Origin of the sequence: Croceimicrobium hydrocarbonivorans (assembly GCF_014524565.1) — a bacterium.
GTDB classification, from domain to species: Bacteria; Bacteroidota; Bacteroidia; order Flavobacteriales; family Schleiferiaceae; genus Croceimicrobium; species Croceimicrobium hydrocarbonivorans.
The window spans coordinates 3,754,736-3,812,406 of sequence record NZ_CP060139.1 but is presented as its reverse complement, the minus strand read 5'-3'; the positions used below and the strand labels follow the sequence as shown (position 1 = coordinate 3,812,406).

General features: G+C 42.5%; 46 protein-coding genes and 1 tRNA gene (2 of these 47 running past the window's edge). 21 read left to right on the top strand and 26 right to left on the bottom strand.

What is annotated here, in order from left to right:
- Positions 1 to 1,089: the 3' portion of a hypothetical protein gene (locus H4K34_RS17065; RefSeq protein ID WP_210758593.1), read on the top strand. Its footprint begins 1,029 nt before the window's first position; only the last 1,089 of its 2,118 coding nucleotides appear in the window; the start codon falls outside the window, past its left edge; it ends in the stop codon at positions 1,087 to 1,089.
- 119 nt (positions 1,090 to 1,208) lie between these two features.
- Positions 1,209 to 1,727, top strand: coding sequence for a dihydrofolate reductase family protein (locus H4K34_RS17060; RefSeq protein WP_210758592.1), 519 nt, complete (start codon positions 1,209 to 1,211; stop codon positions 1,725 to 1,727).
- Here the strand turns inward: H4K34_RS17060 and H4K34_RS17055 are convergent.
- Positions 1,724 to 2,776: a PAS domain-containing sensor histidine kinase gene (locus tag H4K34_RS17055; protein WP_210758591.1), complete on the bottom strand. Its 1,053-nt coding sequence runs from the start codon at positions 2,774 to 2,776 to the stop codon at positions 1,724 to 1,726. The genes H4K34_RS17060 and H4K34_RS17055 overlap by 4 nt on opposite strands.
- Positions 2,777 to 2,963: 187 nt before the next feature.
- Between H4K34_RS17055 and H4K34_RS17050 the strand changes: the two genes are divergently transcribed.
- Both H4K34_RS17050 and H4K34_RS17045 read left to right on the top strand, forming a co-directional pair.
- Complete coding sequence (locus tag H4K34_RS17050) at positions 2,964 to 3,578, top strand: hypothetical protein (protein WP_210758590.1); 615 nt, start codon at positions 2,964 to 2,966, stop codon at positions 3,576 to 3,578.
- 20 nt (positions 3,579 to 3,598) lie between these two features.
- A complete protein-coding gene (locus tag H4K34_RS17045) occupies positions 3,599 to 3,949 on the top strand; it encodes a Bor/Iss family lipoprotein (protein WP_210758589.1) in 351 nt (116 codons plus the stop codon).
- On the opposite strand, the gene H4K34_RS17040 is transcribed toward H4K34_RS17045, so the two are convergent.
- Both H4K34_RS17040 and sucC read right to left on the bottom strand, forming a co-directional pair.
- Positions 3,946 to 4,326: a hypothetical protein gene (locus H4K34_RS17040; protein WP_210758588.1), complete on the bottom strand. Its 381-nt coding sequence runs from the start codon at positions 4,324 to 4,326 to the stop codon at positions 3,946 to 3,948. The two genes, H4K34_RS17045 and H4K34_RS17040, sit on opposite strands and share 4 nt — an antisense overlap.
- A 68-nt stretch (positions 4,327 to 4,394) precedes the next feature.
- Positions 4,395 to 5,585 carry an ADP-forming succinate--CoA ligase subunit beta gene (gene sucC / locus H4K34_RS17035; protein WP_210758587.1) on the bottom strand — a complete coding sequence of 397 codons (1,191 nt, stop codon included), beginning with the start codon at positions 5,583 to 5,585 and terminating at the stop codon, positions 4,395 to 4,397.
- Positions 5,586 to 5,700: 115 nt separating this feature from the next.
- On the opposite strand from sucC, the gene H4K34_RS17030 reads away from it, so the two are divergent.
- Genes H4K34_RS17030 through H4K34_RS17010 form a run of 5 tightly spaced genes read left to right on the top strand, consistent with a single transcriptional unit; the run spans position 5,701 to position 10,810 of the window.
- Positions 5,701 to 8,112 (top strand): DUF5916 domain-containing protein, encoded by a 2,412-nt coding sequence (locus H4K34_RS17030; protein ID WP_210758586.1) that lies wholly within the window; start codon positions 5,701 to 5,703, stop codon positions 8,110 to 8,112.
- Positions 8,112 to 8,765: an ABC transporter ATP-binding protein gene (locus tag H4K34_RS17025; protein ID WP_210760609.1), complete on the top strand. Its 654-nt coding sequence runs from the start codon at positions 8,112 to 8,114 to the stop codon at positions 8,763 to 8,765. The genes H4K34_RS17030 and H4K34_RS17025 overlap by 1 nt, the downstream gene beginning before the upstream one ends.
- Before the next feature lie 7 nt (positions 8,766 to 8,772).
- Complete coding sequence (locus H4K34_RS17020; protein ID WP_210758585.1) at positions 8,773 to 9,375, top strand: KpsF/GutQ family sugar-phosphate isomerase; 603 nt, start codon at positions 8,773 to 8,775, stop codon at positions 9,373 to 9,375.
- Positions 9,372 to 10,148 (top strand): 3-deoxy-8-phosphooctulonate synthase, encoded by a 777-nt coding sequence (gene kdsA, locus H4K34_RS17015; RefSeq protein ID WP_210758584.1) that lies wholly within the window; start codon positions 9,372 to 9,374, stop codon positions 10,146 to 10,148. The genes H4K34_RS17020 and kdsA overlap by 4 nt, the downstream gene beginning before the upstream one ends.
- Positions 10,145 to 10,810 (top strand): KdsC family phosphatase, encoded by a 666-nt coding sequence (locus H4K34_RS17010; protein WP_210758583.1) that lies wholly within the window; start codon positions 10,145 to 10,147, stop codon positions 10,808 to 10,810. The genes kdsA and H4K34_RS17010 overlap by 4 nt, the downstream gene beginning before the upstream one ends.
- Here the strand turns inward: H4K34_RS17010 and H4K34_RS17005 are convergent.
- Positions 10,807 to 11,655: a DMT family transporter gene (locus tag H4K34_RS17005; RefSeq protein WP_210758582.1), complete on the bottom strand. Its 849-nt coding sequence runs from the start codon at positions 11,653 to 11,655 to the stop codon at positions 10,807 to 10,809. The two genes, H4K34_RS17010 and H4K34_RS17005, sit on opposite strands and share 4 nt — an antisense overlap.
- Before the next feature lie 3 nt (positions 11,656 to 11,658).
- Entirely contained in the window at positions 11,659 to 12,165 is a 507-nt protein-coding gene (locus H4K34_RS17000) for a DUF4442 domain-containing protein (RefSeq protein ID WP_210758581.1), read from the bottom strand.
- Between the two features lie 61 nt (positions 12,166 to 12,226).
- On the opposite strand from H4K34_RS17000, the gene H4K34_RS16995 reads away from it, so the two are divergent.
- Genes H4K34_RS16995 through H4K34_RS16985 form a run of 3 tightly spaced genes read left to right on the top strand, consistent with a single transcriptional unit; the run spans position 12,227 to position 15,614 of the window.
- The gene (locus H4K34_RS16995) at positions 12,227 to 13,072 is read left to right on the top strand and encodes a zinc-dependent peptidase (RefSeq protein WP_210758580.1); all 846 of its coding nucleotides are present in this window, start codon (positions 12,227 to 12,229) and stop codon (positions 13,070 to 13,072) included.
- Positions 13,073 to 13,081: 9 nt separating this feature from the next.
- Positions 13,082 to 14,371, top strand: a complete 1,290-nt coding sequence (locus tag H4K34_RS16990; RefSeq protein ID WP_210758579.1) for an ATP-binding protein — start codon at positions 13,082 to 13,084, stop codon at positions 14,369 to 14,371.
- A 1-nt stretch (position 14,372) separates the two neighbouring features.
- Entirely contained in the window at positions 14,373 to 15,614 is a 1,242-nt protein-coding gene (locus H4K34_RS16985) for a tetratricopeptide repeat protein (protein WP_210758578.1), read from the top strand.
- On the opposite strand, the gene H4K34_RS16980 is transcribed toward H4K34_RS16985, so the two are convergent.
- The gene (locus H4K34_RS16980; protein ID WP_210758577.1) at positions 15,611 to 16,891 is read right to left on the bottom strand and encodes an ammonium transporter; all 1,281 of its coding nucleotides are present in this window, start codon (positions 16,889 to 16,891) and stop codon (positions 15,611 to 15,613) included. The genes H4K34_RS16985 and H4K34_RS16980 overlap by 4 nt on opposite strands.
- 202 nt (positions 16,892 to 17,093) lie before the next feature.
- Here H4K34_RS16980 and H4K34_RS16975 point away from each other — a divergent pair, with 202 nt between their 5' ends.
- Entirely contained in the window at positions 17,094 to 19,847 is a 2,754-nt protein-coding gene (locus tag H4K34_RS16975; protein ID WP_210758576.1) for a hypothetical protein, read from the top strand.
- A gap of 53 nt (positions 19,848 to 19,900) precedes the next feature.
- Here H4K34_RS16975 and H4K34_RS16970 read toward each other — a convergent pair whose 3' ends face one another.
- A complete protein-coding gene (locus H4K34_RS16970; protein WP_210758575.1) occupies positions 19,901 to 20,497 on the bottom strand; it encodes a hypothetical protein in 597 nt (198 codons plus the stop codon).
- A gap of 147 nt (positions 20,498 to 20,644) precedes the next feature.
- Here H4K34_RS16970 and H4K34_RS16965 point away from each other — a divergent pair, with 147 nt between their 5' ends.
- Positions 20,645 to 24,715 (top strand): endonuclease, encoded by a 4,071-nt coding sequence (locus H4K34_RS16965; protein ID WP_210758574.1) that lies wholly within the window; start codon positions 20,645 to 20,647, stop codon positions 24,713 to 24,715.
- A gap of 67 nt (positions 24,716 to 24,782) precedes the next feature.
- On the opposite strand, the gene H4K34_RS16960 is transcribed toward H4K34_RS16965, so the two are convergent.
- From H4K34_RS16960 to pdxH, 5 genes are all read right to left on the bottom strand, one after another.
- Positions 24,783 to 26,297, bottom strand: a complete 1,515-nt coding sequence (locus tag H4K34_RS16960) for a T9SS type A sorting domain-containing protein (protein ID WP_210758573.1) — start codon at positions 26,295 to 26,297, stop codon at positions 24,783 to 24,785.
- Between the two features lie 49 nt (positions 26,298 to 26,346).
- Complete coding sequence (locus H4K34_RS16955; protein ID WP_210758572.1) at positions 26,347 to 27,864, bottom strand: T9SS type A sorting domain-containing protein; 1,518 nt, start codon at positions 27,862 to 27,864, stop codon at positions 26,347 to 26,349.
- A 189-nt stretch (positions 27,865 to 28,053) separates the two neighbouring features.
- A complete protein-coding gene (locus H4K34_RS16950) occupies positions 28,054 to 28,233 on the bottom strand; it encodes a hypothetical protein (RefSeq protein WP_210758571.1) in 180 nt (59 codons plus the stop codon).
- A gap of 17 nt (positions 28,234 to 28,250) precedes the next feature.
- Positions 28,251 to 34,004 carry a lamin tail domain-containing protein gene (locus H4K34_RS16945; protein WP_210758570.1) on the bottom strand — a complete coding sequence of 1,918 codons (5,754 nt, stop codon included), beginning with the start codon at positions 34,002 to 34,004 and terminating at the stop codon, positions 28,251 to 28,253.
- A gap of 360 nt (positions 34,005 to 34,364) precedes the next feature.
- On the bottom strand, positions 34,365 to 35,006 hold the full coding sequence (gene pdxH / locus H4K34_RS16940) for a pyridoxamine 5'-phosphate oxidase (RefSeq protein WP_210758569.1): 642 nt from the start codon (positions 35,004 to 35,006) through the stop codon (positions 34,365 to 34,367).
- Between the two features lie 116 nt (positions 35,007 to 35,122).
- Between pdxH and H4K34_RS16935 the strand changes: the two genes are divergently transcribed.
- Positions 35,123 to 35,647 (top strand): YqgE/AlgH family protein, encoded by a 525-nt coding sequence (locus tag H4K34_RS16935; RefSeq protein ID WP_246452150.1) that lies wholly within the window; start codon positions 35,123 to 35,125, stop codon positions 35,645 to 35,647.
- Here H4K34_RS16935 and H4K34_RS16930 read toward each other — a convergent pair.
- From H4K34_RS16930 to H4K34_RS16920, 3 genes are all read right to left on the bottom strand, one after another.
- Positions 35,634 to 36,485, bottom strand: a complete 852-nt coding sequence (locus H4K34_RS16930; RefSeq protein ID WP_210758567.1) for an aminotransferase class IV — start codon at positions 36,483 to 36,485, stop codon at positions 35,634 to 35,636. The genes H4K34_RS16935 and H4K34_RS16930 overlap by 14 nt on opposite strands.
- A gap of 85 nt (positions 36,486 to 36,570) precedes the next feature.
- The gene (locus H4K34_RS16925) at positions 36,571 to 38,211 is read right to left on the bottom strand and encodes a T9SS type A sorting domain-containing protein (protein ID WP_210758566.1); all 1,641 of its coding nucleotides are present in this window, start codon (positions 38,209 to 38,211) and stop codon (positions 36,571 to 36,573) included.
- A 49-nt stretch (positions 38,212 to 38,260) separates the two neighbouring features.
- Entirely contained in the window at positions 38,261 to 41,140 is a 2,880-nt protein-coding gene (locus H4K34_RS16920; RefSeq protein ID WP_246452148.1) for a TonB-dependent receptor domain-containing protein, read from the bottom strand.
- A gap of 93 nt (positions 41,141 to 41,233) precedes the next feature.
- Here H4K34_RS16920 and H4K34_RS16915 point away from each other — a divergent pair, with 93 nt between their 5' ends.
- Positions 41,234 to 41,974, top strand: coding sequence for a glycosyltransferase family 2 protein (locus tag H4K34_RS16915; RefSeq protein ID WP_210758565.1), 741 nt, complete (start codon positions 41,234 to 41,236; stop codon positions 41,972 to 41,974).
- On the opposite strand, the gene H4K34_RS16910 is transcribed toward H4K34_RS16915, so the two are convergent.
- From H4K34_RS16910 to H4K34_RS16900, 3 genes are read right to left on the bottom strand one after another with little or no spacing between them, the layout of a single operon-like run.
- Positions 41,962 to 43,626, bottom strand: a complete 1,665-nt coding sequence (locus H4K34_RS16910) for an ArnT family glycosyltransferase (RefSeq protein WP_210758564.1) — start codon at positions 43,624 to 43,626, stop codon at positions 41,962 to 41,964. The two genes, H4K34_RS16915 and H4K34_RS16910, sit on opposite strands and share 13 nt — an antisense overlap.
- Positions 43,623 to 44,267, bottom strand: a complete 645-nt coding sequence (locus H4K34_RS16905; protein ID WP_210758563.1) for a phosphatase PAP2 family protein — start codon at positions 44,265 to 44,267, stop codon at positions 43,623 to 43,625. The genes H4K34_RS16910 and H4K34_RS16905 overlap by 4 nt, the downstream gene beginning before the upstream one ends.
- Positions 44,268 to 44,270: 3 nt before the next feature.
- The gene (locus tag H4K34_RS16900) at positions 44,271 to 44,660 is read right to left on the bottom strand and encodes an START-like domain-containing protein (RefSeq protein WP_210758562.1); all 390 of its coding nucleotides are present in this window, start codon (positions 44,658 to 44,660) and stop codon (positions 44,271 to 44,273) included.
- A gap of 112 nt (positions 44,661 to 44,772) precedes the next feature.
- Here H4K34_RS16900 and H4K34_RS16895 point away from each other — a divergent pair.
- Positions 44,773 to 44,846, top strand: a tRNA-Met gene (locus tag H4K34_RS16895).
- Between the two features lie 279 nt (positions 44,847 to 45,125).
- Here the strand turns inward: H4K34_RS16895 and H4K34_RS16890 are convergent.
- The gene (locus H4K34_RS16890) at positions 45,126 to 45,662 is read right to left on the bottom strand and encodes a hypothetical protein (protein ID WP_210758561.1); all 537 of its coding nucleotides are present in this window, start codon (positions 45,660 to 45,662) and stop codon (positions 45,126 to 45,128) included.
- Positions 45,663 to 45,730: 68 nt separating this feature from the next.
- Here H4K34_RS16890 and ribD point away from each other — a divergent pair, with 68 nt between their 5' ends.
- Genes ribD through H4K34_RS16870 form a run of 4 tightly spaced genes read left to right on the top strand, consistent with a single transcriptional unit; the run spans position 45,731 to position 49,989 of the window.
- Positions 45,731 to 46,756 carry a bifunctional diaminohydroxyphosphoribosylaminopyrimidine deaminase/5-amino-6-(5-phosphoribosylamino)uracil reductase RibD gene (gene ribD / locus H4K34_RS16885; protein ID WP_210758560.1) on the top strand — a complete coding sequence of 342 codons (1,026 nt, stop codon included), beginning with the start codon at positions 45,731 to 45,733 and terminating at the stop codon, positions 46,754 to 46,756.
- Complete coding sequence (locus H4K34_RS16880) at positions 46,753 to 47,619, top strand: EamA family transporter (RefSeq protein ID WP_210758559.1); 867 nt, start codon at positions 46,753 to 46,755, stop codon at positions 47,617 to 47,619. Before ribD ends, H4K34_RS16880 begins: the two co-directional genes overlap by 4 nt.
- The gene (locus tag H4K34_RS16875; RefSeq protein ID WP_210758558.1) at positions 47,616 to 48,245 is read left to right on the top strand and encodes an IMPACT family protein; all 630 of its coding nucleotides are present in this window, start codon (positions 47,616 to 47,618) and stop codon (positions 48,243 to 48,245) included. The genes H4K34_RS16880 and H4K34_RS16875 overlap by 4 nt, the downstream gene beginning before the upstream one ends.
- The gene (locus H4K34_RS16870; RefSeq protein WP_210758557.1) at positions 48,238 to 49,989 is read left to right on the top strand and encodes a hypothetical protein; all 1,752 of its coding nucleotides are present in this window, start codon (positions 48,238 to 48,240) and stop codon (positions 49,987 to 49,989) included. The genes H4K34_RS16875 and H4K34_RS16870 overlap by 8 nt, the downstream gene beginning before the upstream one ends.
- A gap of 34 nt (positions 49,990 to 50,023) precedes the next feature.
- Here H4K34_RS16870 and H4K34_RS16865 read toward each other — a convergent pair whose 3' ends face one another.
- The 7 genes from H4K34_RS16865 to H4K34_RS16835 form a co-directional block, all read right to left on the bottom strand.
- Positions 50,024 to 50,494 carry a DUF6438 domain-containing protein gene (locus H4K34_RS16865; RefSeq protein ID WP_210758556.1) on the bottom strand — a complete coding sequence of 157 codons (471 nt, stop codon included), beginning with the start codon at positions 50,492 to 50,494 and terminating at the stop codon, positions 50,024 to 50,026.
- Positions 50,495 to 50,497: 3 nt separating this feature from the next.
- Positions 50,498 to 52,357, bottom strand: a complete 1,860-nt coding sequence (yidC, locus tag H4K34_RS16860; protein ID WP_210758555.1) for a membrane protein insertase YidC — start codon at positions 52,355 to 52,357, stop codon at positions 50,498 to 50,500.
- Position 52,358: 1 nt separating this feature from the next.
- Entirely contained in the window at positions 52,359 to 53,978 is a 1,620-nt protein-coding gene (locus tag H4K34_RS16855) for a CTP synthase (RefSeq protein ID WP_210758554.1), read from the bottom strand.
- A 68-nt stretch (positions 53,979 to 54,046) separates the two neighbouring features.
- On the bottom strand, positions 54,047 to 55,012 hold the full coding sequence (locus tag H4K34_RS16850; protein WP_210758553.1) for an AAA family ATPase: 966 nt from the start codon (positions 55,010 to 55,012) through the stop codon (positions 54,047 to 54,049).
- Positions 54,999 to 56,360, bottom strand: coding sequence for a peptidylprolyl isomerase (locus tag H4K34_RS16845; protein ID WP_210758552.1), 1,362 nt, complete (start codon positions 56,358 to 56,360; stop codon positions 54,999 to 55,001). Before H4K34_RS16845 ends, H4K34_RS16850 begins: the two co-directional genes overlap by 14 nt.
- Complete coding sequence (locus H4K34_RS16840; protein WP_210758551.1) at positions 56,344 to 57,213, bottom strand: hypothetical protein; 870 nt, start codon at positions 57,211 to 57,213, stop codon at positions 56,344 to 56,346. The genes H4K34_RS16845 and H4K34_RS16840 overlap by 17 nt, the downstream gene beginning before the upstream one ends.
- On the bottom strand, positions 57,206 to 57,671 hold the final stretch of the coding sequence (locus H4K34_RS16835; RefSeq protein ID WP_210758550.1) for a peptidylprolyl isomerase. The gene runs 1,514 nt beyond the window's last position; 466 of the gene's 1,980 nt are visible here — the last part of the coding sequence; its start codon lies beyond the right edge, outside the window; it ends in the stop codon at positions 57,206 to 57,208. The genes H4K34_RS16840 and H4K34_RS16835 overlap by 8 nt, the downstream gene beginning before the upstream one ends.

Genomic DNA, 57,671 nt, shown 5'->3' with positions numbered 1-57,671 from the left:
CGCATCATACTTCCTAAGCCTGAAGTGTCTGAAGTTTTAGACAGCACTCAAAAAGAAGATTTACCCGTTTATGCCGAGGAAGAAGCCTTGGATACCGCTGCCGCAGAAGAAAATACGGCTTTAGCCAATTTGGGAAATCGCGTTCACAATTTCTTCACCAAAGGCACTACCCCAGTAAATCGCTGGGAAGTTGGACTATGGGGCGGCGGTGGTATGTATGGCGCCGGCGATATCAAACCCAAATTTGAGTTGGTAGAGGATTTGGCTTACACCCCTTCTACTATTGATTGGAGCTTTGGCGCCTATGCCCAATACAACTTTAATACGCGTTTTGCTGCAAAAGCCTCCTTCTACCATACCACCATTTCCATGCATGATTTAAGCTCGGTTGGCTTTTTCTCAGGCACCGCTCCATTAATGGGCTATAATGATGAGTATCAAGAAGTACAAATGTCGAAAAACGCCTTCCCGATCAGTTTCATAACCCAAATACGAAGCTTGGAATTCGAGGGTATTTGGCATTTACGGCAATATCAATTAAAACCCAATCAAGGATCCAAGTTGATCCCGAGTTTGGGACTATCCATAGGCGCCTTTCACTTTACTCCTTATCGAACTATTTACAGCGAACGAAAGCCTGATGAGAATTACCTCTCCTATCTGGCAAGAATCCGGGATAATCGATACAATCTAAGAAATCTGGGGTCTGAAGGTCAAAACTTCTTACCTGGTGCTAAACCCTACTCGCAAATTGCGGTATCCACCGGATTGAGTTTTAGTACCACCTGGCTTTTCCGAAACTTTAGCTTAAAAGGTGAAGTAAAAGCAGTTTACACTTCGACTGACTATTTGGATGACTTTGGCCCTGGTTTATGGTATGGTGGCGATATTGAAGCTATGCGCGCCAATCAGCAAGTTGGTGAACTCAGTAATCGCGAACTATATGGAATCACCAAAGAAGTGAAACTACCTCGGGAAAACACCTTCCGGTCCACCGACGGGCTAAATGACTGGTATTTCCAGGCTCATTTAGGCCTATCCTATTTCCTCGATAAACCCAGGGAAAAACCAAAGGTTCCGAGTTTATAATTCTCCTTGATTCAATTTGAATCACCCATCAAGCCCATCCCCTAAGGATGGGCTTTTTTTCTATAGGGACATTGAAATTGAGGCTTCAAGATTAAAATAAGAGTGCTAGCTTTAGGAATATGAAAATAAGCCTCTACATCGCCAGCTCAGCCGACGGCTATATCGCCGGTCCTAATGATGATCTTTCCTTTTTAAACCCCATGCAAGTGGAAGGTCAGGATTATGGCTATTCGAAATTCATCAATTCAGTGGATACGGTTATTACCGGACGTAAAACCTACGAGTGGGTAAGAGCTCAGGGCATTGAGGTCCCTCATCCAGAAAAACGACATGTGGTACTCAGTTCTAAGCAAATGGTACTGCCTGGCAACATTGAAGTATGGAACCAATCCATTAGTGCCTTATTGCAAGAATTGGAAAATGAGGGAGCTCAACATGCCTTTCTGGAAGGTGGAGCTCAGATCATCCAGGGCTTTTTGGAGCTAAATGCTATTGATGAATTAATCTGGTTTAAGGTTCCCATAATTCTGGGTGAGGGTCAGCCTCTATTTCTCAAACAAGAAAAACAGCATATGCTTAAGCTAATCAATGCCCATTCCTATTCGAATGGCATGCAGAAACTACACTATCGATTTTAAGACTTAGGTATGCAAATGGTAAATCGAGATCCTTTGCCGTCTTCGCTTTCTACCCGGATTTTCCCTTGATGTAAATCTACCACCCCTTTCACAATACTCAAACCAATACCAATTGAGCTTTCACCAGCGGTTCCTACTCTGCGGATATCTTTATTCATCCCTTGAAAAAGGCGTTTGCGGATAGACTCAGGCATACCTATACCTTGATCTTCTACCGCAATACAAAAACAATCCTTTTCATCGCGACCAATCAAATGAATAGCCTTTCCTTCTTTGGAGAACTTAATCGCATTAGAGATAAGATTTTCAACCGCTCTAAAAAGCTTGTTCTCATTAGCCAACACCACTAAATCTTCTGGGGCATCAATATGTAGATCTAAGCCTTTCTCTTCTAAACGAATCTTGAAGGCTTCTCCCACTTTTTGCAATAAGGGAGCTAAAAGGAATTTTTCTTTATCAATGCTTTTACCGGCAACCTTGTTTCGAGTAGCCTCATTGAGTTCAGCCAATATGGTGTAAGCATGGTTAATGGCGTCAAATCCCATATCCACTAAGCCCAGATTTTCTTCCTTCTGTAGCTCTGCTCTCAATAATCTTAAGATACCATCAACCTGAGAAATAGGATTGCGTAGGTCGTGGGCAATCATGGCAATCGCCTGATCTTTCATTTCGAGCAGATCTTGCATCTCATCAATGCGACTTTGCACATTCACATAAGGACTGATGTCCATTACCATACCGCGCATGCTTACCACTTTTCCTATGGCATTGCTGCTAAAGCTACTTTCATTATAAACGTGTATGGTTTTACCAAAGCTGGTTTGCAAGCGATACTTCAGTTCAATTTCGGAGGCTTTCTCCATACCAACCTCCAAGACCTTTCGAACCTGTTCTCGATCATCCGGATGCACTAGGCTCCAGTAATCATTAAACATAAATGAATGGGAATGAGATATATTCATCATTTCGTAGAAGGAATCCGAAAACCAAACGGAGTTCTCTTCCAGGTCCACCTCAAACCTAAAAAGCTTCTTCTTAGTTGTACTCAAGTTCAAAACCCCCACTTCCTAATTTTCCACAAATATTAAAAAATGTTATTAAAAAAACACAAAATCCTATAAAACATATCATTACAATAAAATTATTTATCCGTTAATTTGCTTTACAAATACGACAGGAATGCTATTTCTCAACACTCTGACCTGGAATCGGAATTTTAAATCAGATTCTGATGCCATGAAAAAAGCGCAACACCACCGGACTTTAATCCTGGAGTGGGCCAATCAGATAAGCTTGGATGAAGTATTGGAGCGTGGCAGAGATTTGCTCTTCAATTATTATATGACTGAAGAGGAGGCCGTTTTTAGTGCGAGTAGCATGAGTCGTGTTTTCGATTACCGCGAATCCATCAAAAGGCAGTACCCTGAATTTATTAGCACCGGCCTGGGTTTGCAGTTTATGGAGCTTTTAGAGGCTATAGATTTGCTTTGGCAAGAGACGCAGGCACCGGTAGCCGAATTGGTTAAAGCCGGGAAGTTTCAGCTTAATAAAGTAAATGGCGCGGCGACTTATGCTAATTTCTGTGAGAATGCCCGCGAAATGCCCGACCTCTTTGAGGCCACCAAGTTTTTGGTAGATGAGTATTTGAATGTAGAAATCTTGATGGTATTAATGGATGGATACCTTATCCAGGCAGGGCATTACCCACATGATTATGCCGAAAAAGCCATCCAGCAATTAAGAGCATTTGCCGCCAGAGGAAAGGCCATTGGATTTTGGAGAGGGCATTCGGAAGGAAAATCTGACATCTTAAAGAACCTCAATATTGCATCGGACGCAATCCCCGGTTAATTTAGCGCCAAATTAGTCCCATGAAATTGAAAAGCCTGGCCGCCCTCGTCATTGGCAGTTTACTCTTAAGTTCTTGCTTCAGTCATCACTACAGCATCGGAAAAGGCGTACGCGTTGAGAAAACTCGTGAGGTAACGGAGAAGAATCATTTTATGGGATTTGGTGTAATTCCCGTTAAGCGCTGCCATATTGACCAAATGGTTGGCGATACCTTGAATTATGAAATCTACACACGATCTACTCCGCAAGACATGATCGTATCCACCTTAACCATCGGGATTTACACCCCAACCACTACTACGGTTACCATTCCCGATGAAATTTACAAGCGTAATACCAATCGCAAGGTGAAACGCAAAGAGTCGAATTAAGGCTTAGGCTTCTTCTTAAACTCGGTATAGATTATCTCCTCGCCCCACTGCACCTGAGAAGCATGCTTTTGGCTTGAATCCCTATTAATTGGCGACCAATATTCGGGATACTTAAAAGTGAGCTCTTTATTTAAATAGAGACCCCGAAGGCTATCCGCTCGCAAATACTGCTCTACTCCTTCTCTAATGACAAAGGTTTCGCCGTTTTCCAATTGAAAGGCTAGATCTACATTTCCAATTTCATAAATACGCTCTACCCGCCCGGTTTCAATTCGAGCTTCTGCTTCATCAATGGGCGGTGCCGGCCTGAAGATTATGATCAAGATTAATACGGCCAGACTAAAAATGAGGTATTTAAGAGCAGGTCTTTTTTTCATTAGGCATCTATTGAATCAAAAAAGCCGGCTTCAAAGGAAACCGGCTTTTATATGATTTTCGAATAATCTTATCCTACTAATTCTTGAACCTTGCCAGCCGCTTCAGCCAAAGCAATGGCAGAGTGTACTTGCAATCCAGAATTATCAATCATTTCCTTCGCCAACTCAGCATTGGTTCCTTGTAAGCGAACGATGATAGGAATGTTAATGTCTTCGATGTTTTTATAGGCATCGATAATACCTTGAGCAACGCGATCGCAACGAACGATACCACCGAAGATATTTACCAAAATTGCCTTTACATTCTCGTCTTGTAAAATGATACGGAAGGCTTTTTCTACCCTTGCAGCATCAGCAGTACCTCCTACATCCAGGAAGTTTGCAGGGTTTCCACCGGCCATTTTAATGATGTCCATGGTAGCCATCGCTAAACCAGCTCCGTTAACCATACAACCTACGTTACCATCTAGGTTTACGAAGTTTAAGCCCGCTTCACCAGCCTCAACATCAATAGGATCTTCCTCACGCTTATCACGTAATTCAGCGTAATCTTTATGACGGAATAAACCGTTGTCATCTAAAGTTACTTTCGCGTCAACCGCTAAAATCTTATCGTCAGAGGTCTTTAATACCGGGTTGATTTCGAAAAGGCTGGCATCAATACCGTCGTAAGCCTTGTATAAGCTGCTCACGAATTTCACCATTTCTTTAAAAGCGGCACCGCTTAAGCCTAAGTTAAAGGCAATCTTGCGAGCCTGGAAACCTTGTAATCCTACTTTTGGGTCGATTTCTTCGGTGAAGATGCGCTCCGGAGTTTTGTCGGCTACTTCTTCAATGTCCATTCCACCTTCGGTAGAATACATAATCATATTGCGACCGGTATTACGGTTCAACAATACAGACATATAGATTTCAGAAGTTTCGCTTTCACCAGGATAGTATACATCCTCTGCAATAAGCACCTGATTTACAAGCTTACCCTCAGCTGAAGTTTGAGGAGTAACCAGCATCATACCCAAGATCTGCTCAGAGATGGTTTTTACATCCTCTAAAGACTTGGCCAATTTAACGCCACCGCCTTTACCACGGCCACCGGCATGGATTTGGGCTTTAACTACCCACCAAGAGGTTCCGGTTTCTTCACTCAGTTTCTGAGCTGCTGCCACAGCTTCATCAGGGCTGCTTGCTACAATACCACGTTGAACGCGTACTCCGTAGCTTGCCAAAATATCTTTTCCTTGATACTCGTGTAAATTCATCGATTTGCTTTTTTGCTGATGGCCGCAAAAATACCATCCAAAGTCTTAGCAGGAAAATTTTGATTGCCTTTTATCTACCTTTGCGGCCATTTACTAATTCACCCGAATTTCTAAGATGTTGCAGCGTTCTGCCCTTCTCTTTTTCCTTCTGCTTTCCTGGGCTCTGTCCGCGCAAAAGAAAAGCCTGGAGCCCTTAAAAACGAAGGCTGAAGTTGAAATAGACGGTTCTCTTCAAGATTCTATCTGGCACTATGCCCCGGAAGCCACTGATTTTGTGATGCTTTCGCCCGGAAGTGGTGAGGCTATTCCCGCCGGATTTAAGACCACCGTAAAGGTATTTTATACCGATGAAGCCATCTATTTCGGAGTAACCATGCTCGATCCACGGCCTGATTCTATCTTAAAGCAGGTGACGGTTCGGGACGATATTAACCAAAATCACGATTGGTTAGCTATTGCCATTAATCCTTTTAATGATGGCCAAAACGATTTTACCTTCTTCCTAACTTCGGCCGGAACCCAGGGCGACAGCCGTACCACCGCCAATGGCGAGGACTATTCCTTTAATTCCATTTGGTATTCGGCTGTACAGATTACCGAAGAAGGCTGGGTATGTGAATTGAAGATTCCTTATATCTCCTTGCGTTTCCCAAATGAATTAAAAAAGGATTGGGGTTTTAATGTAATCCGTTCCATCCGTAGATCACGAGAGGAATACTCTTGGAATTATATTGATCGCGGTTCGGGCTATAGCTGGGAATATCAGGCTGGTATCCTGAGTAATATTCGCGACATTAATCCACCTATTCGCTTATCCTTAATGCCCTATGCCTCTACCTATGTAGATCATTTTGAGGATAAAACCACCCTGGACTTCAATGCGGGAATGGACCTTAAATATGGGATCAATGAAAGCTTTACGCTGGATGCGACTTTAATTCCGGATTTTGGCCAGGTAGCCTTCGATAATCAGGTCTTAAACTTAAGTCCATTTGAAATTCAATTTCAAGAAAATCGCCAATTCTTTAATGAAGGTACTGAGCTCTTTAGCCTGGGTGATTTATTCTATTCACGACGGATTGGTGGCGCACCCAAAAACATTACTAATCAGGATTTAAGTGGTAATGATACAGCGGAAATTACCGTACGTACAGAATTTACCCGCCTTTTAAATGCGACCAAAATTTCTGGTCGTACCAATGGTAACTTGGGTATAGGCTTTTTAAATGCCGTAACCGACAATAATTATAGTACCATCGATTCGGCCGGGCAAACTAGTCAACGCTTGTTGGAGCCTCTTACCAATTACAATATTCTGGTTCTCGACCAGCGCTTTAATCGCAATTCAAGTGTAAGCTTTATTAATACCAATGTGCTGCGTAATGGCGAATATGCCGATGCAAACGTGGCTGCCTTATTGGCCAGTGTTTATACCAAAAGCGGTCAATACCGAGTGGATGCTCAAATTAAGCGCAGTGATCGCTTTCAAGGCTCTAATGCTACCAGAAGTGGTGAACAGTATTATTTGCGTTTTGGTGATATAGATGGCAATTGGAGATGGGCCATTCGTCAGGATGTGATTAGTGATGATTTCGATCCTAATGATTTAGGCTTTTTGGCTCGGAACAACCAGATTCGGAATTACAATGAACTGGAATATGCCACCTTTAAACCCAAGGGGCCATTTAACCGTACCAGCTATACCCTCTTTTCTGTTTACTCACAGCTTTACGACAGTCAACGTTTTGAAGAATTCTATTTGGGTTTAAACACCTTTTTCCTTTTGAGGGATTTCACCGGTACCGGTCTTCGTCTGCGTTTAAAGCCTATTGAGTCCTATGACTATTTCGAACCAAGAGTAGCGGGTTCCTACTTCTACAAGCCCTATAATTACTCTACAGTTTTCTTTATCTCTACCGATTACCGCAAACCCTTTGCCCTCGATTTGGATTTTGGTTACGACCGTACTCCAGATTGGGATCGCGATTACTATAATATTAATATCGAACCTCGTATTCGTTTGGGCGATCACTTCTTTATCATTCCCCAAGTTACCTTCGATTTATTCTACAATGATCGCGGCTTTGCATCCTTAGGTTCAGGAGTACCCGTTTTCGGCTCTCGCGATGTAAAGAATTTGATCGCCCTAATTGACGGTCGTTATGCCTTCAATCCAAAAGCTTCATTGGGTTTAAGATTACGTCAGTTTTGGAGTCGGGTAGATTATCAAGACTATTACAATCTCAATGCGAATGGAACCTTAAGCCTTCGTGAAGGTAACGATGATTACAACCTATATTTCAACACCTTAAACTTGGATCTTCGTTTCAGCTGGTGGTTTGCACCGGCTTCAGAAATGGTGATTTTATATCGGGTGGCCCTCTCCAATCTTGGGGATGACATCAACAACAACTATCTTCAAAATTTAAATAATGCCTTCGATTCGCCAGTACAGAATAACCTGTCGATTCGCTTGGCTTATTTCCTCGACTACCACCAAACCCGCAATCAATTGCAAGGGAAATGATCATACGCGCACAGAATATTCATAAGTCCTACGGACAACTGGAAGTCTTAAAAGGAGTAGATCTGGAAATCCAATCCGGTGAGGTGGTATCTATAATGGGAGCCAGTGGCGCAGGTAAAACCACCCTTTTACAAATATTAGGCACTCTGGAAGCCGCCGATTCTGGTGAAATCTATTTTGGAGATCAGGAGATTAGTCGGCTTGGAGCTGCAAAAATGAGTCAATTTCGAAATCAACATTTAGGCTTCATTTTTCAGTTTCATCATTTATTGCCGGAATTCACAGCATTGGAAAATGTGGCTATCCCTGGCTTAATCAGCCGTAAGGCTAAACAAAAATGCCTGCAACAAGCCGCTGAATTGCTGGATTTTATGGGACTCAAAGATCGGATGTCGCACAAGCCTTCTGCCCTTTCAGGTGGTGAGCAGCAAAGAGTAGCAGTGGCCCGAGCCTTAATGAATCGCCCGGATTTGGTATTGGCGGATGAGCCCACTGGCAACCTCGACAGCCATAATGCCGAGGAAATTCACAAATTATTTGACCGTATTCGCCAGGAGTTTGGCAGTAGCTTCGTGGTGATTACGCATAACCGAGCCTTGGCAGAAACGGCTGATCGCCTGATTGAAATGCGCGACGGAAAACTTTTGGTATAATTGCTATATGACGCTTACAAATAAAATCCAATCCCTTATAAATAAGGAAATTGAAGCCATTCAAAACATTCCCATCGACGGAGTAATTGAAGGCGCTATAGATCTCATTTACGAACAAGTACATCAGAAAAAAGGCAAGGTAGTAGTATCAGGCATGGGTAAAGCCGGTCAAATAGGTTTGAACATCGCCACTACCTTAAGTTCTACCGGAACCCCAGCTATTTTCTTGCATCCTAGCGAATCGCAACATGGTGATTTAGGGATGGTACAAGAGAATGATGTAATGATCTTAATTTCAAATTCGGGGAAAACCCGCGAGATTATCGAATTGGAATATCTGGTAAAAAACCTCCATCCTGAGATGAAAATCATCGGGCTTACCGGTCACCCAGACGGGGCCTTAGCCGAATTTTCGGATGTGGTTTTATTAACCGGAAACCCAGCGGAGATTTGCCCATTAGGACTCACTCCCACTACCTCTACCACGGTAATGACGGTGGTGGGTGATGTATTAGTGACCCTCTTGATGGAGCGAATTGGTTTTAGCAAAGAAGAATACGCCAAGCGCCACCACTCCGGCTACCTTGGTGATAAAGCACGAATGAAATGAAGTTTACCTTAATTGCTGGTCCTTGTGCCATTGAAGATCGTGATTTGGCCTTCGCCATTGCTCGTGAAGTAAAAGGCATTTGTGATGATCTTGGCATCCACTACATCTTTAAAGGTAGTTACCGCAAGGCCAATCGCTCCCGCTTGGATTCCTTTACCGGAATTGGAGACATCGAAGCTTTGGAGATTTTACAAGCCATTGGCAAGGAGCTCCAGGTTGAGACCATTACCGATATCCACGAAAGTCAAGAAGCAGCCCTTGCCGCCCAATATGTGAATCACTTGCAAATCCCTGCCTTCTTATGTCGACAAACTGATTTGCTATTAGCCGCGGGCGAAACAGGTAAAGGGGTGAATATTAAGAAAGGACAGTTCCTTTCGCCAGAAGCCATGAAATGGCCGGTTGAAAAGGTACAGAGCACTGGCAATCAAAATGTTTGGGCTTGCGAACGTGGAGTGAGCTTTGGCTATTCCGACTTAATCGTTGATGCAACCAGCATTGCCCGCATGAAGGACTTAGGGGTGCCAGTTATTATGGACTGCACCCATTCTGTACAGAAACCCAATCGCACCGAAGGTGTAACCGGTGGTGATCCTCGTTTGATTGAAACCATTGCGCTTTCCGCCATAGCCACTGGGGCTGATGGCTTCTTTATAGAAACCCATCCCGCTCCTCATACCGCACAATCGGATCCTTATACCATGTTGGAATTAAGCAAGCTGCGTCCGATTTTGGAAAAATGCATGAAAGTGCGTGAAGCACTGCAATCATGACCGATCATTGGGATAATCTGAGGGCTAACCTCCATTATTTACAGCGGACCATTCCGCCTACGCATCGCCTCTACTCTACTATTGAGCGCTTTTCCCGTGGAGCCAGTTTGGAGGTTTTCGATCTTTTTCGCATTGCTGAAGAAACTGGATACCCCGTAGAAGTACTCTTTAAAAAGCGAATCGATCAGCGACCTAAAAGGGTGAAAATGCTGGTAATGGATTGCGATGGAGTAATGACCAAAGGGGAAATGATCGTAAGTACCGATGGGGAGCACACCAAGGTTTTTAATGTGAAAGATGGCATGGGTATTAAACAGGCTCAGGCCGCTGGTATCCTTACCGGAATAATCTCCCATGGCCATTCTACCGGCGTAGTAGAATCCCGAGCCCAACAATTAGGTATTCCCTTGGTATATGTGGGAAAAACTCCAAAGTTGGAAGTCATTCAAAATTGGTGGAAGGAACATAATATTAGTGCTGAGGAAACAGCCTATATCGGTGATGACATCAACGACATCCCGGTTTTGAAAGCAGTAGGTGCTGCCTTTGCTCCTGCCGATGCAGTGGAAGAAGTTTTACTCCATCCCGACATCCATATCCTTAGCCGTAAGGGCGGTGAAGCCTGCATACGGGAGTTGGTAGATCAACACCTTTTGTTTTAAGCCTTTTCCCTTCTTTGCCCGCCCAAACTAGCGACTAGAATTAGAATCCCACCTAGGAAAACAGTGAGTTCCGGTGTTTCCTGAAAAAGGAAATAGGCAGCGGCAATGCCATATACGGGCTCTAAGGCGGTAACCAAGGCTGCAGTTCTGGCTTTTAAATCTTTTAGAGCCGCCAGAAATAAGAAATGCGACAGGGCGGTAAACACCGTTCCCAACAGAATCAGTAAGCCAATATCCTGAGCGGTAAATTGAGGCCAAACTGCAATGCAGAATGGTAATAGAACCAAGGTGGCCCAAATGTCCTGATAAAAGCCAATTTCCAAGGCCGAATGTTTCTTGACCAGGTCTTTATTAAGTAGGTTCAATACAGCGAAACTAAAGCCAGCAAAGAGACCCCAAAGTACGCCATTGGTTTCCGGCGAAGCCATATCCCAAGGTACAATTAAGGCTGTTCCGCTTATGGACATCAAGGCCCATAAAACATCAATCCCATGAACTTTCAGTTTCCAGAATACACTTTCCAGAATCAAAGTGAATAAAGGAAAACTGGCAAAGCTTAACAGAGCTAAAGCCACCGAGGTCTCCTGAATAGATTTGAAGAAAGCGTACCAATGTAAAGCCAAAATGGCTCCGGAGACGGCAGTTCGATACAGGAGTTTTACACTCAATTTTGGAAGAGCACCTTTTCGTAAACCCAGAATAATAGCGAGGGCTATTGCTGCAAATAAGACCCTCCCTCCTACAATGATCAAAGGGTTGAAATTAAGCCAGCGGCCAAACAATCCGGCTAATCCAAAAAGTGCTACCGAACTGTGTAAATAGAGCAATGATTTTTGCCGTGCCAAGGCTTATACTTTCGTTTTCACCGATTGCCAGTTCTTAATCTGCCATCGGGCGATAGCCGTAGCCACCTGTTTATCATCCTTATCAAAGAGATTGATATTGCAGTCTACAAACACTCGATCTGAATTTTCCAGGGGTTCAAAAACCCGATCTTGTAACCAATCTTCTGAAACTTCAAATCGGGCAATGGCTTCGCTTTTCGCTTGATAATGGTATTCTAAATCCAATTTCTGCAAGATGATTCGGTATTTATTCGGATCCAGAATTCCAATTAAAAGCAAACCGGAACTAATCTCGGCAATAGTGGCTAAGGCACAAGCATGAATACCCTTGAGGTGATTTAAATTGGACTTGCGATAAGGGGCCTTAATCCGTAGTGAATGTGTGCTAATTTGCTCAATTTGAAATCGATGTGATCGATTAAAGGGCACAAATCGGCGTAAGCCCTGCTCCAATAAAAATTTATGGTATTTGCTCGTCTGAGCTTTTTGAAATAGGCGACTTAAATTCATGCGAAGCTTTATCACGAATATACGAAGCGCAGTGATTAGGAATATCCTAATTTTAGCGACCATGATTTTTCTATTCAAATCGCTATTCCTGCAATCGCTGTTTTTTCTTCAGGTCCCAGAACCTGGCCCGGAAAGAGAGATTGTTGAAGTGATGGGAGACATAGCTGCTGTATCCCTGATGCTGGTATTGCCCATTTTCAGCATTTATCGCTGGACCAATAAACAGTATCCCTTGAATCTCAAATTAAGTTACCGTCCTTATTTGCAGGAAATTCCGCTGTACAAACGCCTGCCGCCCAAATTGCAAAAGCGCTTTGAGCGCAGAGTACAGCAGTTCATTAATACTAAAAAGTTTATCGCCCGAGATAAATACATGCAGGTCGACGATCGCAAAAAAGCCTTAATTGCCGCTACAGCGGTAGAGCTCACCTTTGGCTTTCGCCGATTTTACTTCGATCATTTTTCCCGCATCTTAATTTACCGGGATGACTACTACTCCACCATCAGCAAGCAATACCATGCAGGTGAAGTTAATATTCGTGGAATGATCGTTCTTTCCTGGTCCTCTTTCGAAAAGGGAAATTCCGATCGCAATGATGGTCAAAATCTAGGAGTTCACGAAATGGCTCATGCCCTAAAGTTGGAGAACAAAATTTTGAACTCCAATTACGATTTCATTGATCCCCGTGATTACCATTTATTTCTAGAAGAGTTCGAGCTATTTACCAGCAGGCCAGCCTATAAAGGTGAGTTTCTGAGATCCTATGCTCGCACCAATGTGCATGAGTTTTTTGCCGTTTGCTGCGAGAACTTCATTGAAAGACCGGCACAGTTTCAAAAAGAAATGCCCGTACTTTACCAAGCTATAAGTAGAATCCTACGCATGGATCCTTTAGTATTTTATTAATCTGATTTTATGAATATTGATGATTTGAGAGAAGCCTTAAATGCCTCTCCCAATAACCGTCCCCTCCGATTAATTTTAGCCAATAGCCTTTTTGAAAAAGGCCTTTATGAAGAAGCCGAAAGCCACTTCCTAAAAGTACTTCAGCAACAAGAGGAATTAAAGCCCCGCTTGGCTTTGGCGCAGATATGGCTCAAGACTGAGAATCCTTCAACTGCCATTGTATTTCTGGAAGATTCCATCGAAAAATATCCTGAGGAAGCTCAACTCTATAGCCTCTTAGCCAAAGCCCATTTGGCCGAAGATAATATCGCTGAAAGTCGGGATGCCTATGAAAAGGCGCTAAACCTAGACCCCAATTGGAAAGATGCTCAATTGGATGAGATGTTCCGCTTAAGTGGAATGGAGGTAGATGAAAATCCCATCGACGAATTATTCATGGAGAAACCTGATATAGGATTTGCCGATGTAGGAGGTATGGCCGAAGTTAAAAGGGAAATCGCCCTGAAAATTATTCAGCCCTTACAGCATCCCGAACTCTATAAAGCCTATGGTAAAAAGATAGGTGGCGGCATTTTACTTTACGGTCCTCCAGGATGTGGTAAAACCTATATAGCCCGGGCCACGGCTGGCGAAATTAATGCTCGTTTTATCAGCATCAGCCTCAATGAAATCCTCGATATGTGGATTGGCAATAGCGAGAAAAACCTGCATCAGTTTTTTGAATTAGCCCGCCGCAATGCTCCCTGTGTACTCTTTATTGATGAAGTAGATGCCCTGGGTGCCAGTCGCAGTCAGATGAAAAACTCCGGCAGCAGCACCGTTATTAACCAGTTTTTAGCGGAAATGGACGGCATCCAAAACAGCAATGAAGGTGTACTTATTTTGGGCGCTACTAATATGCCATGGAACTTAGACCCTGCTTTTCGCCGCCCGGGTCGATTTGATCGAATCTTATTTGTTCCACCACCCGATGAAGAAGCCCGACTGGAGATTCTAAAACAACAATTGAAGGAAAAGCCTCAAGGAAAAGTGGACTTCAGTAAGCTTGCTTCTAAAACCCAAGAATACTCTGGTGCTGATCTTAAAGCCATCATTGATGTAGCCATCGAGGAAAAGCTGGAAGAATCCTTCAAAACGGGGAATATCAGTCCGCTGGAAACTAAGGATTTATTGAAAGGAGTGAAAAAACATAAAGCCACTACCAAGGAATGGTTTAGCCAGGCGAAGAACTTTGCCCTTTTCGCTAATAATTCCGGGAATTACGATGCCATTCTCGACTACTTGAAAATCAAGAAATAATATGGGAGCTGCCCTGGATCGCATTCACTTACTTATCGAACAAGATCGTTATGATCAGGCCGAGAAAGAACTTGCGCCAATATTGGAGCAAAATCCAATGGACTTTCAAGTGACCTATTTGGATACCTATTTGAGTATCCGAAAAGCCCCGAAAACCGCCAAAGCAAAAGTCGAGCATTTTTTAGGGCTCTTCCCTTTTTCTGATTTAGCCTTCTATCTCAAGGCTTATCGAGCCTTTCAAGTTGACTTGAATCAGGAAGCCATAAAGGCGATAGATGAAGCCATCTCTATTGCTCCCAATGATCCGGATCACTGGGCCATGAAGTCTTTGATCCTGATGAATATGCTGGATAATCAGCAGGCCCTGAAAGCTGCAGAACAAGCCCTTAGCTTAGACGCAGAGCACACCCAAGCCTTGAATAATCGCTCCATCATTCTATCCAGGCTGGGGCGCACGGCAGAAGCGATGGAGAACTCCAGTCATACTTTGCATCACAATCCTCAGGACTCTTTTAGTCATTATTCCACCGGATTGATTCACCTGCAAAAGGGCCAGCATAAAAAGGCCATGGAGCATTTTCAGGAAGCCTTACGCTTAAACCCCAATAATGAAGCGGCTAAAGATGGAATGCTCAGCGCCATTAAGGCTAGCAATTTATTCTACCGCCTTTATCTGCAATACGAGTTTTGGATACTGCGATTAAATCAAAAGAACCGCTATGCCTTTATTCTGATCTACTTTATCATTTTCAGACTGGTGCGGTTTATGGCTGGCTTAAGTGCTGACTCCAAATTATGGCTAACGCCGGTAATTGCGCTATTAGGTCTCTTTGCCCTTTCTACCTGGATTTTAGATTCACTATCCGATGGACTGATGGTTTTCCATCGTTTTGGCAGGCATTTAGTCCTTCCTAAACAGCGAGTTATGGGGCTGCTTACCTTGAGTTTCACCATTTTGGCCCTACTAACTTTTATAGGACTCAATTTGGCTGGATACTCCGAAGTGAATTACGTCTACGCCTTAGTTTTTGTAGGCATGGCTATTGTATCGGGGAGCTTACACTATATGGAAAAGCCCAATTTAATTGGCTATCTGGGCTATTCCATAATTGCCTTGGGTGCGATCCTAAACATTTGCGGTTTAGTACTAGGTATCCCTATCGATGCCCTCTTAACACCCTTTTTCATTGGCCTGGTAGTTTATCAGATTAGCAGCATATTTCGTTCAAATCGAATCAGTTAAACGGCCACTTCCCCATGCTGACTAGCATCTAAGCCTTTGAGCTCTTGCTCTGGGCTTACCCGTAATGGAATCATCGCATCTACCAATCGATAGAGCAATAAGGAGCCACCAAAGGTGAAAACAGCGGTAATAATTAAGGCCAAGATATGATAAAGGAAGGTTTCATACTCACCACTGGTGAGGCCTACTTCCCGCGCAAAAACGGCGGTTAAGATCATCCCTACAATACCGCCAATACCATGACTGGGAAATACATCCAAGGTATCATCAATTTCACGGGCATTCTTAAAGCGAATGGCAAAATTGCTGGTTAAGGAAGCGATAAACCCAATAAATATGGACTCACCCATGGTAACAAAACCTGCCGCCGGGGTAATGGCTACCAAGCCTACAATCGCCCCAATACAAGCGCCTAAGGCCGACATTTTTCGATTTTGAAAACGATCGTAGAAAATCCAGGCGATCATACCTGCTGCCGAAGCTAGATTAGTATTGGCGAAAGCAGCCACTGCATCAGCATTAGCGCCCAAAGATGATCCGGCATTAAAGCCAAACCAACCAAACCAAAGCAAGCCTGTACCTAATATGATAAAGGGCACATTGGCAGGCTCATGGGATAATTGTTTACGCTTACCTAAATAGAGTGCTCCTGCCAGGGCGGCAAATCCGGCCGACATATGCACTACCGTACCACCGGCAAAATCCAAAACCCCCATATTTCGAAACAGGCCGTCCGGATGCCAGGTCATATGCGCTAAGGGGGCATAAATTAAAAGAGTGAAGAATACGATAAAAAGGATATAAGACCGAAAGCGAATTCGTTCAGCAAAGCTTCCTGTAATTAAGGCCGGTGTGATGATAGCAAATTTGAGCTGGAATAAGGCAAAAAGTAAAAAAGGAATCCCATCTGCAAAATCAGGATTAGGAGCTAAGCCCACTCCTTTCAAATTGAAATAGGTTAAGGGATTACCAATCAAGCCCTTCCAACTATCACCAAAACAAAGGCTAAATCCCACCACCACCCAAAGGATACTTACCACACCTAATGCGACAAAGCTCTGCAACATGGTCGAAATCACGTTCTTGCGATTTACCATACCACCATAGAAAAAAGCCAGTCCTGGAGTCATTAATAATACGAATGCCGATGCCACCAGCATCCAAGCTGTATCTCCTGCATTAATATTTTCGGCCCCTTCAAAACTGTAGTCGGAACCTAAAAACAAGGCTACTAATACCAGTGCACTTAAAAAGATAAAATTTAGCTTTTTGCCCATCTCGAAATATTTGAATCGAAAATAGGGGCCACTTCTTTAAAAAACAAGAAAAACAAATTAACACCCCAAATAAAACAGGGGTCAAATTCAATTATCATGAATTTCATTAACTAAACCCCTCAATTAAACAGGGTGACTCTCATAAGTCATCAAAATCAAATTTTGAATTACTATTCTATAGACCCCTACTATCTTTGGGGCCATGATCAAGAAGCTCTGCTTTCTATTAGTATTGCTAACCGGGCATTTGCAAGTCCTGGCCCAAATCAACAAGCATAGTATTGACATGCAGGGCGATACCGCTATTGCTGTTCTTGATTACAAAGGTCCAAGACCATCCAACCAAGATTGCCTGAGCATTCACTTTCCATTGCAGGCCTATTTAGATAAAGGCTCTTTTTTAAATGATCAACTAAGGGATTTTCAAGATCCAGATCTGCATTTTGCTAAAAAAGATGAATTAGCCTGGCTGCAAATCGATAAGCTCCTTTTGAATGACAAAGAGGTAGTTGCTTCTTTAGAAAGTGAATTCCTGGAGCTTCCCTTAGATCAAAATGACAGCCTGCAGATTCATATTGAGTACCGCTTTCTTTTACCGGATGCGAAATTCACCGGGAATGGCCGGTTAAAATCGGAAAGTCGAATTATTGATTTACTTCCCAGAATCATTCTCCATTCGCAGCATCGTCATCCGCTTAGTTATAATTACGATGGCTATTTTGCTTCGGAGCATTTCCAACTAAGTCTGCATCTACCGGAAGGCAAAGAGGTCGTAAGTAATTTGCCTATTCAAGTTCGTCAAGGAGAATGGTTTCATTTTGCTGGCCAATCCAAATCCTTACAATTCTTCATTGCCAAGCATTGGGAAATCTATGAATTGAAATCAGGTTCTAAACTGTATTTAAGTCAAGCTGACCCCATTTTCCCCGCCAATCTAGAGCTGGCTTTAGAAGAAGCTGATGCCTTTTTTAAGCAAGAAATTGGACGAGAATTAAGCCAGAAACGCAATTATATTTTCCTAGACTCCAAAAAAGGCGAATACCAAAGTGCCGAACTCATCAGCCTGAAAAGGCCAAAAGATTGGATTGATCTCCGTTTTGATTTAGTTCAAGCTTTGGCCGAATCCTTCTTTCGCTATCAAAAAGCTACCGATGGCTGGCAAAGGCCTTGGATAGCTCGCGGCATTCCCTATTATTACAAATATCAGTTTATTGAAAGTCGCTATCCGCAAAAGCGTTGGATACCTTTTCAAAGCCCTATTCTAAATGGTCTTTTCGGTTTTGATGAATTTGATTTCGCCTATCAAAATCGTTTCCTCTTTCTCTTTTTGCAACGCCAAGGCTTGGATCAATCATTAAGCTGTCCGGTAGATTCCCTTTCTCGTTTAAACTACGAGGCCATTAGTCAGGCGAAAAGCTTTTTAGTGCTTAGCCATTTGCGGGCTTACCTCAGTCCACGCGACTTTGTACGCTCTATGCACAACTTTGCCGCCAATGACAGCGCAGCGTCTAGCTATACTGCACTGGAGTATTCCCTCCGCTATTACAGCCCTAAAAACATGGATTGGTTTTTTGGCCCGGCCTTGCATAGCGCAGGATTGTACGACTATCAATTAGTGCGTCAGGAGCATTGCCCAACCGTAAGCACGGCTACTATTCGCAATACGGGTGATTTAGCCCTGCCCTACTCCCTTACCGGATTTAAGGATGGGAAAGCGGTATTAACCGAATGGTATGGTGGCCATGAGGGCAAACGTTCGGTGCAGATGTACCATGAAGAGTATGATAAGGTGGTGATTAATGCACATCTCAATCATGCTGAGTACCGACAAAAAAACAATACCTATTACAATCGCTGGCTTTTGCCAAGAATGGAGCCTTTGAGCTTCCAATTGTACAACAGCTTTGAAGCAGCCGAGGCCAGTCAGATTTTTTATGTTCCCAGTGTTTACTACAATGCCTACGATCAATTTCTGCTGGGGATAAACCTTTCCAATCGTTCCATTCTGGTTCAAAAACCTTTTGAATACCTATTGGTACCCGAATACAGCACCGGAACTGGGAAATTAACCGGAACTGCTTCAGCGGCCTACAATTGGGTATTACCAAAAAGCAATTTCTTCCGGCAAATCCGTTTAGGTGTTTACAGTCGCTACAACCATTACGACCGTGACCTGGCCTATTATCGCATCTCTCCTTCTCTAAATTTATACCTGCGTAAAAAGTATCCTCGCAGTCCTTATATACAGAGCCTACGCTTTAGAGGAGTCTTATTAAATCGCGAATTAGCCCCGGATCAAGAGAATCCGCAAGGAAATTTGGAAACAGCCAGCTTCTCGGTTTTTAATGCTAATTACCGCATGGAATACACTTCCCTGCTTAGACCTACTATTTTCCGTTTCCACTTTGAAGCGGCTGATCAATTTGGAAAAATCTTCGCTGATTACGATCAACGTTGGATGCTGCCCAATAAAAAGTGGTTAATCTTAAGAGGCTTTGCGGGCGCTTTCCTGTATAATAATCTGGCAGATCAAGGTTTACGCGATAATTATTACAGCTTTGGCCTCAGCGGAACTCCGGATTACCTCTTCGATTATTATTTCATTGGTCGCTCCGATCAAAGTGGAATTTGGAGTCGGCAGTTTTTTACTACCGATGGTGGCTTTAAATCGGAAACCCAGGCATTCGCGGATTCCTGGTTATTAAGCTCTAATTTAAGTGTGCCCTTTGTAGGTCCCTTAGGCGCTTTCGCTGATATCGCCTGGTCTGAAGAGCAGATGTATTGGGATTATGGAGTGCGTTTGGCTTTGCTTACAGATTTTGTGGAACTGTATCTTCCTATTCAAAATCAGGATCGCAATTTCTATTCAGAAGCAAATTACCTTTCTAATGTGCGCTTTGTATTAGACCTGCAATTAGGCAATATCATTAATCGCCTACGCCGCGGCTATTATTAAAAAAGGCCTGCCTCTTTCGAAGCAAGCCTTATATCAATTATACTATCTTTTTACTATTCAGCGAAATAGCCAAACTTGAAGCCCAATGTAAGGTTTGGACTGTTCAGAGCATCGCTAGCGATATAATCATTATCCAATCCCATCGCCATCAAATAACCTGCATTGGCTGTAAACTTCATCCATTTGGTGAGGTTTAATTCCATGCCCAAATTTGGGTTGATCACAAAAATGCCATCATTAATATCCATATCGTAACCATCACCTACCCGATCAAAAGAAACAGCTCCACCACCAATAGGCAAGGAAAAATTAAGGTGCACCACCTTGGTTGGACGATAAATATATCCCAACCAAAGACCGCCATAGCCCATGTCTAATTCATGTTCCACAGGTATACCCACATAGGGAATATCATATTTATGCTGGGTGTTTAAGCCCATTCCAAAACCACCGATAAAAAATTTACCATCGAGGATCACCCCGCCTCCACCACCGGAGTAATAGGCGAAATTGCCATCTACACTGCTAAATTGAAAAAGAGGACCGCCAAATCCGCCCACCTTAAAATTAGATCCCAAAAGAGTTTCAGTTTGGGCTTGCATGCCTAAAAAGGCCAGACTTAGTAAACTGAGAAAATAGAACTTTTTCATTTTGATATTTTAGTTTGAGCCCATCAAAACAAGAACCAGACCAAAGCGACCAATCCCATTTAATGAGCATAGAAATTACTTGTAAAAATAACCTTGGCTTAACGAAAATGCAGCCCAAATAGTTCGATTTTTATTCAAACTACCCTCATGCGTCGATTTACCCCCTTAATTATCGGCATATTACTGATATTCAATCTATCAGCTCAAAATGTCGCTTATTACAATTCTATAAATACCTCTGCAACTGGTAGCAGTTTAGAAACTGCATTAACAAATCTTATCACTACTACTCATACTACTAACATTAGTTATAGTACGGCCTTTCAATTATTGAAAGATGCTAATGAAGATCCTAATAACACTGCCAATGTTATTCTTATCTACAGTGGTTTAAGTGACCCAAAAACAAATAGTTATGGTGGCGGTGGTACCGGAACTGCCAGTACAGGCTGGACGCGTGAGCACATTTTCCCAAAATCTTTAGCCAATCCTAGTTTAGGCACCACTGGCTCTGGGGCCGATGCCCATAATTTGGCACCCTGTACCAATAGTATTAATGGTTCCCGAGGAAATAAGCGTTACGAAAGCGGTTCAGGATCCTATGGTTCCGTAAGTAGCACTGGTTTTTACCCTGGCGATGATTGGCGTGGTGATGTAGCCAGAGCCATCTTTTATATGGACTTGCGCTACAGCAGTCAATGCGAGGCAAGCGATGTAGCCACCATGACTTTACTTCTCCAATGGAATGCGATTGATCCAGTTTCGGCATTAGAAGATCAACGCAATGATGAAGTTTATCAGGCTCAGGGGAACCGTAATCCCTTTATTGATAATCCCATTTTTGCTACTCGCATTTGGGGTGGTCCAACTGCTCAAGACCGTTTTACCAATGCCATTGCAGATCCACAAAACTTTAGTCTGACCGCCGCTGCAAGCAGTATTAGTTTTAGTGCTACTGCCAATTCATCCAGTGACGACGTATTATTGGCCTTTACTTCTGCCAATGGAAGCTTTGGTGCACCCAGTGGAAGCTTAAGCGCTGGAAGTAGCATTAGTGGTGGAGGTACGGTTTTGTATAAAGGTCCTGCTGCCAATATTCCGGATCATACTGGTTTAAATTCTGGCACGGTTTACAAATACAAATTATGGTCAGTTGGCAGCTCTAATACCTACAGCACCGGTATTGAAAAGTCGATCAGCACTACTGGTGGTTCCCTAATTTCTCTATACCAAAACAGTTTTGAAGGCACAGCCAGCGATACTTGGAATTATACCGCCAACCCTACTGCCTATAATTTAAATGATGATATCTGGGATGTGGTAAGCTCCAATGGCGGAGTAGCCAATGCCAGTGATGGCAATCAATTCTGGGGAATTCGTGATTTGAATAATAGCAATGGCGGTGGAAATTTTTACCACATCCTCGAGTTCCAAACCATTGATATCAGTGCTCAAAGCAATGTTGAATTGAGCTTCGACTATTATGCAGAAGCCTTTGAAAGCAGTGACCTTTTAGAATATGAGCTTCTCTATGATAATGTCAGTCAAGGAGTAGTAACTCTCTTTCAAGGTGCTACTGGCGGTATATCCAGTGGTGGATGGCAAAGCATTAGCCTATCCATTCCCGATGCGGTTAATCAAATTCAATTGCGTTTAAGAGCCAAGCAAGATGGTGGATCCGATTTTGGGGGTTTTGATCATATAGTGCTGGAATCCGCTTTGACGGCCCCTCAGCTAGCAGTAACAGCTTACAGTCCTACTGCCGCCCAAGTACAGTTAACGGCAAATAGTAATGGGGATTCCATCTTGCTGGTTTACGGCGAAGGCGCCAATTTAAATTTTGGCACCGCCAGCGGTTTGTACAGTGTTGGGCAAAGCTTTCAAGGAATTGCTGAAGTGGCCTATTTCGGTCCTGCAGCCAACCTCGCTCCTATTACTCGACTAAATGAGGGGGCCCACTATAGTTTTGCGGCCTATAGTTTTGATGGGAATTCCTATAGTAGTCCAGTAAGTGCAGCTCTTAGCCTTCCTGATGCTGAAGGCAGTGGTAGTGCTCAACTTTATTTTCAAGGTTTCGAAGGAGATGCCTCCGATAATTGGACCTTAAATTCCGGTAATGGAGCTATCAGCAGTGATCTTGGTGCTTTGGACTATCCTCCGAATGAACGTATTTTAAGTGGATCCAATTCCTGGCAGGTAAACAATAGCAGTCAAAGCTTAGTGTTGGCAAGGGTAAACACTTCATCGGCCGATAGTTTAAGTCTGGTTATCAATTTAAGTTCTACAGCCTTAACATCCGGAAACGGAGCTGACGGAGCGGATTACATTAAAATTTACCTGGATATAAATGGAGGCGGATTCGGCGCAAGCCCAGACCTTACTATTAATGGCAATAACAATGCTAAATGGGGTTATGGAAGCTATTCCAGCGGTAGTGGCAGCAATACCTCCAGTGGACAAATTATTAGCAGTTCCGGACAAAACCTCAGCTACAGCCCTGCCGGCGGAGGTTATCGTGAAGCAGATGCCTACCATCAGATAATTTTCGGTTTAAAATCAGTAAGCTCCCTGGCTATCAAGATTGAAGCTTCTAATAATTCGACCAACGAAGTTTGGAGTATTGATGATATCAGCTTGAGTCGACATTCCAATGCATTGGTTTGGAATGGTAGTATTTGGAAAAATAATGAGGCACCAAGCAGCAGCACTCAAAACCGAAATTTGATCATTTATCCTGGTGAAGATGCTGAAATTGATGGCTTGGCTCAAGTAAACTCTCTGGATCTACGCAGCAATGCGGTCTTATTGGTTGCTAGCAATGGTAAGCTGAGTTTAAATACTATCGTGAGTGCGGCGGGTTCCTTGATACTGGAAGCCGATAATTTGGGTACGGGCTCTTATGTGGGTCCATCGGTTTACCTGAATTTGCAATACTATATCGATCGCGCTGGTTGGCAACCGATTGCTTTTCCCTTTTCGGATGCTCGCTTTAAGGATATCGAATGGAGCAATGGCGCCAAGCTAAACTATGCAGCTACTGCGGGCTCCAGTACTTGCGACTCCTGCAATTTGTTTTATTACGATCCGGATCTGAATAATGGTCAAAACATTGGTACTAATGGCAGTACAGCCTACGGAACCTGGATTGGAGTGCACGATTCCAATGCGATCGTATCGCAGGACAAAGGATATTATCTCTTTGTTGGTCCACCCAATTTTGGAACGGTTCCTTTAATTATCAGCTTAAGTGGCACTACAAGGTCGGCAAACCAAAGCATGAACACCCAGGATGGAAACGGAGGTTGGAATTTATTGCCCAACCCCTTCCCTACGGCTTTGGATTGGAGCGCCAAGAGTGATTTTAACAGTGAAGGTTTTGATCAAAGCTATTGGATCTACAATGGCAGTGCCTACGCTGCCTATGTGAATGGCACGGGTGTGAATAATGCCAATGGTTATATTCCGGCCGGACAAGCCTTCTTCGTGCATTCATCCCATGCTCAAACTGGCGCCGGCATGAATACCCGCAGTTTTGGACTCGGTCAATCTATGCGCGCAGCAAATAATCGCGGTAGACATAAAATGAATGAGGAAAAAGCCATCCGCTTGGGTTTGCGAATTGACACTAATTTCTTTTCTGAGATTGCATTGCGTTATCAGCTAGGAGCTGAAGATGATTATAATGCTAGCGAAGATGCCCTTTTGGCCGGAGGTTTGGATGAACAATCTTTCTATTTCCAATTAGATGCGGATAAGGCACTAATCATCCGTCATGATGCGCCTTTGGAAGGATTTAAGCTTTATCCCTTGCAATTGGGAAGTAAAGCTCTTGCTCAAGGCTATATTCAATTGAAGGATGCTCCTGAAGATTATTTCTATTATTTCCTAGATGCGAATAACAATTTGATCGACATTCAGCCAGAACAGGAATTGGAAGCGCAAAGCTTAGGTCAGGGACTACAATTAGTAGTATCAAAACATCGACTTAGCGAAGTGCATTTCAAAGAAGTGTTTTGGTATTTGGATGCTGGGGACATTTACCTCAACTCTTTTAAAGAATGGAAATCCATTCGCGTGCTGAATGTGCAAGGTCAGGTTATTTATGAAACAGAGGAATACAGTCCGCAAGCACTATTAGCACTTAAGGAACATGCGGGAGTACTGCTTTTGCAAATTGAATACCCTAATGAGGAGAAGCTTTTAAAGCTGATGCGGTAGTGGTTTTCCCCTTGATGTGCTATTGTCCTTTAGATTTTATTAAGACGGTTTTCAAGATCAATATTCGTTAATTCACCACTAGCCTTTCTAAGAATAAACGACTATCAGTTTTCACTTCAATAATGTATTGACCGGGATGCAATGAGCCTAAATTTAAATGGAACTGATTAGCAAGAAAAAGAACATCAGTATCATAAACCTTCTTCCCGGAAAGCTCAAAAATTCTGATGTGCGCAAGACCATCCTTCAATTCAGAATTAGAAATCTCTAGATTAATAAGACCCTGCGTTGGATTTGGGTAGAGATTAAGTTGCTGATTGGGTAGCTCCCATTCCACAAAACTTATATCAGAGCCACAATCTCCAGATCCTAAACAACCAGAGTCATCAAGGCTTAATAGCCAAACATATACACTGTAAGGGCTCGGATTTAAGTATCGATCGAAATAGGTTCCGGTTGCTATGATACCCTTATCCCCCCAATGATCTGCACTATAGAGCGAACTATTATCTTCCCAATCACCATGATAATAAACACGTCGCCAAATGGTATTTAAGCCCTTATCTAGCTTCCAGACAAAACCTTTTTCCCCTTCCAGATAATAATTCCCTATCACATAAATAAACCCACCTTTTTGCCATGCGCACTCTATTGTAAAATAGGCTTCTTCATCAGAATAAGCACTGTCATTAAGGACTACACCTGATGTGTCAACTATCCTGAAAATTGCCTTTCCTTTATCTACTCCACTATCTTGAGATGATAGAAAATAGTGAGGAATAAATAAACTATCATGCCCAATGGGAACCACACTTGCATCCAGTCCATTTAAGCCCATGTACTGGTAGCGCTTATCCCAAATTTTATTTCCCTGCAAATCCGTTTTAACCAAAAAGCCCTCTACAAACTTATGGACATAAAAACAACGACCAGTTATGTAGTAGTTGTCCGCCATTCTCCTTAATCGGTATGGAAAGTAGGCATGGCCATAACCAGGAGTATAGATGGGCCTGAAGTCGCGAATAGTTGAATAGCCCAAAAAGTTAAGGGCAGTATCATAGCGGGCTATATACAAGCCTAGTTGCAGATCTATATTAGCATAATGCCCAAGCAGGACGATTTGATTGGAATCCACTAAAACATCAAAGGAGTTTATAGTGGTGGTTCCAGGTAAATCTAATTTTACAGAATAGAGTGTATCTAAATCGTTGTTTATCTTATATAATCTAGGATATGCCGTATCATGAGTCGGATTGAAAAAATCCTGAACGCATAAAAGTGAGGAACCACTGATTCGCTGTAACATGTTTCGCCTCATCCCAATAAGGCTAATTCCCTTTTCCTGTACATCGTAGTAATTAGAATCTAAAAGTTGCCCTTGGCGCGAAAACTTCTTATAGGTGAAAGCCGTGCGATTACCTTCTACCACAGAAAAGCTGTACAGCACGCTATCCTCAACTAACATTGCGGGTGAACCAGTAGTTGAAAGCCGATTTGAGTAGCTCTTTATGTCAAAGGTCTGGGCATAGCTGGAGCCTCCTGTTAAAAAGAGAAATATTAATATGTATGAGAAATATTTCATTAAAAGAGTTAAAAGGCGGCGAGCTTACAGACGGCTCTTCTAATTGGTATTAGTGAATTAGAACCCTAACCATAAACAAGCTTGTATTAGTTTTCAGCTCCAAAACATACTGACCTTGATTAAGCTTACTTACATCCAATCGTAATTTCCCTTGGAAGAATTGAACTTTTTCCTCTAAAACAAGCTCACCATCCAAACTAAAAATGTGAGCAGTTCCCTGCATATTTTGACATTCAGGAAGTCCCATTTCAAGGTTCAGGTAATCATGTGCCGGATTTGGATACACGCTCAAACCCTGTTCGGGTAAAACCCATTCCACAAAGCTTATATCAGAGCCACAATCTCCAGCTCCTAAACAACCAGAGTCATCAAGGCTTAATAGCCAAACATATACACTGTAAGGGCTCGGGTTTAAGTACCGATCGAAATAAGTTCCGGTTGTAATAATTCCATCATCATTCCACTGATCAATATTATAAAGCCAGCTACTATCTTCCCAATCTCCATGGTAATAGACGCGCCGCCAAATAGTATTCAAATTTTTATCTAGTTTCCAAATAAAACCTTTTGTACCGTCCAGGTAATAAAAGCCTGTTAAAAGAATAGCACCATCCGCCGAACGTATTGCATTGGTAAACTCAAACTGCGTTTCTTCCGCAGGGTAAACAATCGAATCCCATACATTGCAATTTGAATCCAAAACTCTAAAAATGGCCCTATTATAGCCATTCCCATTTATATATTTACTTCGATAAATTGATGCCTGAAACAAACTGTCTTGGCCTATTGGAAGAATTTCAAAACTAACCGTATTAGAGTCTAGATACTTGTAGCGCTTATCCCAAATTTTATTTCCTAGTAAGTCCGTTTTAACTAAAAAACTCTCTACAAACTTATGGACATAAAAACAACGCCCAGTGATGTAGTAGTTATCCGCCATTCTCCTTAATCGGTATGGAAAGTAGGCATGGCCATAACCAGGAGTATAGATGGGTCTGAAGTCGCGTATAGTTGAATAGCCCAACAAGTTAAGGGCAGTATCATAGCGGGCTATATACAAGCCCAGTTGCAGATCTATATTAGCATAATGCCCAAGCAGGACGATTTGATTGGAATCCACTAAAACATCAAAGGAGTTAACCTCAGTAGTTCCGGGTAAATCCAATTTCACAGAATAAAGCGTATCTAAATCATTATTTATCTTATATAATCTGGGAAATGTCGTATCACGAGCCGAATTAAAAAAATCCTGAACGCATAAAAGTGAGGAACCACTGATTCGCTGTAGCATGTTTCGCCTCATCCCAATAAGGCTAATTCCCTTTTCCTGTACATCGTAGTAATTAGAATCTAAAAGTTGCCCTTGACGTGAAAACTTCTTATAGGTGAAAGCTGTATGACTACCATCTATCATAGAAAAGCTGTACAGCACGCTATCCTCAACTAGCATAGCCGGTGAACCAAAAATATCCAGCCGATTTGCGTAACTCTTTAAGTTAAAAGTTTGAGCATAGCTGGGAGCTACCATGAATTGGAAAAAGAAAACTATACAAAAAGTACGCTTCATAAAACTTGATAAAGAGAACTGCCAATCCCAAGAAAACTTGCAGTAAACCGATTAGTAAAAACTAAGGTCCAAATTTCATCTTCAAAAACTTAAACATCATGCCCTTCAAAATACTCAATAAAAATAAAAAGCCGTCTCGGTATAACCGAGACGGCTTTGGTTTGGACAACCAGTAAATTGGAGCTGCGCTTAAGCGTCCTTTTTACTATCGTGAACCTTCTTGATTCCTAAGGCGGCACCAGCGGCAGCCAAAATGGCTAAGCCAGGAATGGGCGCGGTATTATCGGAAGAAGGCGGTGCAGGCTGTGCACTCATTTGAAGACCGAGCATTAAGAATAGCCCTAAGCCTAGTACTTTCATTGTTTTCATGTTCTCTTAGGTTTTAATTAAAACTTCTTGATCATCACCTTGCTGCTGTGGCTTACTTGCTCACGATCCAGCATATGGATCAAGTATACTCCGGCACTGAAAGATTCAGTTCCGATATGGTGTTGGATGTTTTGGGCGTCTAATTGACCTTGGTAAATCAATTGACCGCGCATATCGCGTACTTCAATTTCTTGGAAGCCTGCTTTGAAATCATCATTGATCACCAGATTTCCATTGGCATCTTGATACCAGCTCAAGCCATTGCTGAAGTTTTCTTCTAAGCCAATACTCTGATCTGTTCCCAACAATAAGTAAAAGCGATTGTGGATGATTCCAGTTTGATTTACGCTAAACTGATAGTCATTCAGACTTAAATCGGTTTTGGTACCATTTAAGCTGTCTACTAAGATGATGGCATTAGTTGCATCCCAGGTATTCAGAGAATCCAAAGAGATGGTATACATTCCTTTGTACCATGCATCCACACCTAATGGAATGCTCTTCACCATGCCGCTTTGTACATAAGGCAAACCTTGAATACTGTACTCTAAGCTATCCTGCATAGAATAGAAAGAATGGTATTGATTGGCCTTGTAGATAGGAGCATCGAAAAGGTTATCGTAAGCATCACTGGCGCGATTATCCAACATGATCAAGATTTGGTTTGCCGCAGAATCTGTGCTTAGATTAAACCAGGCTCTCTCGCGAGTCTCGGTTTTGAAGAATCCAGCACTGGTATTGCCGCTCACATCACGCATGGCATTGGTGAAAGTGAAGCTTAAATTTCCACCGGCATAGCCAGGTGCTACCTGTACAAAGAAACCTTGCATCGCACGAGTACTGCTACTTGGGCTATTGCGGTTAGAATTAGGTGCAGCCACATGACCGGAAGCATTCCAACTTGCATATTGTGCATCACCAGCATTTGATGGACTAGCATCCCAATAATAAGCAGTAGCAACGATATCGCTATGAGCTGAAGCAAAGGCGGTGAAGTCAATAGCAGATGGATAAGGGTTACCTAAAAGGATATAGTCTCCAGCGCTAACACTATTCACGGTAATACTTACATCCCCATTATTGATGTCCCCACTAAAGGTCTTGCTATCATTGAAGTTTACTCCTCCATTTAAGCTAGGTGTAGCGGCATATCCCTGACCAGGATTCATGGTTCCGCTGGAATAAGATGACCAACCGGTACCGGTGATATATTGATACAGGTCATTGGGGTTAGAAGCACTAAATACGGTAGCAATATTGGCATTGCTAACCGGTGAAGACCAGTAACTAAAACGGGTTTGGTTAAAAGGTGTAAAGGCACGGCTTACGCTATAGCTTCCACTGCCTGTGTTCGCATCACTAGCCTTGGTTTGTACCAGGCTGGCACCGCTTTCTACTACAATACTGCCATTGTTGGCGATATCACCATGAACGGTTAATACATTACCCGAGCTAATGGTTAAAGTTGCTCCAGACTCTATGCTCAAATCTTTCACCGCTGCATCAGCTATAAATGAATAGCTTTCGCCGGTTTTCACAGTAGCATTGGCTGAATCTGTACTACTGTTAGGAGTAGTATTCCAGGCAGAGCTGGTATAGATAAGCTCAGTGATAGCTGCTGTTCCAGGTGTACCACCATTAGCATAAGAAGCTCTCCAATTGGCCGCTTGGGTATTATCAGAAGCTAAATCCATTAAGGTTAAACTTGGACCATTGCCATCCGCAGAACTTGGCCAAGGAGAAGCATCATCATAAGTTACTTCGTCGATAGTAAGATTTGCACCACTTGGGTCGTATATAATAGCTACCGTTTCGCTGGCATTACCCAAATTGTTGCTATTGTTGGTAGAAGCCACATTGGCATTCAGAACATTTAAGCTGTTGGTGTCTGGAGTGAAGGCATTGTCATTATTGAAAGTACCATCGCCATTACTTCCTAACGCAATAGTTAAATAAGCACCATCATTAAGGGTGAAACCATTTAAATCAAAGTTGTTTCCAGAATAGCTTAATCTCCAAGAACCGTCGAAGCTAATAGCGGAACCCGAAGCATTGTAGATTTCAATCCACTCATCATCGGTACTGCTGGAATTGTACATGATTTCGCTGATCACTAAGTCACCGGCGGAAGGAAGGGCTGCAGGGGTAGCATTACCTCCACTAACTTCACTAGAGAATTCATCATCATCGGCGTTTCCACTTACTACTTTATAAGTGTATCCATATACATAATAGGTGGTTCCGGTGGTTAAACCTGTAACGGTAATACTACCATTGGCATCGGTGGTTTGATTGGCCACACAATAGGCATTGTCATTAATACCAGCGTCAGTAGCAAAGGTGCCACTAGCATAAGCTAAATTGGCCGTATAGTCAATACCATCCTGACCGCTAGCACTTAAATCGATACCATTTGAACCATCCGAAACAAAGATTAAAACACCATCCCAATCTGTTCCGTAAACACCACTGGGCTTAGTCCAGCTAATATCCATAGTAGTGGTAGTGAAAGTTCCAATACTTAAACCAATTGGTGTAGGCACCGCACCAGCTGCAGGGCGAATTCCTTGAATCCAGGTAGTGTTGGCCCCTCCGTTTGGAGCACCAGGAGTACCACTGGTAGAAGCATCGGTAGTCCAGTTTGAAGGATTGCTTAAAGCGGAGTTTGCACTGGAAGATCCGGTATAATAAGTAACCTGACCTGAACCTGGTCCACTAATGGTTGAAGATGGATGCGTAACCGCTATATCGTGAACAATCACATTGCTGGCATCACGAATTGCGGCAAGGTCATCACCATCAGAGTTTCCGAAGGATCCCCAGGTACCTGAGAAATAGGTACTGTTGTTTGAAGCGATAGTTACTTGATGATCGCTAAAATCAGTATTATCTGTAATGGTTGCGTCTACATCGGCACTATTATAAATGGCAATCACAGTACCGGCATCAACATTCGACCAGGCATTATCTGAACTAAATTCTAAGAATTCAGAATAGGAACCATCATCATTATCACCGATATCCCAACCACGAAGGTCAGTTCCATTTTCAGTAACCACGATTTCAATCCATTCTTTAGATCCACCTGAACCTTGAGACATTTCATTAATGAATACTGCAATTCCTGAACTAGGAGTAGCATTATCTTCCACACCGGTACTCCAGTTTGATCCTTTACGGGCAAAAACCTTGAAGAAGTACTGAGTTCCATTACTTAAACCGGTGATAGTGGTACTGGTGCCGGTGCCATTGTAAACTACGGATCCAGCAGTTGGGAAACTTGGATTATTGGCATCCGAATAATCCTGAGAATTGGCAGTATATCCACTACCGCTTGGAGTTCCAGAAATAGTTGCCGTATGAGCTACTACAATTACTTCATCAAAACAAGAAGGATTAGTCCAGCTTAAATTCGCTTCTGAACTTCCAGCACCAGCACTAAATGAGCTAGCATCGGCTGGATTGGTATTAATTATAGTTTGAGTTCCTGCACCACTGGCTGTTCCAGAAGTATTGGTACTTCCATTAAATCCAAGATCAGCATCTTCAATTAATGTAACTGCAATGGTGTTAGTGGCAGTAGCAGCACAAGGGAAATCTACACTTATAAAGAAATAGCCGGTTGAGCCATTGGTAAGGATCTGATTAAAGGAGCTAAAAGATTGTACACCTGCGGCAGTTGGACTGGCAATAGTTGCCAAAATCTGATCTGAACCAGCATCGAAGCTATTGTCAGTAGAATACCACAGTTTAAGATTGCTAATATCAGAAGCTTGGTAAGTTCCTGATGTAGTGATATCCAATCCATTTAAGTCGGCATTAGCATCGCTAATTGCAATCTGAAAACTGGAAATCACATGATTAGCACTATCGCCTGGTACATTGGCAGCGGCAATCTGAGTACCATTATCGGCTAATACTGCGCGAGGAGTTGCAGATACAATGGTTTGAGTTCCGGCAGCACTGGAGTTATTGGTCACATTACCAGCATTAAAGCTAAGGCTAGGAATTTGCGCGGTTAAGGTATTGGACGCAGTGGCAGAAGCATTTACATCAGCCACTAACCAGAAATATCCGGAGGTCCCAGAAGTAATAGTAGTTGATAAACCACTAAAGCTTAAGCTCTGAGAAGTTCCGTTTCCATTGCCTGCAATATCAGAACCAATTTGACTAGCCGAGCCAAAGCTATTGCTGCTGGCGTAGAATAGTTGGAAATTATCGATATCATCAGAATCAAAACTACCATTAACGGTTACATCAAAATCACTGATAGTGGCATCGTTATCAGCAACAGCAGCCGAAACTGCCGCCAAAATATGATTTAAGGCTCCTTGAGAAACATTAGCGGCTGAAGGTTGAGAATTGTCTTCAACAGTGATGCTAGGTACAGTGGCAGTACTTAGGCTGATATCATCAATTCTCCAATAAGAGAAGCGATCACCATTAGAAGCATATAACCAACGAACATAAAAACTGCTATTTCCAGCTCCATTGCTAGTACTGATTTGTACCGTTTCAGTTCCGGTTTCATCTGCAGATACTGTTTTAGTATATACATCATTAAAAGTGGAACCGTCGGTACTGGTTTGAACTTTAATTACAAAATCAGCACCAGTACCACCTTCATAATAATCCAGGTTCTGCTTCCAGCTTAAGTCAATAAGGTTAGCACCGGAAGCGTCAATTGCCTCCGAAGTAATTGCACTGGTACCAGCATTATCATTGCTATACGTTAATTCTGCTTCATAGGCTGAACCTCCGGCATTGGCGCTATTGGCCACGGTGAAATCCGTAAAGGTCCATCCTGTGGGCACTGTAGAATTAGCAAAGTCCTGGCTATAAGGTAAAGGGGCATTCTCGTTATCGATGATGCTTAAATCCAATTGATTGGCAGAACCAACGGCGGCATTAGAACCCCCGGCTACTGATTGAATCTCGAAAATCAGGTTTTCGGTACCTTCATAAGATGCATCATCAGTAATAGTTAAGGTGATAGTTTGGTCGGCCGCACTTCCCGCTGGGAAAGTAACATTTGCCTGGGCAGCTGGACTAGGATAGTTATTTACATCAGCGGCTGTACCCGTACCGCCTGCTATAATAGCTACAGAGCAGGTAGTAGCATTGGTCGCATCTTCATTCGTAATGGATAAAGTAAGATCATAAGTGCCATCTCCTTCATTTACGGTAGCTGAAGAGCTGGCAAAATTTACACGAGTATCAGAAGTAGCAATCGTTCCTTGTACCAACACATTGTCTAATTTGTGGTATTCAGTTCCGGCCCCATTATTCATGGTTACTCTAATTTCTAGAGTCCCTCCGTTTAATCCACTTTCGCTTACGACAGCGGAGGTAAAATCATCATTTAAAGAACCATTGGTGCTAGCTTGGGTCCAGGCACCACCGTCAATACGATATTCGGTAACAAAGATGTCCGAAGCTTCCATGGTTCCATCTTCTGCTGCATCAAGACTGATACTTACATTAGCATAGGCAGAGATGTCAATTGAAGGACTTAACCAGTAAGCATCACCATCAATATCGCGAGCTTCGAATACTTCGCTCACTACTTGAAACCAGTCGGTGGTAGCTGTTAAGGAAGCCGAACTAACATCTACTGTCCAGCTTACCCCAGATACGTCGATGGTTGGGGCTGGGCCCACCGCACCTTTTCCGTTCTGTCCGGTAAAATCCTCCGAATAGATAGTAGTTTGACCATAGAGAATTGTACCTAGAAAAAGGAACAATCCCACGAACTTTAATTTTTGCAGCATAATCCAGAATTTTGATTAATGCCACAAAACTAGAGGCCAAAAAGCCCTGAAAATTTCGATTAAAGTTATAAGTAATTCAAAGCAGGTTTAAGCGTTTTTCAAGCAGATGTTAAGCTTTTTACCTAGCTGTTAAGGAAAGCTAATTTTAGCATGAAAAAGGAATATCACTAAATAACCTAAAAGAATATAGCCTATTATATCTATTTGAAGATTAGCAATATCTCACGTTTCTACACTATCTTTTTTAAGACTCCAAACTTAACTTAGCCTTCACCTTAAAAACCCAACCCTTTTGGCTTCATACTGCCTTAACAAGCAAAAGGTATAATTCACACTAATAATTGAATTATTCATATTCAATTAAGGCGCCAATCGCTGGAGCTTCCAATCTTGATTTTCTGATTTCGTATACAGAACCCGATCGTGTAATCTGGAACTTCTACCCTGCCAAAACTCAATTCGCTTAGGCATCAATCGATAGCCGCCCCAATGTTCAGGTCGTGGTACATCGTCCTGGTACTTAGTGCTAAATTCTGCCAATCGATCTTCTAATATCTGCCGAGATTCAATTACCGTGCTTTGAGGCGAAACCCAGGCTCCAACCTGAGATCCATGAGGACGACTTTTAAAATAGGTGGTGGATTCTTCAGCGCTTAATTTCTGTACTTCACCCTCTACCCTGATCTGTCTTTCCAGCTCGGGCCAGAAAAAGCACATGCTGGCTTTAGGATTGGCCGCAAGCTCCTGACCCTTAGCGCTCTGATAATTCGTGTAAAATTCGAAACCACCTTGATCAATACCCTTTAACAATAATACTCTACTATGGGGCATTCCCTTGGAATCTACCGTGGCCAATACAAAGGCATTTGGATCCTTTGGCTTCGAGGCCTCATATTCTTGATACCAGTTTTGAAATTGCGATAGTGGATTCTCAGCAACTTCATTCAGGTTTAAAGTTCCTTTTTGATAATCGACTCTTTGGTCTTGCAATTTCTCTTTCATGGCCTGCGTTTTTTATTAAGAATTCGTTGATAATTCTCTTTGCAAAAGTACCCATAAGCCACTATCTTCGATCTACGATGAGTCTAAATTTGAGCATCCCGGATAAAGGAAAAATCTTGATTGCCGAACCAATGTTGGGTGATCCCAATTTTGATCGGACGGTAGTTTTATTAGCCGATCACAATGAGGAAGGAACGGTGGGTTTTGTTCTGAACCGAAAGGTGGATGTAGATTTTGATGATCTGGTCCTAGACTTCCCTTCCTTTGATGCTGAGATATTTGAGGGCGGCCCTGTTCAGGGTGATAACCTATTCTTCTTACATCGCAAAGGCGACTTAATTCCCGGCAGTGAAGAAATTATGGAGGGAGTTTTTTGGGGAGGTGATTTAGATATCCTTAAAGAGATGATTGCCCTTGAAATGGTATTGCCTTCCGATATCCGATTTTTCCTGGGATACAGCGGTTGGTCTTCCGGTCAGCTTAATGATGAGCTTAGCCAAAAATCATGGTTAGTTGCGGACAGTACCGCCGATTTGATCTTTGAAACTGAAATAGACGGACTCTGGTCAACCATTATGAAACAAATGGGCGGAGATTATGCTTTGTGGCATAATGCACCCATGGATCCTAGTCTAAACTAAGCGCCACTTTCACATTCAGCTTTTTCAGCATTTCAGCGGCTTTTTCAGAAGCATAGGTTTTACGACGGTATTTTTCTACCCATCTCAATCCATGCATGCTATTGCTAAGCCATACTTCATCAGCTTTTTGCAAGGCAAAGGGTGAGAAATTCTCTTCCTTCAAGTCTAGGTCCAATTGCGGAGCTAATTCCATAATCTGCTTCCGCATTAGCCCTTTTAAACATCCACTGCTCAAAGGTGGAGTAATCAGCTCCTTACCTTTCAACATGAAGATATTGGCATTGGTAGATTCAATTACTTCCTTCTTCTCATTGAGTAGCAATACATCATCCAGATTATTCTCCTTCGCAAATACACTGGCAATCGCATACAACTGCGCTGAAGTACTCTTGATATTCCCTAAAAGGCCACTTAATTTATAGTAGTCTTTAAAGAGGTCTACCTCCATTCCTCTTTCATTGAGCACATAGGCATCGTGCTCCCAAGGTTTAACTGTAATGAGGAAATCAATTTCATTGCTTTCCGGACTATACAATCCTCCGGCCTTTCGAACCACCAATAAACGGACTCTCGCACTTTGATCTTCAAGCTGATTTGCCTTCAAAGTTTTACGAATCTGCTCCTCGAGATACTCTGGCGAAAAGTTCATGGGAATCTCCATTCGTACAATTCGCATACTCGCCATTAAACGGAAATAATGATCCTCAAAGAAATTGAGACGATTACGGCTGTATTTAAGGCTTTCAAAAATGCCATCCCCATAATTCAAGCCCCGATTATTGAGCTGAATGTTGAGATGCTTATTGCGAATTATATAACCGTTGAGATTGTAGTTCATGCTCCCCAAATTGGCCGACAAAGGTATAAAGCAAAAAGCCCCGAACCAGTGGTTCAGGGCTTTTGTATGATAAGCTTTTTAAATCTTATTGCTTAATGAAACGGCTAGTTGCCGATCCACGATTGGTTTGTACACTAATAAAGTACACCCCAGGCTTTAAGCTTTCGATAGAGATATCATTTTTCATTCCTTCTAAGCTACCAGCGCTAACCATGCGACCGGTATTATCCATAATCTCATAGCTGCTTAAATCAAGATCAGCATCCATCAACTCTAAGGAAAGAGTGTGCTGAGCAGGATTAGGATACATGGAGATAGACTTATTGAAGTTGAACTCTTCAGTTCCGATCAAATTCATTTGATAGATCAAACGAGGAGTTACATATCCTAAGATAGTGTCCTGGTAAGCACGACCGAATGCTGGTGACATATTAGGGTTACTAGCTAAACCAGCCATGTGATAGGTAATTACGGGAGGACCAGCAATTAAAGTATCAGAAGCGATAGGACCATTTGGATCCCACCATTGCCATGGAGAACCGTTGTTGTTAAACAAGCTTCCAGCTAAAGGACGAATCACTGGATATAATCCTTCTGCATTCGCTACAGTAATAGTATCAAATGGAGCGGGGAAAATATAAGGATAAGTTACTCCGTAACGAGCACGAGCAGCTAAAGTGATCGGATCATTATAGGTATTGTTAATCCAGGCATTGTTGTTACCTAAGCTATTGGCTTTAAGCTGGAATATATTAGCTCCAGAAACATCTACCACATCATCTTGAGTGGTGGGCACTACTACGGTACCATTTCCGAAAGGTGCAAATGGATCGCGCACACACTGAATAGAAATCATAGAAGGATCACCAGCTTCCAACCAGGAGATATCAGCCAAAGCTCCGCCCATGTTCACACACATGCTCACATCAGTAGAATAACCATTGTCTCTATAGAGGTTCAAGTTCCCCCCTAAACCTTCGAGGTTACCTACCAGGTTAGAATCTACAAATGATTGAGAAGTGGCAGGATTGATAAACTTGGCAATTTCTACCTCGGCCCATTTGTCCAAAGTAGCATAAGCCAAGGCTACATAACCTCCAGAGCCTTCACCAAAAAGAACAATGCGGTTAGTGTCGATTCCAAATACACTGGCATTGTATTTAGTTATACGAACCAATTCTTTGATATCGTGAATAGAACGATATACAGCGTTCAATAATTGGGCACGACGTACAAATTGGTTAGGATCTAAAGGGTTCCAGCCTAAACGATAATCAACAGAAAATGCAACAAAACCGCGCTTGGCTAATTTCTCACACATTACAATAGCAGCACTATCTTTTCTAGAACCATTAATACTGCCGTTCAAGCCGGGAGGCAGGAAGTTACCGGTGTGAATATAAATAGCAAGAGGACGATCAGTAACAGTATCACCAACTGGCATATAAACATCAGCATTCAGATCAGTTACTTTAACATCCGTGCTTGGATCTGCAGGATTATAAAAGGCTGCAGGAATAGGCTGCCCGGTTGCCAAGGCAGTTTTTAGAGCGGTAACATCAGCTACAACCTGAGTTTGATCGCTAAAGTCTGAGGTAAGGAAGTCGATATTTGTGGCATACCGTTGATCAGGAGTAACGGTTACCTGGCTAAATACTTCGGTAGTGTATCGCTGGGCTGAAGCCACACCACTGAAGGCCAAAAGAAGTAGTAATGTTTTTTTCATCTGCTATTTATTTGTTGTTTCGAATTTAAGGAAATTTTTATCTGGAAAATCAGTCAAGCTCGACCAATACTGAAAAGTACGCTAATCGGCCTACCCTTGGTCCACCGTAAACCTGAAATACTTTATTGTTTAAGATATTGGAGGCACCAAGCTTAAAGGTACTGTTCCAAGGCTTTACAACATAACTTACTTGGGCATCTACCAAATCATAGGTGTCGATAAAGCCGGTAAATTGAGGGGATCCTTCGAAGGTAAATCCTTGAATCCATTTGTAGGTTACCGCGAATCCCAAGTTATGATCTTTGCCTTTCCAGGGCTTATAATCACGACCAGAGAAGCTCAAATTGTATTTGTGCTTAGGAGTATTAAAGGCTGGTACAATGGGATCTTCGGAGCTGGATTTTTCCAATTCATCCTTATAAAAAGTCTCGGTGATAAAGTTTGATTTAGGAGTTAGATCAATGGAATTGTAGCTATAGTTTCCACTCACGCTTAAATGATCATCCAAATAATAATTCACACCGGCATTAAAGCCTTGGGTAATTACCAATCCTTCTGCATTGGCCGCCACACGATAAGCTCTTAAACTGCGAATACGGTCCGTGAATACCGGATCAAAGCGTGGGTCAAGCCCGAATTGATATCCAATAAAGCTGGTATACCAGGAGTGGAAATAATTGAAATCCACAAATACCCTTTTAAACCAAGTTCCGCGATAACCAATTTCGGCAGTAGTAACCCGCTCTGGCTGAATGGGTGCCACATTAAAGAAATCGAGATTATCGCGATCTAAATTCTCTTGAGAACGGTAATAGTCAAAGGAATCAAAGGTGATCAAAGAATCATAGCCTTCGATATTTCCTAATAATACAGCCCTACCTACATCATAACGCAGGTATTGATCTTGTAAAGTTGGATTACGAATGGCCCTCCCTAAAGATCCGCGGAAGGTGTGATTTGCTCCTAAATTATAAACCAGGGATGCTGCCGGAGAAAAGAGGTAATCAAAGTTTTGATTTTTATCCATCCTCAAGGTGAAGCTGGCTTTTAATACCTCTCCTAAAAAGAACTTCTCAGCACCGTAATAAAAACCGAATTCGGAATTGGATATCTGGCGGTATTCCTGAGAAATTACATTACCAACGCTATCGGTTTTAATGGAAGAGGCAATTACTTCATCAAAAATATTACCGCGCGAATTGGGACGATACAAACGGAAATTGCCACCCACTCTCATTTTATAGCCTTCGAAGGGTTCAAATTTATATTCGCCCATTACATGATATAAGGCCGAGCGATCATAAAAACGAGAACCTCCATCGGTAAAGGTTCGGGAGGTTACATCATTGAAAATGGAATCATAAGTGGCAGAACCAGGCAATGGACGACCTCCGGAAATAATTCCTAATAAGGAATCATGGAAATTGCTCAGCAACTCATTGTATTCTCTTAAAATATCTTGATACTCATTGGCATAAAAAGCCGAATCGAAGCTAGGGCTAGCTACATTAAAATTGGCGGCATTCTGAAAGGCATTGGCAAAACGGAAAGGTGCGCCAGACCAGGCAGAACTATAAGTTTGATTCCAAGTGGCTTCATCTCCTAAAACCGCATCATTCATTTTGAAGGCAGTTAATACCGCATCGTAACTCTGGCCTGCATCTTCCACTGTGGCATAAGCTCGTACAAAGAATTTATCCTTCTTAGAAACTTCTACAATGTTTTGCATAAACTGGATACCCTTCAGACTGAAGCGGTTTTCACCTTGATACACTGTAGTACCGGTACCATAGTTTAAGGTATAATCAAAACGCAGGTCTTTATCAGTACGATAAGCCAAGTTGATATTCCCTTTAAAATTGCGGGTATCATAATCTACCAAATCTATTTCCTGGTATCCCGGACGATAGAAGATGCCTAAACCCGGACGGTTATTGAACTTCACATCCTCAAAAGACTCTCGCTCATTATTAGAGGCCAAACTTTCATCGCCATAGATATTCACGGCATCATAGCGCCCCGGATTGGTGCGATCCACTTTCGAATCATCTACCGGATCGTAATTATCCGCTTCCCAGTCATCGGCACGGAGGTAGAATAAATTAATCTTAAAAGCGAAATCATCTCGACTTTCACTAAATAGTTTGAAAGACTCGGCATAACGCACCGCGGTTTCCGATAAGGCCCGCTCCCCTACTTTTTGCGAAAATGATAATCCCTGATAAAGGAAAGGATCTTTGGTGGTCATGGAGATTACGCCATTAAATGCTCCCGGTCCATAAAAGGCGGTAGAAGCACCGGCGATGATATCAACTGTGGTAATATCCAATTCATTGGCTCCAAGAAAGTTCCCCAGAGAGAAGTTAAGACCCGGAGCCTGATTGTCTACCCCATCAATCAATTGGAGACTTCGCACGGGGGATGTGGAATTAAAACCGCGGGTATTAATGATTTTGAAACCGATACTGGCTGAAGTTAAGTCCACCCCTTTTAGATTACCCAAGGCTTCATAAAAGTTGGGTGCTGGAGTTTCTCGAATAGCCCGGCCATCCAAAGCTTCAACCGTTAAGGCTGATTCTCTTTGTTTTTTACTGAGCCTTTGCTCGATAATATCCACCGCTTCGAGCATTTCGCTGTCTTCTTTTAATCGGATTATAAATTCTTGATCGGTAGATTTCACTTCTACTTCTAAATCTTGATATCCGATAAAAGAGACAATAATTTTCAGCGGGAAAGCGGTTTTTTTTGCGTCTAAACTGAAATTTCCATCCAAATCTGTGGAAGTTCCGATGCTTGTACCCTTAATTACCACATTGGCCATGATCACCGGTTCCTCGGTTTTCGCATCAATGACCTTTCCTTTAATTACCTGAGCCGCAACCGACTGCACCATCAATAAGCAAAGTAGCCCAATAATAATTCTCCTCACTGTGTACTGCTGTTATATATTGTCTAGCAAACTAATTAATTCTTTGCGAATAGACGCTTTCAGGAGCTTTTGAAAATTCTAATTTTGCAGGCCATGATCGGCAATAAAAAAATAGTAGTGGTTTTGCCAGCTTATAATGCTGCTAAAACCCTGGAGCGCACCTACAATGAAATTCCAGGTTCCATTGTAGATGAAGTAGTTTTAGTTGATGATAACTCTACTGACAACACCATTGAGGTGGGAAAATCCTTAGGTATAAAGCACATTATCCCTCATGAAAAGAATAAGGGATACGGCGGAAACCAGAAATCTTGCTACAATAAAGCACTGGAGCTTGGTGGTGATATCGTTATTATGCTTCACCCCGACTATCAGTATACCCCAAAGCTGATTGAGTCTATGGCTTATTTAATTGCCAACGACGTTTACCCGGTGGTTTTAGGTTCTCGTATTTTAGGTAAAGGTGCCCTTAGAGGTGGCATGCCTTGGTATAAATATGTGGCCAATCGCATTCTTACCTTGAGTCAGAATATTCTAATGAGCCAAAAGCTTTCTGAATATCATACTGGATACCGGGCTTTTTCGAAAGAAGTTTTGGAAGCCACTGCTTATAACAGCAATTCAGACGACTTTGTCTTTGATAATCAGATGCTGGCTCAGATTTTCTACAAAGGATTTGATATTGCAGAGATCACTTGCCCAACCAAGTATTTTGAAGAGGCATCTTCGATCAACTTTAAGCGCTCGGCCATCTATGGATTGGGAGTATTAAAGGTTTCCTTGCAATACCGATTTGCCAAATGGGGCTTAATTAAGCCTGCTTATCTAGAATAAGCCTTTCGGCGATAGAAGTAAAATCCATTCTTATGGTAGAGCAATTGAGCATCGGGAATTTCTCGAATCATTTGTCCTACCTTATTTACTTTGGTGGCGATAAGCACATCGCGATCTACCTGTCCGTGGTATAACCATTCGCGTTTATAGGCCTTGGGATCTACATAGGGTTGTACTTCCCCATAGAACCAGGGCACATAGCTTTTATAGCCATAATTCACAAAGTAAACTTCTTCCTGAGCATAGGATTCGAAAAACTCCACCGCTGCTCTTTGTGAAATGCGCTCCACCTTGCCGATAAAGAAGATCAAAGCGGCAAATACCCAAACAGCATTTCCGAAAAATAAAAGTCGGAAGGAAAAGCCCGGATTGCGCTTGCGGTAAATCCAATAACCAATAATGGTAAATAGCAAGATGATTGCGGGAATATAATCCCATGCGGACCAGGGCACTTCAGCATCCATATTGGCTTTGGCAAAGGGATCTTTATCAAAAAGATGAATAATCTCGTCCACATGCATGCCCGCCCAAGGCAAAGCTATTGAGACTGCAATCGCTATAAAGGCAATAAAGCTTAAGCTGATGGCAATCCAAATTTTATGCTTGCGCGGAAACTCACTGATTTGCCAGAGGCTTAAGGCCGATAGGAAACTAATCGGATAATAGGCCATGGAACTATAGTGAATAATCTTAGTTCCAACGAGGGAGAATAATACTAGCACCACCGAAAGGAGGATAATCATCCAACGCTGGAAATCGGCCACATGCGGATGCAGGCCTTCTATTTTGCCTAATCCGCGTAAAGCGAAAATACTAGCGGGAAAACAGCCCAGTAAAAGCACTACAAAATGATAGGCCGGAAATCCACCATGCCCCGCGTCATTAGTAGTGAGCAACTCCCACTGTCGAATGGTGAAATCTACAATAAAGTCGGGGCCATTAAAGCTGTATTCTACTAAAAACCAGAGCAAGAAGACCCCTAGCGCTACTAAGGAGTAAATGAGAAAATCGGAAATCTTCATTCCAAATCGCAGTGACTTGGAAATAGCATAAGCTACCAAGGTGAGGAAGATGATTAGATAAGCTACCGGACCTTTGGTTAAAATGGCCAAGCCGATAAAAATTCCTCCTACAACCAGGTAAAAGCGAGCCGATTTAGAAAGGAAAATGAAGTTTACCTGATTGCGCTTCCATAAAAAGTGAATCAGGAAAAAGAGGCCATTAAATATAAAGAAGTTGAAATAGGGATCGATAATCCCGGATTTGAAATAAAGGAAGGGCAAGGTGGCACCAAACCAACTTAAGGCCCAGAAGAATCCAAATTTGCGATCTACCAAAAACTTACCACTGATGTAGAGAAACGGTAAAACAAGGATTCCTAATAAGGCATTAGGGAATCGCGCTGCGTATTCGCCAATCCCAAAGAGCTCCATAGAGCTAGCTTGCAACCAAAAGAACAAAGGCGGTTTTTCGGTAAAGGTTTCGAAGTTAATGGTCATATGTAACCAATCTCCGCTCATCACCATTTCACGTGCGAGCTCCGCAAAATTGACTTCATCCCAATCAAAAAGGTGCACTCCGCCTAAGAAAGGCAAGAAAAAGAGGGCCCCTATGAGAATCCAAAACCAGGTATTTTTATCGAAGTACTTCATTGGCGTTTAAACCAGTAGGCTTGTACCCAATCCTTATTTATTTTGAAAGCCAAATACAAAGCATTTATAGCAATAAATGCACCTAAAATAGCACCGGCACCCACATCTCGTAAAAAATGCATGGAGAGGTAAATTCTAGAATAAGCCACTCCTAATGCAATGCTGAAACAAAGTAATTGCCAGCCCTTTTTACGAAGGAAAAATGCCAGTACTCCCCAAGCGGCAAAGGCTGCGGTAGTATGACCACTGGGAAAGGAATGATTGTAATGGGCTTTTACGCCTGGTACTTCCCGTAGATCATAATCCAGCTGCTCAAAATAGCGCATGGGTCTGGGTTCGTTAAAATAAGATTTTAATGCTGAAGTGAAAAGCAAGGTGAGCACAGCTGAAAAAATCAGCGCTAACATCGCTCGTCTTTTCAAGAACAGAAAAGGAACAATCAGCATTAAAAAAACTAAGCCATCCCCTAGGTAGGTATACCAGGGCATGGCTGAATCTAAAAAATTAGAATAGTACTGATTAAACCATATCTGTGTTTCCGCCAAGCCATTGCGGGCGGTAAAAAACAGAGCAAGTAAACCAAAGATCAGGGTCGGTGCCAGAAACCATCTTAGCGACCGAATGATTTGGTTGATTCGCATAATTTAGGATCCGATCGTGTGCAGTAATTGGTGAACCTGGCTATCCCAAAGAAGTTTGTCTTCTTCGATTTCATCCTCCTCACTATAATCTACGATGATTAAGGAGGTATCATTGGTTAGCTCATCTACTTCAATACGGAATTCGAAAAAGTACTTGTTGCCTTCATCCTCATCCTCTTCCCAACGAAAGCGAATGAACTGATCTTTTTTTCGAGCGATACGAAAAGCGTCGCGCTCCTCTCCTTCCCAGATAAAAGTATACTTCTCACCACGAGAATTTACATCGTCCGAAAACCACTCAGACAAACCGCTGGGAGTGGACAAATAAGGGAATAACATTGAAGGGGAAGCTTTTACCGGGAATTCAAGCTCGAATTTTGTTTTATCGGACATCTTAGATCATTAACTATTGAGAAGGGCGCAATATATAAAAAAGTAGCAGTGAAAAACCTTGCCACAAATCTTTGTGAATTTAGAAATGTCAGTATATTTGCCGCCCGAAAACGGCGAGGTAGCTCAGTTGGTTAGAGCGTCGGATTCATAACCCGGAGGTCACGGGTTCAACTCCCGTCCTCGCTACAAAAAGAAAAAGGCTCTGATTTTCAGGGCCTTTTTTCGTTTAGTGATTTTGGATCAGTTCGCTTGTATTCAAAGTGGGCTGCATTTCAATTCGTGAAGGAGCATTTTTTATTTGAGATGCCGTCCATTTTCTCAATCTATTTTAAAAGAAATTTCGGAGGATTCTTATCCGCCAGAGGCGGACACGGGTTCAATCCTCGTCCTCGCTACAAATAGAAAAAGGCTCTGATTTTCAGGGCCTTTTTTCGTTATACGATTCTTGTAGCTATTTCAAGCCATTTATACCTTCCTAAGATCTCCTTCCAGCAAGACGCTTTTAGGCAAGGCAGCATCAAAAAATTTCTTGAGAAATATCATTTGAGGAATGGCCCTACTCTTTCCATAAAGTCCGGCCAGGTATACCGCTACCGCTCCCAGGACTGCTATGGGCAATAACCAAAAACCCCAAATGGTTTTATTGAGCACATACTGGGAATAGCTTAAAACAAAGCTTCCTGCGGCAATTAAAATACAGATGGTATAGAGGAACATGAAAAAGGTCCAAATACCGGCTGCAGGTCCAATTAAAACGCGAATCAGCGTACCTCCTTCCGCTTGTTCTTCCAAGTTTAAATCCATTTCTGGCGACCAGGTATGACGATCTTTTTTCTTGTAGGAGAAAATTAAATGTCCGTGCGTATCCTTATACTGCAAAGGCCAATTAGCATCACTGCTCAAGGCCTGTTTTAAGGAGCTCCGTAATTCAGCTGCAGTACGCTCATTACTAAACTTGTAACGAGGACGCATTTGATACTCATTAAGGCTGGGTTGGTTCATGGAGCTAATTTATTAAAAGGCTCTATTCAATGAACTATTAGCAAATCGGGAATAGTATTTTTGCGCTCATGTCGCAGGATGAACTCTATATCCAACGCTGTTTAGAGCTGGCGGAAAAAGGCCGATACACCGTTGCACCCAATCCCATGGTAGGAGCGGTAATTGTGCATCAAGGAAAAATAATCGCTGAAGGGTATCATCATCACCCCGGTGGACCCCATGCAGAAGTGGTGGCCATTTCTCGGGTGAAGAACCCGGAACTACTCAAAGAGTCCTGCATCTATGTGAGCTTAGAACCCTGCTCTCATTTTGGTAAGACTCCCCCCTGTTCTGATCTCATCATCGAGAAAGGAATTCCAGAAGTGGTAATCGCTTCTCGAGATTATAATGCCGAAGTGAATGGCAAGGGCATTGCCAAATTGCAAGCGGCTGGAATTAAAGTTCGCGAAGGAATTTTAGAAGCAGAGGCTCTGGAATTAAACCGACGCTTTTTCACTTTTCACCGCGAAAATCGCCCCTACATTAGCCTGAAATGGGCCCAAAGTGCAGATAGTATTATGGACCCGGATCGTGAAGCACAAGAAAAAGGGATTCATTGGATTAGTCAGCCCGAAACTCAGGTTTTCACGCATAGATTAAGAGCGGAGAACCAAGCTATTCTGGTAGGTCGTAAAACCGTGGAGATTGATAATCCCTCCTTGGATTGCCGGGCTTTTGAAGGATCCGATCCATTGCGAATTGTCTTGGATCCTTCTTATCAATTAGGATCTGAATATCGGGTGTTCCGAGATCAAAATTACCTGCGTTTCAGCCGAAAGGCAGAAAATGAAAGAGATCGATTATTAGAGTCCAATTCTGATTCTTTGTCCTCCCTGATCAAAACCTTGTATGATGAAGGCATTCAAAGCCTTTTGATTGAAGGCGGTGCCCATACTCTGCAATCCTTTATTGATGCAGGTCTTTGGGATGAAGCATGGATTATTAAGGCCAGTCATAATTTAAAATCCGGTTTGCCTGCTCCCAAAATTAGCGGACAGATTTACGATGAATTCAAATTAGGTAAAGACCTCATTCAAAACCTCCGTCCCCTATGATTTGGTTGCTCCTGAGCATAAGTTGTTCGGTACTTATCTTCATCGTATTTAAGCTGTTTAAGACTTATTCGGTTGACAATCTGCAAGCCATCTTGGTCAATTACTTTGTGGCTTTTGGAATTGGTTTAGCTCTTAGTGATGGCGAGCAACATCCCCTGAATTTAGCAGAGCAGCCCTGGTTCTCCTCTGTTTTAATCTTAGGCTTACTATTTATTACCCTCTTTCGATTAATGGCCTGGGTTAGTCAGAATTACGGCATGGCCACCGTTTCGGTTGCGGTGAAAATGGCTGTTATAGTTCCGGTTAGTTTTGGGGTGCTCTATTTTGGCGAATCGCTGGGTGCCATTAAATTGGGGGGAATTCTACTGGCACTGGTGGCAGTTTATATGACTAGCTACCAGCCTAAAAAAATGAAGGGCTCTGCTGCCAATTTTTGGTTTCCCATTATTCTGTTCCTGGGTTCTGGCTTTCTGGATGCCTTTTTAAAATACAATGAAGCCGAATTGGTTCCCGCTGTGGATCAATCCTGGTTTGCTTCCAGCATTTTTGGGATGGCCGCTATTTTCGGGTTGTTCTTTGTCGCTTACCAAAGAATCATGCAAAAGCAAAAGTTTGAGCTTAAATCGGTTATAGCTGGACTGGCATTAGGTATTCCCAATTATGGCAGTATCTATTTTTTACTCCGCTCCTTGAGTATGCGCGGTTTGGAAAGCTCCAGCATTTTTGCTCTTAATAATGTGGGAATTGTATTCTTAAGCGCGCTTTTGGGTTATTTCTTTTTCAAGGAAAAATTGAGTCGTTTAAATCTCGCGGGTATAGGCCTGGCTATAGTTTCCATTGTTTTGATAGCTTTAGCCCTATGATGCAAGAGGCCCTAACCGCCGACCATTACCAAAGCATAAAGGAAAAATCAGAAGCGCTTTTTAAAGACCGTGGTTCGAAATTTATAGCCTTGGCTTTTCCCTTAAAGGATGAAAGTGACTTCCCTGCCATTCTGGAGCAGGTGAAAAAGCAGTACTACGATGCTCGCCACCACTGCTATGCTTATCGTTGCCAACCTACTCAGCCCCAATGGCGTTTTAATGATGATGGTGAACCCGCCCATTCTGCCGGCACTCCAATTTACCACGCCATTCAGTCGCAAGAACTTTGGGATGTTGCGGTAATCGTAGTGCGTTATTTTGGCGGAACTAAATTGGGAGTTGGCGGATTAATTAATGCTTATCGCAACTCCGCAGAAGAGGCTTTGCAAAATGCCCGGCCTTTGGACGTATATTTATATCGGCAATTTGAAGTGCGCTTCCCATATTCGGCAATGGATGATGTGATGCGGGTTTTACCCCAAAGCGAATTTGAAATTGTAGGTGAATCCATGGATAAAGATGCTGGCTATCAGCTGAAAGTGCGAAAGTCCAAAACCGATTTAGCCCTGGATCAATTGAAAGAATTATATCAAATTAAGATCAAAGAACTGGATGAAGATGTTTAAAAAAGCCCTGTACCTGCTCCTGTTAAGTCCGGCCCTTCTTTCGGCCCACGGTAATAAAACACCGCTTCATAACAGCCAGGCTTATGGCAGTCCGATGCTCGAATACCGTCAGGATCATTTCTCGGGAGAAAGCGCTTTAAACCTCGCTTTAGGCTTATTGCCTGATGCGAATTGGACCCTTGAATTAAACAAGAGCGTTCAAAGTCCTGCTGGTCAACACGAACATTACGATTTATTATTAGAAGGTCGTAAACTGGCATTTCAAGCTTTATCCCTTCATTATTATCAGAATGGTAGTCTGCTAATTCAATATCCGGATCTACCTAAGCAATTAAGCAATTTGGAAGAGTTGAAGATAGATACCACTGCCATGCGTCTGGAATTAGATTGCGATAGGATGAATAGTGAGGCCGGTATCATCGCCTTACAAGATGTATTAATGCCAGGATTTAGTCTGGATTTCTTTGGAGCCGAAGGTGCCCACTATCAAGCTTTCGTAGCTGGTGCGGAGATCTTTAATCTGGCGGATAATCGTCGCTATGCCTCAGACTCTACCTGTACGGCCAATATCTTTTTACCGGATCCGCTCAGTACTGCCAATGTAAATTATGGTGGTAATTACAGCGATAATAATGACGCTACTAATTCCAGCTTAAACGCGCAACGCTTCCTGCGTAATTTCACCACAAGCTTTGATAATGGGGTCTTTAAGCTCGAAAATGCCGACATTAAGATTGATGACTTTAGTGCTCCATCGGTTGCCCCCGCTACCAGCACAATTCCAGTATTTAACTACACCCGTGCAGATGATGAATTTGAGGATGTAAATGCTTTTTTCCATTTAAGCCATTATAAAAACTATATCGACAGTTTGGGTTTCACTTCAATTCCGGGATCTCAAATTTCCATTGATGTGCACGCATTGAGTGATGCAGATCAGAGTTATTTCAGTCCGGCAGAGAGCCGCATTTACATGGGTGAAGGTGGTGTTGATGATGCAGAAGATGCCGATGTAGTTATTCATGAATACGGCCACTCCTTAATTAGTGGTGCTGCCGCCAACACCAATCGCATTAGTGAAAGATCGGGTATGGAGGAAGCTATTTGTGATTACTTCGCCATTAGCTGGTCATTGGTATTCAGCCCCAATCAAAGAGATCGGGTTTTTAACTGGGACGGACATAATTCCTTCTGGCCAGGACGATCAGCAAGCAGCACTAAGGATTATCAGACCCTTACTTTCAATTCCAATATTTATCAGCATACCGATTTAATGGCATCCTGCCTTTTGGAGATAAGAGATAATACCAGCCGCCAAATTGCTGATAAAATCATTCTGGAAGCCTTATTCACATTACAGAATAATAGTACTTATCCTGATTTTGCCCGCATGGTAATTCAAGCTGATGCCAACCTCTATGGTGGTAGCCATTTTCAGGTTATTAAAACCGCTTTTGTGCGTCGAAATGTGCTGAGCTCCGACTTTAGCCTCGAAGAGCCCGGAAATCCCTATGGAATTCGTTTATTCAATACACTGGGCTTTGTTAAGGGAGAATCTTTGACTTTAGAAAGTGATGATTCCTTAAGTCATTATACCCTGCGTGATGTACAAGGAAGGTTAGTTCAGGATGGTAGCTTGGAAGGCCGGTCGGCGGAATTAAATTTCAGCATTAGCACCGGACTTTACTTCCTGGAAGTACAAAACCTAAAAGGTGAAAAAGCTAGCTTCAAGGTTTTGAAATAAAAGTAAGACCAACATATCAGCATAAAAAAAGGGCCTATAAAAGGCCCTTTTTTTGAAGTTGTTTATTCAACCAACGTCTTAATTCGACTAATTCTTTGGGTTCATTTTGAATAGAACGAACCTTCTTATCAAAGTTCCCGTCTTTACCTCTATACTGGAATCGATAGACATACTGTGGCCCGTCGGCAGATTCATCTACCTGGTACAAACTATCTAATCCCATAAATTTCAATTGCTGTAATTGCATTGCCAGGCTATCATTAAAAGCCTTTTGATTCGCAATCAAGGTATCGCCTTGAAATTGGGTGTTTCGCATTCCACGAAAGCGCAAGATATTTCCATCCATGCGCGCACGGTAAATGGCGCAAGTTCCCATACAGCCTTTACTTTCCCAATCGAAGGACCAGGATTCATTATCCTCTGAAATGTAATTGTACATCTCTGTAGGAGGAGAACAAGCTCCTAATGAAAGCAGAAGGAAACTGAAGGGAATTAAACGCTTCATAAATTACTTTTTACGACGTTGCTGACGACTTTGATTTTGCTGCTGTTCTTGCACTTCACGCATACGACGCATCAAACGGTTCTCCTTTTGTGGGCCTTCTTTACGCTTGGCAATTTTCGCTTTAATCTTATCCTCATCAATAAAGGAACGAATAGCAAACTGCTGACCAAAGGTGATCATGTTCGCTACAAAATAGTAATAGCTCAAGCCTGCTGCATAATTATTAAATACCCCAAGGAACATAATCGGCATCAGATAAATAATGTATTTCATCTGTGGGAATTGCTGATTTTGCGCCGAACCGGTTAACTGCTGATTCATATAGGTGTAAATCAGGGTTGAAACGGTCATTAAAAGGGTAAATAAACTTACGTGATTACCATATACCGGAATAGTAAAAGGCAATTGGTAAATTGAATCGTAGGTACTTAAATCCGTAGCCCATAAGAAAGGCTGTTGGCGCAATTCGATCGAAGCCGGGAAGAATTGGAAAAGCGCAATTAAAATTGGGAACTGCAATAGCATCGGTAAACATCCACCTAAAGGACTTACCCCCGCCTTATTGTACAATTCCAATTGGGCCTGCTGCTTCTTGGCTGCATCATCGTATTTCTCGTTTAACTCATCAATCTCCGGTTTCAATACCCGCATCTTCGCCATAGAGCGATAGGATTGATAGGTTAAGGGGAATAAAATCATTTTGATCAATACGGCGATGATCAGAATAATCAAACCGTAATTAATACCGTAAGCTTCTAGCCAGTTAAATACGTTTAATACGATACCACGGTTAATCCAACCGAGGATACCCCAACCTAAGGGAATTAACTTCTCAAATCCGGCATCGTAAGAATCCAGAATCTCGAATTTGTTAGGTCCTAGGTAAATAGACAATGGCAAATGTAAATCTCCATTGCTGGCTTTTGGATACTGTAAGCTAGAAGCATAATACTTAGTGTAGCCTTCTTCATCCAAACTGGCAACTTCAAAATCACCAGTTGCGAAAGGTTCCCCTCTGGATTGTAAAATGGTACAGAAAAACTGCTGGCGATAGGCCACCCAGTCTAAAGAACCTTCAGCTACTTCCTGATCACGAGAAGTGGTATTAAAGCTTTCCACATCCTGATCTTTAACCAGGCGGTACTGCATTTCAGAGCGGGTAATCTCGTTGTCTTTGTTTTTCTCATGACGACGAGCTTTCATTTCCCAAAGCAAGTTCTGATCTACATTAGCCAATAAATTGCTTAAACCTTGACTTTGAACATCAAAATCCAAGCGATAGTCATTATCCTTAATGGTATAACTATAGCGCAATTGACCACCTTCATCGGTTTGAGCCACCAATTCCACAAAGTTGTCACCTTGCTTGGCTAATTTAAATTGCAATTGAGAGCTGCTGCGCAATTGACCAGCCTGAATATTAAATCCAAAATTGCTGTTCTCCTTTAAGAGATAAAGCGGCAGTGAATCGTAAGTACGATACTTCTTGAGTTCCGCTTCAACCAACTGACCGCCAAGACTTGAGATCTTAACTTTAAGCAATTCATTCTCCAGCACAAAAAACTCGGTACCGGAATGACTCATCATGTGCTTGGCGAAAGGTCCGTAGAGACTTACCGCTTTTAAATACTCTAGGCTATCGCTTTGAAGAGTATCATTAGATAATGTCATTTCGGGTTCCACCGCTGCTGCTATTGCAGTGCCGTCAATGGCCGCTTCTTCAACCTGAGTGCTATCAGTAGAATTGGCTAAGGCCGCATCCGCAGTAGCATCTCCATTATCGAAGAATACGGTAAAATAAAGAACAATAGCACCAATTAGCAGGAAGCCAACGATGCTGTTTAAATCCAGCTTACTTTTCATTTTAAGCGTTTTCGTTTTCGCTGTACTTCAAGGCAGCGGCTACAAATTTTACAAATAAGGGATGGGGGTTGGATACGGTACTTTTATATTCCGGATGGAATTGTACGCCCATAAACCAAGGGTGATCCGGGATTTCTACAATTTCCACTAAATCCATATCAGGATTTTTACCCGTGGCAATCATACCATTCTTCTCGAAATCAGCCAGATATTGGTTGTTAAACTCATATCTATGGCGGTGACGCTCACTAATTGATGGGCGACGGTAAACACCATAGGCGATAGAATCTTCTTTCAATGCGCAATCACATGCACCTAATCGCATGGTTCCTCCTTTGCGAGTAAGACCTTTCTGATCTTCCATTAAGTCGATAACCGGATAGGCAGTGTCGGCATCCATTTCGGTACTGTTAGCACCTTCAAAGCCTAATACATTACGGGCAAACTCAATCACCGCAGCTTGCATACCTAAGCAAATCCCTAGGAAAGGAACTTTACTTTCACGGGCATAACGAATAGCATCTAGCTTTCCTTCAAAACCACGCTCACCAAAGCCTGGCGCTACTAAAATTCCATCCAATCCACCTAAGGTTTTCTCCATGCTGTCTTTAGACAGATTTTCGGAATGAATCCAGCGGATCTTCACTTTGGTTTCATTGGTGGCTCCAGCGTGAATAAAGGCTTCGGCGATAGATTTATAAGAGTCTTTAAGCTCTACGTATTTTCCGATTAAGCCAATTTCCACTTCGTTTTTAGGGAAGCGCAATTTGTAAAGGAAGTCCTTCCAATTAACCAAATCCAAATTGTCTTCAACCGGAAGGTTAAGACGGTTTAATACCACTTCATCCAAATGCTGGTTGCGCATTAAAATGGGCACTGCATAAATGGTTTCGGCATCAATACTTTGTACTACTGCTTCCTTCTTCACATTGCAGAAGAGAGCCAGTTTTTTACGAATATCTTCTCCCAGATCATGTTCCGTACGACATACTAAAACATCGGGCTGAATTCCTGATTCCTGTAATTTTTGAACTGAGTGCTGGGTAGGCTTGGTTTTCATTTCACCGGTAGCCGCCAAATAAGGCACTAAGGTTAAATGCACTACTAAGCTGTCATCGCCTAATTCCCAACGTAACTGACGAACGGCTTCGATATATGGCAAGGCCTCAATATCCCCTACTGTACCCCCGATTTCGGTAATTACGATTTCGAATTCGCCGGTATTTCCCAATAATTGGATACGACGTTTAATCTCATCGGTGATATGTGGAATTACCTGAACGGTTTTTCCAAGGTAATCACCACGACGTTCTTTTTCAATTACGGTTTGATAAACGCGACCAGTGGTAACGTTATTCGCCTGTGAGGTTGGACGGTTTAGAAAGCGCTCATAGTGCCCCAGATCCAGATCCGTTTCGGCTCCGTCGTTGGTTACATAGCATTCGCCATGTTCGTATGGATTGAGGGTTCCTGGGTCAATATTAATGTAAGGGTCCAGCTTTTGGATCGTTACACTGTATCCTCTGGATTGTAATAGAGTGGCTAAAGAAGCCGAAATGATACCCTTACCCAGTGAAGAGGTAACACCCCCGGTTACAAAGATGTATTTTGTTGATGGCATAGTATAGGTGACCTGCGTTGTCTACTGGGGTGCAAAGCTACTAATTATCCCAAGTATACCGAGCCCTTTCAGACTAAGCCTTCAATGATCTTTTCAATACTGATGCCTTCGGCCTCTGCACGGTAGTTTTTAACGATACGGTGACGTAGAATAGGCTTAGCTACGGCCATAACATCTTCGGTATCAGGGCTAAACTTACCTTGTAAAGCAGCATGTGCCTTAGCGGCTAAGATTAAGTTTTGTGAGGCACGTGGACCAGCTCCCCAAGAAAGATATTCGCGGGTAACCTCCTTAGCATTAGGGGTATCCGGACGTGTTGCCTGTACCAATCGGATGGCATATTCATAGAGGTGATCACTCACCGGAATTTTGCGTACCAATTGTTGATATTTTAATATCTCATCAACACTGAGCACTTCATTTACCTCCGCTTCCACTCCGATGGTGGTGTTCTTTACGATACTCACCTCTTCTTCAAAGCTGGGATATCCCACTTCGATATTAAACATGAAGCGGTCTAATTGCGCCTCAGGTAAAGGATAAGTTCCCTCCTGCTCTATTGGGTTTTGCGTGGCCAATACAAAAAAGGGATTCGCCATTTTATAGGTATGTCCACCAGCAGTAACCGAACGCTCCTGCATGGCTTCCAATAATGCCGACTGCGTTTTAGGAGGAGTACGGTTAATCTCATCCGCCAAAATAATATTGGCGAATAATGGTCCTTTCACAAATTTAAACTGACGATTTTCATCCAGAATTTCCGCTCCAACGATATCAGAGGGCATTAAATCCGGAGTAAACTGAATTCTGCGAAAGCTTAAACCTAAGGATTGAGCTACCGTATTTACTAATAAGGTTTTGGCCAAGCCTGGAACACCAACTAAAAGGGAGTGGCCCTTGCAGAAGATTGAAAGCAAGAGCAGATGAATTACTTCATCCTGACCAATAATTACTTTGCCAATTTCATCTTTAAGGAGTCGGTACTTAATACCTAAATCCTTAACCATTTCTACGTCTCCGCTATTGTTCTGCATACGAGGAATTGTTTAGCCACTGGCGCTCAAAAGTGCATTGTAAGTAATCATTGTTTACCCGAACGTAGGTATCCAAAATTTTATCATTTACCCATTCCTCCAAAACTTCTTGCTTCTTTTTAGCTAGGGCGACCTGCTTTATCCGCTGATAATCGGTAGCCATATTTGCCACATGAGCCTCACTACGATCAATCAGCTTTACAATTTTATAGCCCTCTTTTTCATCACGAGTGCGGAATAATACGGGTTGCGAAATAGTTCCTTCTTCAATGCCCTCAAGGGTATAGAATACCGTTTTATCCAGCTGTCCTATTTCCCAGCGACTATCACCGGTTTGTTGGTTCATAACCCGACCACCATTTAGGCGAGAATCCTCACTGCCAGAAAACTTCTGAGCGGCATCTTCAAAGCTGATTTTAGAATTTAAGATCAAAGTTCGGATGCTATCTGCTTTTGAACGTGCTTTTTCTAAATCTTCGCCCGAAATTTTAGGTTTGATAAGGATGTGACGTAAATCCAATTCCTGACCAATCTTCTTTTGGATTTGTACAATATGATAGCCGTACTCGGTGCGGAATGGCTCCGAAATCTCGTTGAGCTTTAGGTTAAAGGCCACCGCTTCGAATTCTTTTACGAATTGACCGCGCTTAATTCCCTTATACTCTCCACCATTACGGGAGCTACCGGGATCTTCCGAATAAAGCACCGCCATGGTACTAAAGGAAGAGCCGTTCTCTATACGATCTTTAATTTCCTTCAATTTATCAATGGCCTCTTGCTTGGCCTGATCGGTAATTTCAGGGAAAATGGAAATTTCAGAATACTCAACTTCAGCATTGATCAGCGGTAAACTGTCTTTGGGAATGCTCTCGTAAAACTCCCGCACTTCGGAAGGGGTGATTTCTACATCGCCATTAATTTCCTGAAGCATTCTTTGGGCGGTCAATTGATTTTGGATTAAAGGGGCCATTTCTTCCTTAATCTCCAAAATTGACTTTCCGTAGTACTGCTCTAATTTGGCTTCACTACCAATCTGTTGGATGAAAACGCCAATACGACGATCAATATTCGCTTGTACTTCATCCTCACCTACTTCTACCGAATCCAATGCTGCTTGATGAAGAAGTAGTTTCTCCATTAAGAGATCTTCGAATACCTGGCAGTTGTTCACCTTCAGGCCGGGATTCTGACGAACCTGAGCTTCGGCTGTTTGATCTAAATCACTTTTGAGTACAATCTCTTTTCCGACAACAGCCAATACTCCATCCACTAATTTGGGTTGAGCTGAAAGGGCCAAATTGAGGCCTAAGCCTGCCAGAACGAGGTAGAATTTAAGGGTAGGTTTCAAATTCTTTCTTTTTTAATGCGTCACTTAGTAAGTTCTTCTCCAACTCTGCAATCAAGTCCAAACGGCGTTTGTTTACTAAAGTTTTACGGATAATATCCTCCACATAGATTAAGGGCGAAGGATTGTCTTTGATCTTGTAATTCTTGATTTCAGCGAAATATACTAAACCCTCAGCTTCCATTTCCACGAATTTATTCTGCGCTAGGAAGTCTTGCTGGTTATAGGTGCGAATGGGCAATAATTGGCGGAATTCATTGAAGCTTATCCAACTGGTGTCCTCCAAAGAAAAACTACGGGCGAAGGAAAGGGCATAATCCAATAATGCCTTTTGATCTTCTTCCTTATTGCTTTTAAACAGCCCTGAAACCTTATCTACATCGGGAGCATCCTTAGGTAGGCTTAAATAGCGTAACTGTAAGATGTTCTCCTTCAGTTGAAAATTATCGAGGTGGGCTTCGTAGTATTCTTTTACCTGAGCATCGCTTATGGTCGTATCTAAACGATCATCCACATATTTCTGTTGATAAGCAAACTTCAACAAATCATTACGATAGTTTTTGATTTGCTCTTCGAACTGCTTTTGCTCCTCGGTAAGATTAAACTCGGCCTTATAGATCATCAGTTCGTTCTTAGCCCAAACATTAATGTAGTTCTGAACAAAACTGGTACTGTCATCGGCCGAAAGGCCTTTAGGAATAATGTCTTCCAAATCCGTTTGATAGAGGTAAGAGTCGTATACCCGAGCCACCACCGGACCCTTGTTTTCCTCCTCTTCCAGACCCTGGAAAAAATCGCAGCCTCCTGCGGTGAACAGGAGGCTTGCAATTAATGATATTCTAAAAATATTATTCAAGCTCAGAAATGACTTCCTTGAGAACGTCTTCATTAACCTTAACGGTATACTTAGCTCGTAATTCTTCAATCCAGGCTTTTTCCAAATAGCTTTGGTAATCGCTAATTACTCGGCCTTTTGCTTCACTGAGTTCTTTGTTGCGTGGTGCTTCTACCGAAATAATCACGGCTTGCATATAGCGTTCGTGCACTTCAGTGAGATCTGTACGACCTGGCTCAGCTTTCTTTTCTACCAAAGGTGCCCAATCACCTAATTCCTTCAACTCAGCAGTAGCACTATCAATATTCAAGTTAAGCTTAGACTCAATATTTAAGTCTTTCATAACCTCCATGCGACTCTTTCCTTTTTCAAGAGCTTTACTTGCCTTTTTAGCCGTCTTCTTATCCACAGCATTAATAAGGTAAACATTGTAGCGCGTATCCCACTGATAATCTTCACGATGATTAGCAAAGAATGCT

Coding starts and splice junctions, on each gene's coding strand:
- H4K34_RS17060 (WP_210758592.1), top strand. CDS start 1,209: ATGAAAATAAGCCTCTACATCGCCAGCTCAGCCGACGGCTATATCGCC.
- H4K34_RS17050 (WP_210758590.1), top strand. CDS start 2,964: ATGAAAAAAGCGCAACACCACCGGACTTTAATCCTGGAGTGGGCCAAT.
- H4K34_RS17045 (WP_210758589.1), top strand. CDS start 3,599: ATGAAATTGAAAAGCCTGGCCGCCCTCGTCATTGGCAGTTTACTCTTA.
- H4K34_RS17040 (WP_210758588.1), bottom strand. CDS start 4,326: ATGAAAAAAAGACCTGCTCTTAAATACCTCATTTTTAGTCTGGCCGTA.
- sucC (WP_210758587.1), bottom strand. CDS start 5,585: ATGAATTTACACGAGTATCAAGGAAAAGATATTTTGGCAAGCTACGGA.
- H4K34_RS17030 (WP_210758586.1), top strand. CDS start 5,701: ATGTTGCAGCGTTCTGCCCTTCTCTTTTTCCTTCTGCTTTCCTGGGCT.
- H4K34_RS17020 (WP_210758585.1), top strand. CDS start 8,773: ATGACGCTTACAAATAAAATCCAATCCCTTATAAATAAGGAAATTGAA.
- kdsA (WP_210758584.1), top strand. CDS start 9,372: ATGAAGTTTACCTTAATTGCTGGTCCTTGTGCCATTGAAGATCGTGAT.
- H4K34_RS17010 (WP_210758583.1), top strand. CDS start 10,145: ATGACCGATCATTGGGATAATCTGAGGGCTAACCTCCATTATTTACAG.
- H4K34_RS17000 (WP_210758581.1), bottom strand. CDS start 12,165: ATGAATTTAAGTCGCCTATTTCAAAAAGCTCAGACGAGCAAATACCAT.
- H4K34_RS16995 (WP_210758580.1), top strand. CDS start 12,227: ATGATTTTTCTATTCAAATCGCTATTCCTGCAATCGCTGTTTTTTCTT.
- H4K34_RS16990 (WP_210758579.1), top strand. CDS start 13,082: ATGAATATTGATGATTTGAGAGAAGCCTTAAATGCCTCTCCCAATAAC.
- H4K34_RS16985 (WP_210758578.1), top strand. CDS start 14,373: ATGGGAGCTGCCCTGGATCGCATTCACTTACTTATCGAACAAGATCGT.
- H4K34_RS16980 (WP_210758577.1), bottom strand. CDS start 16,891: ATGGGCAAAAAGCTAAATTTTATCTTTTTAAGTGCACTGGTATTAGTA.
- H4K34_RS16975 (WP_210758576.1), top strand. CDS start 17,094: ATGATCAAGAAGCTCTGCTTTCTATTAGTATTGCTAACCGGGCATTTG.
- H4K34_RS16970 (WP_210758575.1), bottom strand. CDS start 20,497: ATGAAAAAGTTCTATTTTCTCAGTTTACTAAGTCTGGCCTTTTTAGGC.
- H4K34_RS16965 (WP_210758574.1), top strand. CDS start 20,645: ATGCGTCGATTTACCCCCTTAATTATCGGCATATTACTGATATTCAAT.
- H4K34_RS16960 (WP_210758573.1), bottom strand. CDS start 26,297: ATGAAATATTTCTCATACATATTAATATTTCTCTTTTTAACAGGAGGC.
- H4K34_RS16955 (WP_210758572.1), bottom strand. CDS start 27,864: ATGAAGCGTACTTTTTGTATAGTTTTCTTTTTCCAATTCATGGTAGCT.
- H4K34_RS16950 (WP_210758571.1), bottom strand. CDS start 28,233: ATGAAAACAATGAAAGTACTAGGCTTAGGGCTATTCTTAATGCTCGGT.
- H4K34_RS16945 (WP_210758570.1), bottom strand. CDS start 34,004: ATGCTGCAAAAATTAAAGTTCGTGGGATTGTTCCTTTTTCTAGGTACA.
- pdxH (WP_210758569.1), bottom strand. CDS start 35,006: ATGAAAGAGAAATTGCAAGACCAAAGAGTCGATTATCAAAAAGGAACT.
- H4K34_RS16930 (WP_210758567.1), bottom strand. CDS start 36,485: ATGAACTACAATCTCAACGGTTATATAATTCGCAATAAGCATCTCAAC.
- H4K34_RS16925 (WP_210758566.1), bottom strand. CDS start 38,211: ATGAAAAAAACATTACTACTTCTTTTGGCCTTCAGTGGTGTGGCTTCA.
- H4K34_RS16915 (WP_210758565.1), top strand. CDS start 41,234: ATGATCGGCAATAAAAAAATAGTAGTGGTTTTGCCAGCTTATAATGCT.
- H4K34_RS16910 (WP_210758564.1), bottom strand. CDS start 43,626: ATGAAGTACTTCGATAAAAATACCTGGTTTTGGATTCTCATAGGGGCC.
- H4K34_RS16905 (WP_210758563.1), bottom strand. CDS start 44,267: ATGCGAATCAACCAAATCATTCGGTCGCTAAGATGGTTTCTGGCACCG.
- H4K34_RS16900 (WP_210758562.1), bottom strand. CDS start 44,660: ATGTCCGATAAAACAAAATTCGAGCTTGAATTCCCGGTAAAAGCTTCC.
- H4K34_RS16890 (WP_210758561.1), bottom strand. CDS start 45,662: ATGAACCAACCCAGCCTTAATGAGTATCAAATGCGTCCTCGTTACAAG.
- ribD (WP_210758560.1), top strand. CDS start 45,731: ATGTCGCAGGATGAACTCTATATCCAACGCTGTTTAGAGCTGGCGGAA.
- H4K34_RS16880 (WP_210758559.1), top strand. CDS start 46,753: ATGATTTGGTTGCTCCTGAGCATAAGTTGTTCGGTACTTATCTTCATC.
- H4K34_RS16875 (WP_210758558.1), top strand. CDS start 47,616: ATGATGCAAGAGGCCCTAACCGCCGACCATTACCAAAGCATAAAGGAA.
- H4K34_RS16870 (WP_210758557.1), top strand. CDS start 48,238: ATGTTTAAAAAAGCCCTGTACCTGCTCCTGTTAAGTCCGGCCCTTCTT.
- H4K34_RS16865 (WP_210758556.1), bottom strand. CDS start 50,494: ATGAAGCGTTTAATTCCCTTCAGTTTCCTTCTGCTTTCATTAGGAGCT.
- yidC (WP_210758555.1), bottom strand. CDS start 52,357: ATGAAAAGTAAGCTGGATTTAAACAGCATCGTTGGCTTCCTGCTAATT.
- H4K34_RS16855 (WP_210758554.1), bottom strand. CDS start 53,978: ATGCCATCAACAAAATACATCTTTGTAACCGGGGGTGTTACCTCTTCA.
- H4K34_RS16850 (WP_210758553.1), bottom strand. CDS start 55,012: ATGCAGAACAATAGCGGAGACGTAGAAATGGTTAAGGATTTAGGTATT.